General features: G+C 67.2%; 41 protein-coding genes. 29 read left to right on the forward strand and 12 right to left on the reverse strand.

All coding sequences use genetic code 11. The annotated features are described in order from the left end of the window. Window positions 1–73: 73 nt before the first annotated feature. From lolA to Q0P60_RS19095, 3 genes are all read right to left on the reverse strand, one after another. A complete protein-coding gene (gene lolA, locus Q0P60_RS19085; RefSeq protein WP_294997103.1) occupies window positions 74–712 on the reverse strand; it encodes an outer membrane lipoprotein chaperone LolA in 639 nt (212 codons plus the stop codon). A gap of 123 nt (window positions 713–835) precedes the next feature. Further along, the gene (locus Q0P60_RS19090; protein WP_294997104.1) at window positions 836–2,779 is read right to left on the reverse strand and encodes a DUF3857 domain-containing protein; all 1,944 of its coding nucleotides are present in this window, start codon (window positions 2,777–2,779) and stop codon (window positions 836–838) included. Between the two features lie 39 nt (window positions 2,780–2,818). Then, window positions 2,819–5,179 carry a DNA translocase FtsK gene (locus tag Q0P60_RS19095; RefSeq protein ID WP_294997106.1) on the reverse strand — a complete coding sequence of 787 codons (2,361 nt, stop codon included), beginning with the start codon at window positions 5,177–5,179 and terminating at the stop codon, window positions 2,819–2,821. 234 nt (window positions 5,180–5,413) lie between these two features. Here Q0P60_RS19095 and trxB point away from each other — a divergent pair, with 234 nt between their 5' ends. Continuing rightward, complete coding sequence (trxB, locus tag Q0P60_RS19100) at window positions 5,414–6,385, forward strand: thioredoxin-disulfide reductase (RefSeq protein WP_294997108.1); 972 nt, start codon at window positions 5,414–5,416, stop codon at window positions 6,383–6,385. Window positions 6,386–6,465: 80 nt separating this feature from the next. Here trxB and Q0P60_RS19105 read toward each other — a convergent pair whose 3' ends face one another. Then, entirely contained in the window at window positions 6,466–7,995 is a 1,530-nt protein-coding gene (locus Q0P60_RS19105; RefSeq protein WP_294997110.1) for an N-acetylmuramoyl-L-alanine amidase, read from the reverse strand. A 190-nt stretch (window positions 7,996–8,185) separates the two neighbouring features. Between Q0P60_RS19105 and Q0P60_RS19110 the strand changes: the two genes are divergently transcribed. Next, a complete protein-coding gene (locus tag Q0P60_RS19110; RefSeq protein ID WP_294997112.1) occupies window positions 8,186–9,310 on the forward strand; it encodes a GNAT family N-acetyltransferase in 1,125 nt (374 codons plus the stop codon). A gap of 99 nt (window positions 9,311–9,409) precedes the next feature. Here Q0P60_RS19110 and Q0P60_RS19115 read toward each other — a convergent pair whose 3' ends face one another. Continuing rightward, entirely contained in the window at window positions 9,410–10,678 is a 1,269-nt protein-coding gene (locus tag Q0P60_RS19115) for a hypothetical protein (protein WP_294997113.1), read from the reverse strand. A gap of 71 nt (window positions 10,679–10,749) precedes the next feature. On the opposite strand from Q0P60_RS19115, the gene aat reads away from it, so the two are divergent. The 3 genes from aat (at window position 10,750) to Q0P60_RS19130 (ending at window position 12,380) form a co-directional block, all read left to right on the forward strand. Further along, window positions 10,750–11,490 (forward strand): leucyl/phenylalanyl-tRNA--protein transferase, encoded by a 741-nt coding sequence (gene aat, locus Q0P60_RS19120; RefSeq protein WP_294997172.1) that lies wholly within the window; start codon window positions 10,750–10,752, stop codon window positions 11,488–11,490. Between the two features lie 86 nt (window positions 11,491–11,576). Further along, entirely contained in the window at window positions 11,577–11,795 is a 219-nt protein-coding gene (gene infA, locus Q0P60_RS19125; protein ID WP_005409596.1) for a translation initiation factor IF-1, read from the forward strand. Window positions 11,796–11,996: 201 nt separating this feature from the next. After that, window positions 11,997–12,380: a hypothetical protein gene (locus tag Q0P60_RS19130; protein ID WP_294997116.1), complete on the forward strand. Its 384-nt coding sequence runs from the start codon at window positions 11,997–11,999 to the stop codon at window positions 12,378–12,380. Window positions 12,381–12,456: 76 nt separating this feature from the next. Here the strand turns inward: Q0P60_RS19130 and clpA are convergent, their stop codons facing one another. Beyond that, window positions 12,457–14,742: an ATP-dependent Clp protease ATP-binding subunit ClpA gene (clpA, locus tag Q0P60_RS19135; RefSeq protein WP_294997118.1), complete on the reverse strand. Its 2,286-nt coding sequence runs from the start codon at window positions 14,740–14,742 to the stop codon at window positions 12,457–12,459. A 138-nt stretch (window positions 14,743–14,880) separates the two neighbouring features. On the opposite strand from clpA, the gene Q0P60_RS19140 reads away from it, so the two are divergent. Beyond that, the gene (locus tag Q0P60_RS19140; protein ID WP_294997120.1) at window positions 14,881–15,693 is read left to right on the forward strand and encodes an APH(6) family putative aminoglycoside O-phosphotransferase; all 813 of its coding nucleotides are present in this window, start codon (window positions 14,881–14,883) and stop codon (window positions 15,691–15,693) included. Window positions 15,694–15,771: 78 nt separating this feature from the next. On the opposite strand, the gene clpS is transcribed toward Q0P60_RS19140, so the two are convergent. Beyond that, window positions 15,772–16,098, reverse strand: coding sequence for an ATP-dependent Clp protease adapter ClpS (clpS, locus tag Q0P60_RS19145; protein ID WP_005416477.1), 327 nt, complete (start codon window positions 16,096–16,098; stop codon window positions 15,772–15,774). A gap of 112 nt (window positions 16,099–16,210) precedes the next feature. On the opposite strand from clpS, the gene Q0P60_RS19150 reads away from it, so the two are divergent. The 8 genes from Q0P60_RS19150 to Q0P60_RS19185 all read left to right on the forward strand — a co-directional run bounded on the left by Q0P60_RS19150 (window position 16,211) and on the right by Q0P60_RS19185 (window position 21,724). Beyond that, window positions 16,211–16,684 carry a hypothetical protein gene (locus Q0P60_RS19150; RefSeq protein ID WP_294997122.1) on the forward strand — a complete coding sequence of 158 codons (474 nt, stop codon included), beginning with the start codon at window positions 16,211–16,213 and terminating at the stop codon, window positions 16,682–16,684. A gap of 1 nt (window position 16,685) precedes the next feature. Continuing rightward, entirely contained in the window at window positions 16,686–17,147 is a 462-nt protein-coding gene (locus tag Q0P60_RS19155) for an NUDIX hydrolase (protein WP_294997124.1), read from the forward strand. Next, window positions 17,144–18,286, forward strand: coding sequence for a tRNA 2-thiouridine(34) synthase MnmA (gene mnmA / locus Q0P60_RS19160; protein ID WP_294997126.1), 1,143 nt, complete (start codon window positions 17,144–17,146; stop codon window positions 18,284–18,286). Before Q0P60_RS19155 ends, mnmA begins: the two co-directional genes overlap by 4 nt. Next, window positions 18,283–18,897 carry a high frequency lysogenization protein HflD gene (hflD, locus tag Q0P60_RS19165; RefSeq protein WP_294997128.1) on the forward strand — a complete coding sequence of 205 codons (615 nt, stop codon included), beginning with the start codon at window positions 18,283–18,285 and terminating at the stop codon, window positions 18,895–18,897. The genes mnmA and hflD overlap by 4 nt, the downstream gene beginning before the upstream one ends. Before the next feature lie 221 nt (window positions 18,898–19,118). Further along, entirely contained in the window at window positions 19,119–20,309 is a 1,191-nt protein-coding gene (locus tag Q0P60_RS19170) for a methyl-accepting chemotaxis protein (RefSeq protein WP_294997130.1), read from the forward strand. Window positions 20,310–20,407: 98 nt separating this feature from the next. Next, on the forward strand, window positions 20,408–20,623 hold the full coding sequence (locus Q0P60_RS19175) for a hypothetical protein (protein WP_294997131.1): 216 nt from the start codon (window positions 20,408–20,410) through the stop codon (window positions 20,621–20,623). 97 nt (window positions 20,624–20,720) lie between these two features. Next, the gene (locus Q0P60_RS19180) at window positions 20,721–21,068 is read left to right on the forward strand and encodes a hypothetical protein (protein WP_294997133.1); all 348 of its coding nucleotides are present in this window, start codon (window positions 20,721–20,723) and stop codon (window positions 21,066–21,068) included. Between the two features lie 137 nt (window positions 21,069–21,205). Then, window positions 21,206–21,724, forward strand: coding sequence for a hypothetical protein (locus tag Q0P60_RS19185; protein ID WP_294997135.1), 519 nt, complete (start codon window positions 21,206–21,208; stop codon window positions 21,722–21,724). Window positions 21,725–21,867: 143 nt separating this feature from the next. On the opposite strand, the gene Q0P60_RS19190 is transcribed toward Q0P60_RS19185, so the two are convergent. Further along, on the reverse strand, window positions 21,868–24,627 hold the full coding sequence (locus tag Q0P60_RS19190; RefSeq protein WP_294997137.1) for an EAL domain-containing protein: 2,760 nt from the start codon (window positions 24,625–24,627) through the stop codon (window positions 21,868–21,870). 131 nt (window positions 24,628–24,758) lie between these two features. Between Q0P60_RS19190 and Q0P60_RS19195 the strand changes: the two genes are divergently transcribed. Then, a complete protein-coding gene (locus Q0P60_RS19195) occupies window positions 24,759–26,861 on the forward strand; it encodes a PAS domain-containing sensor histidine kinase (protein ID WP_294997139.1) in 2,103 nt (700 codons plus the stop codon). A 4-nt stretch (window positions 26,862–26,865) separates the two neighbouring features. Beyond that, window positions 26,866–28,641, forward strand: a complete 1,776-nt coding sequence (locus Q0P60_RS19200) for an EAL domain-containing protein (protein WP_294997141.1) — start codon at window positions 26,866–26,868, stop codon at window positions 28,639–28,641. A 92-nt stretch (window positions 28,642–28,733) separates the two neighbouring features. Here Q0P60_RS19200 and Q0P60_RS19205 read toward each other — a convergent pair whose 3' ends face one another. The 4 genes from Q0P60_RS19205 to flgA form a co-directional block, all read right to left on the reverse strand. Next, window positions 28,734–29,954 (reverse strand): ATP-binding protein, encoded by a 1,221-nt coding sequence (locus Q0P60_RS19205; RefSeq protein ID WP_294997143.1) that lies wholly within the window; start codon window positions 29,952–29,954, stop codon window positions 28,734–28,736. Window positions 29,955–30,045: 91 nt separating this feature from the next. Beyond that, complete coding sequence (locus Q0P60_RS19210) at window positions 30,046–30,384, reverse strand: flagellar protein FlgN (RefSeq protein ID WP_294997145.1); 339 nt, start codon at window positions 30,382–30,384, stop codon at window positions 30,046–30,048. Continuing rightward, window positions 30,381–30,686, reverse strand: a complete 306-nt coding sequence (gene flgM, locus Q0P60_RS19215) for a flagellar biosynthesis anti-sigma factor FlgM (RefSeq protein WP_294997147.1) — start codon at window positions 30,684–30,686, stop codon at window positions 30,381–30,383. Before flgM ends, Q0P60_RS19210 begins: the two co-directional genes overlap by 4 nt. Window positions 30,687–30,761: 75 nt before the next feature. Next, a complete protein-coding gene (gene flgA, locus Q0P60_RS19220) occupies window positions 30,762–31,418 on the reverse strand; it encodes a flagellar basal body P-ring formation chaperone FlgA (protein ID WP_294997149.1) in 657 nt (218 codons plus the stop codon). Between the two features lie 192 nt (window positions 31,419–31,610). Between flgA and Q0P60_RS19225 the strand changes: the two genes are divergently transcribed. From Q0P60_RS19225 to Q0P60_RS19285, 13 genes are all read left to right on the forward strand, one after another. Next, on the forward strand, window positions 31,611–32,555 hold the full coding sequence (locus tag Q0P60_RS19225; RefSeq protein WP_294997151.1) for a chemotaxis protein: 945 nt from the start codon (window positions 31,611–31,613) through the stop codon (window positions 32,553–32,555). Between the two features lie 138 nt (window positions 32,556–32,693). Continuing rightward, entirely contained in the window at window positions 32,694–33,089 is a 396-nt protein-coding gene (gene flgB / locus Q0P60_RS19230; protein WP_005409576.1) for a flagellar basal body rod protein FlgB, read from the forward strand. 3 nt (window positions 33,090–33,092) lie between these two features. Continuing rightward, the gene (gene flgC, locus Q0P60_RS19235) at window positions 33,093–33,500 is read left to right on the forward strand and encodes a flagellar basal body rod protein FlgC (RefSeq protein WP_033835497.1); all 408 of its coding nucleotides are present in this window, start codon (window positions 33,093–33,095) and stop codon (window positions 33,498–33,500) included. 23 nt (window positions 33,501–33,523) lie between these two features. Beyond that, window positions 33,524–34,207, forward strand: a complete 684-nt coding sequence (locus Q0P60_RS19240; protein ID WP_294997155.1) for a flagellar hook capping FlgD N-terminal domain-containing protein — start codon at window positions 33,524–33,526, stop codon at window positions 34,205–34,207. Window positions 34,208–34,239: 32 nt separating this feature from the next. Then, entirely contained in the window at window positions 34,240–35,463 is a 1,224-nt protein-coding gene (gene flgE, locus Q0P60_RS19245) for a flagellar hook protein FlgE (RefSeq protein WP_294997156.1), read from the forward strand. A 32-nt stretch (window positions 35,464–35,495) separates the two neighbouring features. Further along, window positions 35,496–36,245 carry a flagellar basal body rod protein FlgF gene (locus tag Q0P60_RS19250; RefSeq protein ID WP_294997158.1) on the forward strand — a complete coding sequence of 250 codons (750 nt, stop codon included), beginning with the start codon at window positions 35,496–35,498 and terminating at the stop codon, window positions 36,243–36,245. Window positions 36,246–36,347: 102 nt separating this feature from the next. Beyond that, entirely contained in the window at window positions 36,348–37,133 is a 786-nt protein-coding gene (flgG, locus tag Q0P60_RS19255) for a flagellar basal-body rod protein FlgG (protein WP_005409571.1), read from the forward strand. A gap of 22 nt (window positions 37,134–37,155) precedes the next feature. After that, window positions 37,156–37,848 carry a flagellar basal body L-ring protein FlgH gene (flgH, locus tag Q0P60_RS19260; RefSeq protein WP_294997160.1) on the forward strand — a complete coding sequence of 231 codons (693 nt, stop codon included), beginning with the start codon at window positions 37,156–37,158 and terminating at the stop codon, window positions 37,846–37,848. 2 nt (window positions 37,849–37,850) lie between these two features. Further along, the gene (locus tag Q0P60_RS19265) at window positions 37,851–38,987 is read left to right on the forward strand and encodes a flagellar basal body P-ring protein FlgI (RefSeq protein WP_294997162.1); all 1,137 of its coding nucleotides are present in this window, start codon (window positions 37,851–37,853) and stop codon (window positions 38,985–38,987) included. Between the two features lies 1 nt (window position 38,988). Further along, on the forward strand, window positions 38,989–40,188 hold the full coding sequence (gene flgJ / locus Q0P60_RS19270; protein WP_294997164.1) for a flagellar assembly peptidoglycan hydrolase FlgJ: 1,200 nt from the start codon (window positions 38,989–38,991) through the stop codon (window positions 40,186–40,188). An 8-nt stretch (window positions 40,189–40,196) separates the two neighbouring features. Then, window positions 40,197–42,077, forward strand: a complete 1,881-nt coding sequence (gene flgK, locus Q0P60_RS19275; protein ID WP_294997166.1) for a flagellar hook-associated protein FlgK — start codon at window positions 40,197–40,199, stop codon at window positions 42,075–42,077. Continuing rightward, window positions 42,074–43,276, forward strand: coding sequence for a flagellar hook-associated protein FlgL (gene flgL, locus Q0P60_RS19280; protein WP_294997168.1), 1,203 nt, complete (start codon window positions 42,074–42,076; stop codon window positions 43,274–43,276). The genes flgK and flgL overlap by 4 nt, the downstream gene beginning before the upstream one ends. Before the next feature lie 396 nt (window positions 43,277–43,672). After that, complete coding sequence (locus Q0P60_RS19285; RefSeq protein WP_294997170.1) at window positions 43,673–44,890, forward strand: flagellin; 1,218 nt, start codon at window positions 43,673–43,675, stop codon at window positions 44,888–44,890. Window positions 44,891–45,065 lie beyond the last annotated feature (175 nt).

Consider the following 45,065-nt stretch of genomic DNA (forward strand, 5'->3'; position numbering starts at 1 on the left):
CGGTAGTGCCGGCCGCTGGCCGGCAACCGAAATCACGTAATGCCGGCCAACGGCCGGCATTACGCTTCCGCCATCAATTGCCGATGACGTCGGTGCCCTTGGGCGGAGTGAAGCTGAAGGTACCGGCGGCGAAGCCCGGATTGCGCTTCCAGCCACTGAAGGTGATCACCGTGCGCTGGCCAACGGCGTCGGTGATTTCCATCCTGGCCAGGCCCTGGGCATTGAAGCCCAGCGCGGCGTACTGGAAGCTGGCCTCGGTGTCACGCTTCGGCGACAGCGACAACCACTGCAGGCCATCACGCGGCGCCGCCTCCTCGCTGAGGTCGTACTGCTGGTCCAGCAGCGCCGGATTGATCAGCGCGGTCAGCGGGCTGTTCTGCTCTTCCTTGCCCTGCTCGCGCACGGTGGCCTGCTCCAGGTCCGGCTCGTACATCCAGACCTTCTTGCCGTCGGCCACGATCAGCTGCTCGTGCGGACGCACGTACTCCCAGCGGAACAGGCGCGGCGCCGACAGCGCCACCCGGCCACTGGTCGATTCCTTGACCTTGCCGCGGCTGTCGAACACCTGCTGGCTGAACTGGCCATCCAGGCCCTTCAAGCCACTGGTGAAACTCTTCAGGTCATCGCTGGCACCGGCCCAGGCGCTGCCAGCGGCGGCGCAGGCCACGGCCAGGGTAGTGGTGGCGAGGAAACGACGGAAGCGGAGATTCATGCAGGAATCCTGTGGGCGCGGGCGCCAGGAAGGGTGAATGGCAGTGTGCCCGGACGAAGATGAATGGGCGATCAGGGCGACATTATGCCGCCCTGATCGTGCATCGGCGATTCAGCCTGCCGATCAGCCAGCCGGCGCCGGCAGCTTTCCGTACAGCACCTGGCCACGGAAGCCCCGGCGCACCTCGCGGTACAGCGCGCGGAACGCGCCGTAGTCCTGCGGCTGGCACAGCGCTTCCGGTCCGCGCACCGCATTCTGCTGCAGGCGGTGATGCACGATCACCTCCTGGCCCTCGCGGCTCCAGTCCACCCGGTACTCGCCGGCGGCGTTGGCGAAACGCTGGCTGGCCGGAATCGCGATGATCGGTGCGTTGGCCGGGAACTGCAGGCGATAGGTTTCCTCGCGCAGGCTGGCGTTGCAGTAGAACGGCGTCTCGTTGGCCGGCGCCGAGGCGGTGGCATACAGCCCGCGCACCGACTCGCCGCCCGGCGGATCCGGAACGGCCATGCCGCCGGCCACGCTGAAGTCGGCGTAGTCCTCGGCCTGGAAGGCCATGCGGTAGCCGAACGGCCGGGTCAGGTCGACCGGTACGCCCTGCAGTTGCAGCTGCCCCCGGCCATCGAAACCCGAGGCAGCCATGATCTGCTCCTCGGCGCGCGCACGGTTCTGTGCGTTGAGCTGTGCGAACTGCGCGCGCATGCCGATCTCGGCGTTCTCACCCAGCCGCGGCAGCGTCTCACCACGCAGATTGCCATTGGCGTCGAAGCTGAAGCGCACCTCCATCGAGGTGGCATTGCGCTGCGGCGTATTGGCCGGGGTGCGCGCCAGCGTGGCGTCACGGGTCCGCATCACCGGTGCACCCAGGTCACCTTCCGGCAACTGGCCGAAGCGCGCCCACGCCGTGGTCGAATCCAGGTACAGATCGAATTCCGGGACGTAGGTGATGGCGTGGTTGAAGCGACCCAGCACCGGAATCTTCGGCAGCGTCGGGCCGCCGCCGGCACCGATCAGCACCGGCGAACTGGCGATGCCCTTGGCCGCCAGCAGCGCCTCCAGGATCGTCACATGGTCCTTGCAGTCGCCGTAGTGGTTGTCGAGGATGCTCTGCGCGCTGTTCGGTTCCAGGCCACCATTGCCCAGGTACACCGCCACGTAGCGGATGTTCTGCGCCACCCAGCGGTACAGCGCGTCGGCCTGCTCGCGGCGGTCGCTGAGGCCGGCGGTGATCTCGTCAGCCAGCGCCTGCAGCTGCGGAGTCACCTGCGCCGCCGGACCGGCCTTCAGCTGGTAGGCACGCCCCATCTGCGCCCAGTCACGATAGGTGCTGGCCATGATATTCGGGCCGAATTCCCAACCGGCCGCCGACCAGTTCTGCGCCGGCATCGCCTCGCGCCGCTGGTAGCGCCAGCGCCATTGCGCCTGGCCGTTCTTCACCGTCGGCCGGTCACTGCCCTGCACGCCGCGGCTGTCGACGAACATCGGCAGATTGGCCGGCGCGCTGAGGGTGACCTCGGCGTCCTCGTACTCGGTGAAGACGTTGAAGGTCTCCCACAGGCCGAAGTAGCCGGGGAAGTACGGCGTGGCCTGGGTGCGACGCACCTGGTAGTACAGGCGCGTGCCCGGTGCCAGGTTCGGGAACACGATCACCCGCACCTTGCGGTCGGCGTACATCGCCGCCGAGGCGCTGGAGTAGCTTTCCTGGGTGTAGATACGGTCGGCCGGCACGTCGCGGCGCTGGCCGTCGGCGGTAATGGTGTAGGCGCCGAGCACCTCCAGCGTTTCCATCTTCTCGCTGTAGCTCAGCCGCACCTGGCTGAACTGCTCGACGGAGGCCTTGGTCTTGAGCAGGACCTCGTAGGTTTCGGTCTGCACATTGCCCGCATCCGGGCGCACCTGGTAATCGGCGCGATAACGGACAATGCTGAAATTGTTGCTGGCTTCGGTATCGCCGCCGGTCGAGGGCGGCGCCGTGGCGGGCGCGGAGGTGGCGGTTTCCGCCAGGGCCGGGCCGGCAGCCAGAAGGCCTGCCAGCGCCAGCGCCAGCGCGCTTGGTACGGGGTGAAGCATGCGTCGGTTCCTTGGACGTCGTGGGGGATACGTCGGGTCTTACTTCGGCGGTGGCGGTGCCAGCACCGTACGGTCGCCGTTGTGCTCGGGCGCACTGACCACACCGGCCGCTTCCATGGCCTCGATCAGTCGCGCAGCACGGTTGTAGCCGATCTTCAAGCGGCGCTGTACGCCGGAGATCGAGGCACGCCGGGTCTCGGTCACCACCCGCAGCGCTTCGTCATACAGGGGATCGGACTCATCGCCGGCAGAGCTGCTCTCGGGCAGGCCGGTGGCACCGACGACCACGCCGTCGCCCATCGTCTGCACTTCGTCCAGCACGCCGTCGACATAGTCGGCCGGGCCCATCGCCTTGAGGTGCTCGACCACGCGATGCACTTCCTCGTCGGAGACGAAGGCGCCGTGCACACGCTCGGGCATGGCGGTACCCGGCGGCAGGTACAGCATGTCGCCGTGGCCCAGCAGGGTTTCCGCACCGGACTGGTCGAGGATGGTGCGCGAGTCGATCTTGGAGCTGACCTGGAAGGCGATGCGGGTCGGGATGTTGGCCTTGATCAGGCCGGTGATCACGTCCACCGACGGGCGCTGCGTGGCCAGGATCAGATGGATGCCGGCCGCACGTGCCTTCTGTGCCAGGCGCGCGATCAGCTCTTCCACCTTCTTGCCGACGATCATCATCATGTCGGCAAATTCGTCGATGAAGATCACCACGAACGGCAGTGTCTCCAGCGGCCGCGGCGCCTCGCCCAGTTCCGGGTTCGGCTTGAACAGCGGATCCATCAACGGCTGGCCGGCGTCCTGTGCTTCCTTCACCTTCTTGTTGAAGCCCGCCAGGTTGCGCACACCCACCGCGCTCATCAGCTTGTAGCGGCGCTCCATCTCGGCCACGCACCAGCGCAGGCCGTTGGCGGCCTCCTTCATGTCGGTGACCACCGGTGCCAGCAGGTGCGGGATACCCTGGTAGACACTCAGTTCGAGCATCTTCGGGTCGATCATCAGCATCCGCAGGTCTTTCGGCGAAGCCTTGAACAGCAGGCTCAGCACCATCGCATTGACCGCCACCGACTTGCCCGAGCCGGTGGTACCGGCCACCAGCAGGTGCGGCATGCGCGCCAGATCGGCCACGGTCGGGCGGCCGGCGATGTCCTTGCCCAGCGCCAGGGTCAGCACGCTGGCCGACTTGTCGTATTCCTTGGAGCGCAACAGCTCGGACAGGAAGATCATCTCGCGGGTGACGTTGGGAATCTCCAGGCCGATCACCGACTTGCCTGGAATGACATCGACCACGCGCACCGACTTCACCGACAGGCCGCGGGCGATGTCCTTGTCCAGCGAACTGATCTGGCTGACCTTGATGCCCGGCGCCGGCTCGATCTCGAAGCGGGTGATGACCGGACCCGGGTTGGCGCCGACCACCTGGGCCTCGATGCGGAAGTCCTTGAGCTTGAACTCGATCTGCCGCGACAGGGTCTCCAGCGTCTCCTCGTCGTAGCCCTTCGGCTGCGGCTTGGGGTCATCCAGCAGGGCCAGCGGCGGCAGGTCCGAGCCATCGCCGTTGACGCCGCGGAACATCGGAATCTGGTTGTCACGCTTGGCCCGGTCGCTCTTCTCGATCACCGGCTCCGGACGCGGCTCGATCTTCACCGGCTCGCGCTTGGCGCGCACCTCGGCATCGGCCTTGCGCACTTCCTGGCGTTCCTCGCGCATCACGCGGGTCTGCTTCCATTCGGTGACTTCTTCCTTCTTGCGCTCCAGCAGCGGCGCCAGCGACATCACCCCGCGGCCGATCTTCTCCATCACCGTGAACCAGGACAGGCCGGTGGCGAGGGTGATCGAGGCCAGCAGCAGCACCAACACGAACAGGTTCGCCCCCAATGCACCGAAGCCCACCGTGAGCGAATTGCCGACCAGCTTGCCAAGGATGCCGCCGGCACTGGAGACGTCGCCACTGAACAGGCGCACATGCAGGAAGCCGGTGCCGGCAATCAGGAAGCCGACCAGGCCGACCAGGCGCAGCGCCGGGTCCAGGTCGTTCTCGCCCTTGCTCTCGCGCTTGAGGCCGAACATGGCGATCCACGCCAGTGCGCCCAGCACTACCGGCAGCAGGAAGGCGACATAGCCGAACAGCTGCAGCAGCACGTCGGCAATCCAGGCCCCGGCGCGACCGCCGAGGTTGTGCACCGGCGCCACCACGCTGCCGGTATGCGACCAGCCCGGGTCAGTCGCTGAATAGGTGAACAGACTGGCCGCCAGATACAGCAGGGCCGGCGCGATGGCGATCAGGCCCAGGTCGCGCCAGAGGCGCTGGCGGCGTGGATTGTCGGTCGTCGCCGCCGCGGCCGTGCGACGTGACGCCTTGCTGTCGTCGGACTTGGAGCGTTCAGGGACCTGCTTCGCCACCTTAGACCATACCTTTGGAATGCGCTGTTAGTGATTGATAATAAATGAGACGGCGTCAGTTTTCAGTTATGCGACATCTGACCGGGCGTTGGGAGGGCCGCAACCCCCCCCTGGATGACGCTGTTCTGTTCATCGGCTTGAATCGCCCACGCCCAGCCGCCACTCTATGACCAGCCACGGACGCTGCGCAAACATCGCCAGCGCCTTGTCCCATCTACCTTTTCGCGAGTTTACATGAGCACCAGCCTGCCCTCCCGCCACCAGCGCCTCGTCATCCTCGGTTCCGGCCCGGCCGGCTGGACCGCCGCCGTCTACGCCGCCCGCGCCAACCTGAAGCCGGTCGTCATCACCGGCCTGCAGCAGGGTGGCCAGCTGATGACCACCACCGAGGTGGATAACTGGCCGGGTGACGCGCACGGCCTGATGGGCCCGGACCTGATGGCGCGCATGCAGGCCCACGCCGAGCGCTTCGAGACCGAGGTCATCTTCGACCACATCCACACCGCCGACCTGTCGCAGCGCCCGTTCAAGCTGATCGGCGACAGCCATGAGTACACCTGCGATGCGCTGATCATCGCCACCGGCGCCACCGCCAAGTACCTGGGCATCCCGACCGAGGACGAGTTCAAGGGCCGCGGCGTGTCCGCCTGCGCCACCTGTGACGGCTTCTTCTACCGCGACCAGGACGTGGTCGTGGTCGGCGGCGGCAACACCGCCGTGGAAGAGGCCCTGTACCTGTCCAACATCGCCCGCAAGGTCTACCTGGTCCACCGCCGCGACACCCTGAAGGCGGAGAAGATAATGCAGGACAAGCTGTTCAAGAAGGTCGCCGAAGGCAAGATCGAGACCGTCTGGCACCACCAGGTGGAAGAAGTGCTGGGCAACGATGCCGGCGTAACCGGCGTGCGCGTGAAGTCCACCCAGGACGGCAGCACCCGCGACATCGACGCCCACGGCTTCTTCGTGGCCATCGGCCACCATCCGAACACCACCCTGTTTGACGGCCAGCTGACGATGAACAACGGCTACCTCGAGATCCGTTCCGGCCTGGGCGGCAACGCCACCCAGACCTCGGTGGAAGGCGTCTTCGCTGCCGGCGACGTTGCCGACCAGCACTACCGCCAGGCGATCACCTCGGCCGGCTTCGGCTGCATGGCCGCACTGGACGCCGAGCGCTACCTGGACGCCCAGGGCAAGGCCAGCTGAGACCAGCCCACCGCTGCCCTGCCGGGTCGTGCCTTGCACGACCCGGAGCCAAGGCCGACGCCAACGCGTCGGCCTTCTTGTTACGGTGATGCGGCAGCCACCCGCGTCTGCGCGCCACTACGGTCGCGATCATCACCGGACACGCAGTGAACGGCATGGGGCACCGGCTTGGACTGGACGCCATCCGCGTCAAGCACGCGCGTCTCCCAACCCAGCCGACCTACGCTGTTGCGCCCGCAGCTCAGCTTCACCCGGCGGGGCTGATCAGGCGCGCCGACCACCACCTCGGTACCGGTACAGCCCCAGCCGGGCGGACAGAGCGTGTTGTTGGTGATCAGGCGGATCGGGAACTGCGGATGACCGTCGACGCCGACATCCACTTCCCGTGACTCCCCCGCCGGCACCTCGACATCCGCAATGGGATGCCCCGCCAGAGGCACGCACGCCTCACCCTCCGCCCATAGGCGGTAGCCCTTCTCCACGCCCTTCATCGAGGCAGAGCGGAATACGGGATCCAGCAGTGCAGCCACATCCTCTGGATTGGTGTGGTAAGCGGTTTCGATGATGACGGACGGCATCCTGCCGATGCGGTTCTCGCCGTGCCCTCCGGCGCTTGATTGTGCACGGATCGGGAAGTCCTCATAGCCTGGCTGCGCCCGGATGACTTCCCGCATCGCGCACAGGATGCTATCCCCCAGCGCCTTGTCCTGCGGCTTGGAGCGATGATGGTAGACCTCGGCGCCGCGCATATTGGTCGATGCGCTGCCGTTGCTGTGCAGGCTAAGCAGCACATCCACAGCCAGGTGGTTGGCGTAGTTGGGGCGGGCCCTGATGTCCTCATCCTTCTCGCGAGCAGGGTTCAGGCTGCTGGGGTACTCATTCCACATGTCGGTGCGATCCGGAAACATCGCCTTCAGGTGGTAGCGGGATGACATGTGCCCCCAAGGCTTCTCGGACTCCGGATGCAGCTCGGCGGAACGGCTCCGCGCCCGGTGCACCGTCAAACCGCTGCGTCGCTCGATCAGCCCTTGCAACTCGTCTGCGTAGACTGGGCTCAGCGTATCTTCCTGTATGCCGAGAGAAGAAGGTCGTTGAAACTTCCACTCTCCGCCCGGGTGCAGGCTGATGTAGCCATGACCTGCCGAGATCAGGGCAGCGCTGGGTATGGACTTCGTCTGGGCAGGTGGCGGAACGGCCAGATCCTCTGGGTAATACTCTTCAAGGGTCCTACCCTCGAAGGTGAAGTCAATATCGTGTATTTCCAGTCCCGACTTCTCGGCGAAGAACCTCAGCAATGAGGCCATTGGGTACAGGAAGAATTCGCCATAGCTCCCATCGGGCCCAGGAAGATATCCCGGGCCAAAATTGATCGTCATGGATTTTCTGCTCAAATCAAGACGGATGCTGACGCTGACATGTCGCAGCACCCCTTCCTCCTGCAGATGCTGCATCAACTGCGATGACGCCTCCCGTTCCAGCATGGCTACCAGTTCGGCATAGATGCCGGGATCCTCGACCACCACTACTGCATCGCCCGAGGAAGCGGAAACGGGCACCACAAAACCCAGACCACACACGACCGCCAGGGCGGCAAGACTCGACTTCTGCATCGCAGATTCCTCCAGGGATGGACGCGCACCGCTTCGGCGGTACAGCACCACCCTGCCTCCCGCGCGCATCGACAAACCGCGACCGGGCGCACATGGCAGGAGGATTCAAACTTTCCTCATTGGATCGCTGGAACGAACCCATCCGATGGCGGCAGCGGCGTTCGCAAGCCGACTGCCCTATCCTTGCCTCATGCTCTCCGCCCGCTTCCTCAACGCCCTGCAGCCCATCCCCGCCGCCGACTGGGACGCCCTGCACGATGGTCGCAACCCCTTCGTCAGCCACGCGTTCCTCTGCGGACTGGAAGAACATGGCTGCCTGCGCGAGGACTGGGGCTGGCAGCCGCAGCACTTTACCCTGTGGGAAAGCGACACCCTGGTTGCTGCCATCCCGGGCTACCTGAAGACCAACTCGCACGGCGAGTTCGTGTTCGACCACGCCTGGGCCAACGCCTATGCGCGTCACGGGCGCGACTACTACCCCAAATGGCTGGGCGCCGTGCCGTACTCACCGGTCACCGGCCCGCGCCTGCTGGCGCGTCACGATCCGCACCGTGCGGCGCTGCTGCCGGCACTGCGCCAGGCGCTGCCAGCGCTGGGAGTGTCCTCGGCGCACATCAACTTCCACACGGCCAGCGACGAGGCCCTGTTCGGTGACGACTGGCTGCTGCGCGAGGATGTGCAGTTCCAGTGGCACAACCCCGGCCACTGGCAGACCTTCGAGCAGTTCCTCGCCGCGATGGATCACAAGCACCGCAAGAACATCCGCCAGGAACGCGCCAAGGTCAGCCGCCAGGGCATCACCTTCCGCGTGGTCCACGGCAATGAGGCCAGCCGCGCCGATCTGCAGGCGATGTATCGCTTCTACCTGCAGACCTTCCTCGAATACGGCAACGCTCCGGCCCTGACCGAGGCGTTCCTGCGCCACCTGGCGATCTCGCTGGGGCGCGGACTGGTGCTGTTCCTGGCCGAGCAGGACGGCGAGCCGATTGCCGGTGCGCTGTGCCTGCGTGGCGGTGACACCCTGTACGGCCGCTACTGGGGCGGCGCCACCCTGCCCGGCCTGCATTTCGAGGCCTGCTACTACCAGGGCATCGACTACTGCCTGCGCGAAGGCCTGTCCCGTTTCGAACCTGGCGCGCAGGGCGAACACAAGCTGGCGCGTGGCTTCCTGCCGACGCGGGTGCGCAGCCGGCATTGGGTGGCCGACGCCGACTTCGCAGCGGCGCTGCAGGCGTGGTGCCGGCAGGAGCGACGGGATGTGCAGCGCTACCAGCAGGAACTGCAGGGGCATGCGCCGTTCCGTGCAGACAGCTAGCGCCGCATCAGTTCAAGAGCGTGCCGACCAAGGTTGGCACCCACCCGATCAATGGACCCAGGCTGGCACCCGCCGGATCAATGCGCGGAGGTGCCGCGCTCAGGTACATTGCCAGAAGTGCCCGCTTACCCGGCATTGCGCGCACCAGAAGGTGTAGAGCATGCCGCCGCTACCCCACAGCAGGGCGCCTTCGTCCGTGGTCGGCAGCGTTGAATCCAGCTGCATCACGAAGGGCATCTCCTGGCCGCAATCAATGCACGCCGGGTACCAGGCGCTCTGCACCCAGCTCGGCGCGCCCCCCACCCGCGACAGGTTCTGCCGGTGATTGGACTGGCCCCAGTCCTGCTGCTGCCAGCGCGCAGTGTCCATGGCCACCAGCCCAACCTCGGCCTGCATCAGGTCGCCACTGTCGGTGGGCGTGTTCGGCACCTCCCGGTACTGGCTGGGATGGCAGCTGGGCAGGCCACCGGCATCGTGGCGATAGAAGCGCACCGGCGGCTCCTCCCAGCCACAGCAGTCCAGGCACAGGCCCAGGGTGATCCCACCCTCCGCACCCGGCTGCAGGGCAGCGGCATCGGTCTGCAGCAGGCGCTGCAACGGCGCATGGCAGCCCCCGCACGAGGCCTCCAACGGCCCTCCCATGTGGCCAACGTGATGCAGCTGTCCGCCATTCCAGGTCGGATGCAGGCGCCAGATCCGCTTGCGCCAACCCGGCTCGTCGGCCTGTTGCGCGCGATGCTGCTCCCGGCCGAAACGGAAGTGCAGCGGCTGCTCGCCATGCAACCTTCGCAGCTGCGGCCCGTCGGCCACGCCCGCCCAGTGGGCCCAGGCGTCGGCATCCAGCTGGCCGCGATCAACCAGATAGCCGCGCGCCGCAGCGTGCGTCGCCGGCTGGGCGGCGAGCAGGACTGCCCTGGCCCGTGCCATCTCGCGATCATCATCGGCCTCGGCCAGGATCTGCGCCCAGTCCGCGGCCAGTGCCGGCGGCAGAGCGCGCCAGACCTGCGAGGCCAGCTGCACGTCATCCTCGGCGGCCACCGCCAGCAGCGCCGCCCAGTCCTCCTGCAGCACCTGCGGTGCCTGGTAGCTGGCGAACTCGACCACGCTGGCCAGCAGCTCGCCACGCTCGCCGTCACGGTAACGCCGCCAGCCTTCGGCACAGACCGACGCGACCGCCTCGTCCGGCAGCAGGTCGAGCGCCATGTCCAGCATGGCCGAGCCCGGCGAATGCCGTGCCAGCGCCTGCAGCATCACCTCGCCGAGTTGGCGCGGCTGCGCGGCGGCCAGCGAGAGCAGCATGCCCAGGCTGTCGTCTCGCGTACGCGGGGCGTCGTGCGCGTCGAGGATGGCGGTGATCGGGTCGCTCATGCGGGGCTCCTTGCCGGTGGATGAGGATGGTGCCAGACATCGTGGATCACCACGACGAATACAATGAGCGCATGACCCGCCAGCTGCCCTGGCGCCTGGCCGATGCGCCGGACGCCCCTTTCCCGCCGGCCGAGACCGCGCTGCGCCAGCCCGATGGCCTGCTCGCCGTGGGTGGCGACCTGCATCCGGTACGCCTGCTCAACGCCTATGCGGGCGGCATCTTCCCGTGGTTCAGCGAGGGAGAGCCGATCCTGTGGTGGTCACCCGACCCGCGCATGGTATTCCGGACCGATGGCGTGCACCTGTCCGCCCGCTTCCGTCGCCAGCTGCGCAGCAGCGAATGGGACGTCACTGCCGACACCGCCTTCAGCCGGGTCATGCGCGCCTGCGCGGCGGCGCCGCGGCCAGGCCAGGAAGGCACCTGGATCAGCCCGGCGATGGTGGACGCTTACAGCCAGCTGCACGATCTCGGCTTCGCCCACTCCTTCGAGGTCTGGGACCGGCAGACCCTGGTCGGCGGCATCTACGGGGTCGCGATCGGATCGATGTTCTTCGGCGAAAGCATGTTCAGCGGCGCCAGTGGCGGCTCCAAGATCGCGCTGGCTGCATTGGCGGCCACCCTGCGCGGCTGGGGCTGGCAGCTGATCGACGCCCAGGTGGAGAATCCGCACCTGCTGCGGATGGGGGCCGAGCACCTGCCCCGTGCCGCCTTCCTTGAGCAGGTGCGCCAGGCGGTGCGCCGTGACGGGCGCGAAGGCCCCTGGACCACGGCGGTCGGACGCCTGCCAGCACGGGCTTTGGCCGGGGGTTAACACAAACTTTGCAAGCTGCGCCCGTCACGCGTAAAATACTGCGCCTTAGGCCCAGCGTGGCCGTTTTCTGAACCGCACAGGACTACATGTCGAAAGACGATTCCATCGAGTTCGAGGGCACCGTCAGCGAGACGCTGCCGAACACCACTTTCCGCGTTCGTCTGGAAAATGGGCACGAAATCATCGCCCACATCTCCGGCCGCATGCGCAAGAACTACATCCGCATCCTCACCGGTGACCGGGTCAAGGTTGAAATGACCCCGTACGACCTGACCAAGGGTCGTATCACCTACCGCATGAAGTAAGCGGTCGGCGCCTGGCGCCACTTCGACAAGGCCAGCCCTGGTTGCTGGCCTTTTGTCATGCCTGTCATCCGGCCCTGCCGGAGGTCATCATGACCGAACTCACCGTGGCGTCGGTCAGCCCCGCTTGCGGCAGATTCGCATTTGCCGGGGCGGCGGCATCGTGGGATCCGATCCAGTCCGGATCGCCACCCCTCCCCGATCATGAACGCCCTGCTCCCGCACGTCCTGCTGCCGGCAGTTCTGCTGGTCAGCCTCCCCCTGGCAGTGCATGCCACCGAACCGGCCAGGCCCTCCGCACCGGCCGAGTGCATCGCGCTCAGCCCCCAGCGCGATATCCGCCCTTCCAGCACCGAGCGTGAACTCCTGCTGCGCGACGGCGACAAGCACTATCGGGTTCTCCTGCAGAAGCGCTGCCTGGGTGCCGCCGTTTCGGCCAGCTACGTGTTCTTCACCCCGGCCACGCCCGAGCGCATCTGCGGGGATGCCCGCAGCACCCTGCAGACCGACAGCAACCACTGCGCGGTGACCCGGATCGAGCCGATCGATGCGGCCACCTTCAAGCGCCTGGCCCAGCAGGGGCGTTGAGGCACGGATCAAACAACAAGGGCGGCCGAAGCCGCCCTTGTCCACCCGCCATCTCCACAGTCGATACGGCGCCGGCTTACTCCACCGTCACCGGCAGCAGGCGCTCCGGTTCGGCCTGGGTTTCGACCACCAGCTCGTCGTCGCGGACGTCGATGTTGACCTTGCCACCGTTGACCAGCTTGCCGAACAGCAGTTCGTCGGCCAGCGGACGCTTGATCTTGTCCTGGATCACGCGGGCCATCGGGCGTGCACCCATCAACGGGTCGAAACCGTGGTGGGCCAGCCAGTCGCGGGCGGTCGGCGTCGCCGACAGGCTGACATGCTTCTCCTGCAGGCGCATTTCCAGCTCGATCAGGAACTTGTCGACCACGCGCAGGATGTGCTCGAAGCCCAGCGCCTGGAACTGCACCACCGCGTCCAGACGGTTGCGGAACTCGGGGGTGAAGCTGCGGCGGATGGTTTCCATCGCGTCGGTGGCATGGTCCTGCTTGGTGAAGCCGATCGAACGCCGCGAGGCCTGCGCCGCGCCGGCATTGGTGGTCATCACCAGCACCACGTTCTTGAAATTGGCCTCACGACCATTGGTGTCGGTCAGCACGCCGCGGTCCATCACCTGCAGCAGGATGTTGAAGATGTCCGGGTGCGCCTTCTCGATCTCGTCCAGCAGCAGCACGCAGTGCGGTGTCTTGACGATCTTCTCGGTCAGCAGGCCGCCCTGGTCGAAGCCCACGTAGCCCGGAGGCGCACCAATCAGGCGGCTGATCGAATGCGGCTCCATGTACTCGGACATGTCGAAGCGGACCAGTTCGATGCCCAGCTGCAGTGCCAGCTGCTTGGTCACCTCGGTCTTGCCGACACCGGTCGGGCCAGCGAACAGGAAGTTGCCGATCGGCTTTTCCGGGTTGCCCAGGCCGGAGCGGGCCAGCTTGATGGCCGACGACAGCGTCTCGATGGCCGGATCCTGGCCGAAGATCACCATCTTCAGGTTGCGCTCCAGGTGCTGCAGCACATCCTTGTCGCTAGCGCTGACCTGCTTGGTCGGAATGCGCGCCATCTTGGCGACGATCGCCTCCACTTCCTCGACGTCGATCAGCTCCTTGCGCTGGCCTTCCGGCAGCAGCCGCTGGCGGGCGCCGGCCTCGTCGATCACGTCGATCGCCTTGTCCGGCAGCAGGCGGTCGCCGATGTGCTTCACCGACAGGTCCACCGCCGCCTGCAGCGCCTCGTCGGAATAGGTCACGCCGTGGTGCAGCTCGTACTTGGACTTCAGGCCCTGCAGGATCTCATAGGTCTCGCCGACGGTCGGCTCGACGATGTCGATCTTCTGGAAGCGACGGGCCAGTGCACGGTCCTTCTCGAAGATGCCGCGATACTCCTGGAACGTGGTCGAGCCGATGCAGCGCAGCTCGCCGGAAGCCAGCGCCGGCTTGATCAGGTTGGAGGCATCCATGGTGCCGCCCGACGCCGAACCGGCACCGATGATGGTGTGGATCTCGTCGATGAACAGCACCGCGTTGGGCACCTTCTTCAGTGCGGTCAGCACGCTCTTCAGGCGCTTCTCGAAGTCGCCACGGTACTTGGTACCGGCCACCAGCGCGCCCAGGTCCAGCGAGTAGATCACCGCATCGGCCAGCACGTCGGGAACCGAGCCCTCGATGATGCGGCGGGCCAGGCCCTCGGCGATGGCGGTCTTGCCGACGCCGGCCTCACCCACGTACAGCGGATTGTTCTTGCGGCGGCGGCACAGCACCTGGATGGTGCGCTCGATCTCGTCGGCACGCCCGACCAGCGGATCGATACGGCCGGCGCGGGCCGCATCGTTGAGATTGCTGGCAAATTCGGTCAGGGCATCGCCCTTCGGCTCACCCTCCCCGCCCTCCATGCGGCTCTCGCCCTCGGAAGACGACGACGGCTGCTCGCCTTCCTCACCCAGCTTGGCGATGCCATGGGACAGGTAATTGACCACATCCAGCCGGGTGACATCCTGCTGGTTGAGGTAATAGACGGCGTGGGAGTCCTTTTCGCCGAAAATGGCGACCAGCACATTGGCGCCGGTCACCTCCTTCTTGCCCGAGGACTGCACGTGGTACACGGCCCGCTGCAGCACACGCTGGAAGCCCAGGGTCGGCTGGGTGTCGCGGCCGTCATCTTCGGCCAGGCGCGACACGGAGGCCTCGATGGCCTGCTCCAGCTCCTGGCGCAGACGTTCGGCGTCGGCCCCGCAGGCCTTCAGTACGGCCTGGGCAGACGGGTTGTCGAGCAGTGCCAACAGCAGGTGTTCGACCGTCATGAACTCATGCCGGGCCTCACGGGCGCGCTTGTAGCACTGGCCGATGGTGTGTTCGAGGTCTTTGCTGAACATGGATTACTCCGGCGGCAGATGGGGACAATATGCGGCCTGACTACGCGATTTCCATCACCCTAGCGGATTGCAGCGTTCAGATGGCGTTAGCAGTACACATCGCTTGATCTTCATTCACTCCAGGACGGCCCATCGAGCATGAGCGAACCCTACCTGAGCCGCTGGCGATTACGGCGTGATGGCACTGCCATCGAAACGCCCCATGCCCTGCTCTGGCCGGTGCTGACCGCCGCCGGCGAGCCAGCGATGCTGAAGGTCAGCAGTGAAACCGAAGAGCAGAACAGCCACCGCCTGCTGCGCTGGTGGGATGGCGACGGCGCCGCCCGCCTGCTGGCCCACGAGGGACCGGCGATCCTGATCGAGCGGGCCGTTGGCGACTCGCTGCGGCAACGCTCGATCGGCGGCGACGATGACGCCTGTACCTCCATCCTGTGCCAGGTCCTGCAGCGGCTGCACCGGCCACGGAGCGCGCCACCCGGCGATCTGGTCTGCCTGCGTACATGGTTCGCCGACCTGCTGCAGCCAAGGGCCGCGCTGCCCCCACTGCTGGAACAGTGCAGATCACTGGCGGAGGGGCTGCTGCAGGAGGAGCGCGAGATCCGGCCACTGCATGGCGACCTGCATCACGACAACGTGCTGGATTTCGGCGCGCGCGGCTGGCTGGCGATCGATCCGAAGCGGCTGCTGGGTGACCGCGCGTTCGACTACACGACGCTGTTCAGCAACCCGGACCTGTGCGGCCCCGGCATCCATGTGGCGACCCGGCCCGAGCGCTTCGCTGCCCGGCTGCAGCAGGTCGGCGCGAGCGCAGGCCTCGAACGTACGCGGCTGCTGCGCTGGATTGCGGCCAGCATGGCGTTGTCGGCGGTGTGGTTCCGGGATGACGGCGACCCGGCCGAGGTCGACGAGGCGGTCGCGCGGATGGCGCTGGAGGCGCTGGCGGAGGGGTGATCCAGCGGTAGTTGCCCACCTTGGTGGGCACGCCGCGAACAGCAGCCGAGCAGGGGCTCGGCTCTACAATGGGGACGGTCAGGCCTTTTCCATCGTGCACAGCAGCGGATGCTGGTTCATCCGCGAGTACTCGTTGACCTGGGCGACCTTGGTCTCGGCCACTTCGCGGGTGAACACCCCGCACACGCCACGGCCACGCGTATGTACGTGCAGCATCACCTGCGTGGCCTTGTCCAGGTCCATGCTGAAGAACTGCTGCAGCACGTCCACCACGAAATCCATCGGGGTGTAGTCGTCGTTGAGCAGCATCACCTGGTAGAACGGCGGCGGCGCCACTTCCGGGCGCGCGGGTTCCACGGCAACGCCGTGCTCGTGCTGGGAATCGGGGGAAGACTCATGAGGCATCTGCCCATTATAGAGCCTGCGCCCGGCCTGCGTCGGCCCGCCGCAGATTGGACGGCACGGACGCCCACCGTCACAATTGCACCTTCTTTCAATTCTGCTTCACAGGATCTTCATGAAAAGGACCCTTCTGCCCGCCCTGCTGATCGCCCTGGTCGCCGCCGGCTCCGCCGCTGCCGAGACCCAGGCCGACAAGTCCGTGGCCCGCCACCTGGACAAGCTGGGCTACACCTACGAGGTCGACGAGGATGGCGACTACCGCATGGTCTTCGACGTGGAGGGTGGCCGCACCCAGATGGTCTACGTGCGCTCGACGGTGGAAGATTTCGGCAGCCACAACATCCGCGAGATCTGGTCGCCGGGCTACAGCTCCAAGACCAAGCAGTTCCCGGTGGCCGTGGCCAACCGCCTGCTGGAGGATTCGCAGGACGCCAAGATGGGCGGCTGGGTGAAGCAGGACACCATGGCCATGTTCGTGGTCAAGATCGACGCTGATGCCTCTTCGGACCAGCTCAGCGACGCCATCGATGCGGCCATCCGCACCGCCGACGCGATCGAGCTGGAACTGACCAAGAAGGACGAGTTCTGAGTTGAACGCCACGCCGGACCCGCGCTGGGCACCGCACGCCACCGTCGCCACCGTGGTGGTGGACGGCGGCCGTGTGCTGCTGGTTGAGGAAACCATCGACGGCCGGCAGGTGCTGAACCAGCCGGCCGGCCACCTCGAACCGGGTGAAAGCCTGGCCGAGGCGGCCCTGCGCGAGACCCGCGAGGAAACCGGCTGGACGGTGCAGCTGACCGATTTCATCGGCTGCTACCAGTGGACCGCAGGCGACGGCACCGCCTTCCTGCGCTTCTGCTATGCGGCGCGCCCGGTCTCGCACGACCCGGCGCAGCCGCTGGACACCGGCATCGACCGCGCACTGTGGCTGGCCCCGGACGCGCTGCAGGCGGCCGGCGAACGCCTGCGCAGTCCGCTGGTCTGGCAGGTGGTGGCCGATTTCCTGGGTGGCCAGCGCCATCCTCTTTCGCTGGTCAGGGAGGTCGCATGAGCACTCCGCGGGTAATGGTGGGCGTCTCCGGTGGCGTCGATTCTTCGGTGGCTGCCTGGCGGCTGGTCCAGCAGGGCGAGGCGGTGGCTGGCCTGTTCATGCAGAACTGGGCCGACGACGGCAGCGGCGACTGCCGCGCCGAGGACGACCGCCGCGATGCGGTGGCCGTGTGCGGCCTGCTTGGCATCCCGTTCCACTTCCGCGACTTCTCCAGCGAGTACTGGCAGGGCGTGTTCGAACACTTCCTGGCCGAGTACGCGGCGGGCCGCACGCCGAACCCGGACGTGCTGTGCAACCGCGAGGTGAAGTTCAAGCACTTCCTGGACGCCGCCCGCGAACTGGGCGCCGAGCGCATCGCCACCGGCCATTACGCGCGGGTCGCCCAGCGCGGCCAGCAGTGGCTGCTGCTACGCGGCGCCGACCGCTCCAAGGACCAGAGCTACTTCCTGCACCAGCTGGGCCAGCAGCAGCTGGCGGCCACGCTGTTCCCGATCGGCGACCTGGAGAAGAGCGACCTGCGCCGTATCGCCCGTGATGTCGGCCTGCCGACCCACGCCAAGAAGGACTCCACCGGCATCTGCTTCATCGGCGAGCGCGACTTCCGCGAGTTCCTCGGCCGCTACCTGCCGGCCAAGCCGGGCCAGATCCTCGACCCGGCCGACGGCGGCGTGATCGCCGAGCATCCGGGCGTGTTCTATTTCACCCTCGGCCAGCGCGAGGGCCTGAACATTGGTGGCGTGCGCGGCCGCCCCGCGGCGCCGTGGTACGTGGTCGGCAAGGACGTGGCCAGCAACGTGCTGTACGTGGACCAGGACCGTGACAGCCCGTGGATGCTGTCCGAGCGCCTGCGCTCGGAGACCGCGCACTGGATCGCCGGCGCGCCACCGGCACGCCGCTTCGAATGCACCGCCCAGACCCGCTACCGCCAGCCCGACGAGCCGTGTACGGTCGAGGTGCTGGACGATGGCAGCGTGCGGGTCACTTTCGCCCGCCCGCAGCGCGCCGTCACCCCTGGCCAGTCGCTGGTGCTGTACGACGGTGACGTGTGCCTGGGCGGCGCGGTGATCGCCGCCACCGATGCGCCGCTGGAACAGCGCCTGCGCACCACCCCTTCTCCTTTTGAGGTAATCGCTGCATGAGTTTCACTGTCGACGACCGCGTCCTGGCCCTGGCCGGCATTGCCCAGGCCCTGCAGCAGGTACGCCGCATCGCCGATACCGGCCATTCCGACGCCGCCGCCGTGCGTACCGCCGTGGACAGCGTGTTCCGCGTCGACGCGTCCTCGCCGCAGGAGGTGTTCGGTGACCGCCATGCCTTGAAGGCGGGCCTGCGCCTGCTGCACAACTACTTCCGCAGCCAGGGCCAGGACCCGATCCTGCCCAAGCTGGCGCTGTCGGTACTGCAGCTGGAGCGTCGCTTCGTGCAGGACGGTGCCACCGTCAACAAGGTGGCCTCGGGCATCGAGCGCGCCCAGCGCCAGGCCGGCGAACTGGGCGACAGCGGCCACCCGGACGTGCTGGCCAGCCTCGGCGGCCTGTACGCGGACACCATCAGCCACCTGAAGCCGCGGGTGATGGTCCAGGGCAACCCGCACTACCTGGGCCAGGCCGGCGTGGTTGCCGAGATCCGCGCCCTGTTGCTGGCCGCGGTGCGTTCGGCGGTGCTGTGGCGGCAGCTGGGTGGCAGCTACTGGGACTTCCTGTTCAGCCGCAAGGCCATGATCGAGGCCGTGGACCGCCAGCTGGCCTGAGGGCCTGGGGTCAGAGCCCTTTTCCATGGGAAAGGGATCCGACCCCGCCTGCCGCCAACCCCGGGGGTCGGATCCCTTTCCGGCACGGATAGGGCCCTGACCCCGAACCGCGCGGCAGCGCCGGAAAACCGGCGCATTCAGAATGCACTTCGAAGCACATCGACGTTAAAGAGAAAGGGGGTACGGCCGATACATCCTCCGTGCACCTCCCGAGAACGTCCATGTACTCACGCATTTTCATCCGTCTGGCCGCCCCCCTGGCTCTGACCCTGCTGCTCCCCTTCGCCATCGGTTTCGAATGGCCGGCCGCCCTGCGCTGGGCGATCCTGACCACGATGACGCTGAGCTGGCTCGGCTTTGCGTGGTGGACCACCCGCGCCCAGGCGCATCGTTCCCCGGAACATGCCCGTGTCCTGCGTGAGCAGGATCAGCTGCTGACCGAGCTGCGCAGCTTCGTCGGCAACGAGATCGACGGTTCGCGCGGCGAAGTGGAACGTGCCCGTGACCTGATCCGCCAGGCCGTCTCCAGCCTCGGCGGCAGCTTCGATGCGATGAACCGCAAGTCGCGCCAGCAGAGCCAGGCCCTGTCGCGCATCGTCGACCGCGCCGGTGATGAAGGCAGCGCCGGCCTCGACGTTGCCCGTTTTGCCCAGCACGCCAGCCATCGCATGGAACAGCTGGTCGAAGCCCTGGAACAGGTCAGCGGCCAGAGCACCACCACCGTGCAGCACATCGACCAGATGGCGCAGCACCTGGATGGCATCTTCGCGCTGCTGGAAGACGTCAAGTCGATCGCCGACCAGACCAACCTGCTGGCACTGAACGCCGCCATCGAAGCCGCGCGCGCCGGTGAAGCCGGACGTGGCTTCGCAGTGGTTGCCGACGAAGTGCGCAACCTGTCGGAGCGTTCGACCACCTTCAACGAGCAGATCCGCAAGCTGGCGCACAGCTCCAAGGACGCCATCGCCAAGGTCCGCGAGACGGTCTCGCACATGGCCTCGCGCGACATGGACCGGTCCCGCGAAGCGCGCCAGGAAGCGGCGGCGATGCTCGACAACGTGGCCCAGATCAATGCCTCGCTGGGCGACGGCATGCGCGAAGTCTCCGATTGCGCCCGATCGATCGATGGCAGCGTGGCCGAAGCGGTGCGTGCCCTGCAGTTCGAAGACATCGCCACCCAGGCCCTGGGCGGCGTGCACACCCACCTGGACCGCCTGACCGCCATCAACCGCGAAGCGGTGGCCCTGCAGGAACTGCTGCACCGCAATGGCGGCGTGTTCGACGAAGAGATCGCCACCGCCCTGCAGCGCACTGGCAGCCGCCTGCGCGAACTGCGCAGCGAATGGGAACGCCCGCCGCACAAGCCGGTTGCCCAGCAGAGCATGGGCGCTGGTACCGTCGAGCTGTTCTGATCCTGATGTCCGCTGCCGCTGCCGGCAGCCCGCAAGGCCCCGGTTCGTCCGGGGCCTTTGCCTGTGACCCGCCGTTGGATGCATCCTGTACGCGCACCATGACCCTGATCCGCGCCCTGCCCTCCCTCACCGACACCGAGCGCCCGCGCAATGCGAGCGTCCGTGAGCAGCTGCAGCAGCTGGAAGAGGTGGCCCGCGAGGAGATCCGCGAGCTGCAGCAGCTGGCGGACGCGCGCCCTGCCCCGCCGCGCGCGGACGACGCGCTGCTGGGACTGGCCTGGGACCTGGGGCTGGATGGCGAGGCCTTGAAGTAGAACCACGCCGCGCGCGAATGGCTTTCACGGCCATCCATTGCAACGACATGGCATGATCGCCTTACGCCACCCACGGCGGGACACGGAGTGTCGTCGCATGAGCAGCACGTTCATGACCTGGCTGGGATTTGCCGCGATGATGCTCATCGCAGTCACGTTCACCTGGCGCCCCGCCTACGCCACCTTGCGACCGCCCCGGCATAGGCCTGTCGCTTTCCTGTTCGGCAGCCTGTTCTTCATGCTGATGGCGTTCGCATTCGCCTGGATGGCGGCAACTGCCCTCAGCACCGGGCATGTCCATCTGAGCCACCACCGCGCCGGCACCATTGATGCGTGGCGGGAGATCCAGCCGATCACCTATTGGCTGCTCATCGTGCTGGCGTATCTGATCGGACTGCTGACCGCCAGCTACGCCATTGCCGGCATCGCCCTGATGGACGGGTAGCTCCGCGCCGTGCGTGGATGCCGCTCATCTGCCGGTATGACGCCTGGCCCTCGCCGCAACATCCAGGCATGGCGTGGATCTACTGGCGTGGCGTAATCGCCGTGGCATGATGCCCCGGTCCCGCTCATGGAAGACCGATGGCCATCGCCCTGACCGCATTGCTGCTGGTCGAGACCCTGCTGCAGATCGCCTGGGTTGCCCGCTACTACAGCCGAGGCATCATCCTGTTCAACGAGCGGATCGCCGCCTCACCCGCCATGCAGGCCAAGCTTTCGCCGCTGGGCCTGGAGCGCGACCTGCCCCCGGGCCGGTGGGCGTCGCTGGCCTTCCATGCACTGCCTGACGGCAGCACCGCGTTCCGCGAGAGCCTGGCGCCGAGCTTCGGCCTGCGTTATTTCCCGGTGATGCGCGGACGCATCGTCCTCAATGCGCGGCGGCACGAGGTCCGGGTCATCGGCCTGTGCAGCTGGTTCGTGGCGATCCTGTCGCTGCTGCTACTGCCGCTGGCAGCCATGTTCCCGATGACGACGCCGATACTGCTGATGCTGCCGTTGTTCCTGGCCAGCTACCTGATCCAGAAGCGGCGTTACACCGCCATCGTCGAGGTGCTGCGGATGCAGTTGAAGGCGGAGTATCCACGGCAGATCCATTCCTGAGGGCGTGCCGACCAGGGTCGGCAGCTACCGGGGGATCCGTGCCGACCAACGGTCGGCACCCACCCTGGGGATTGAGGCCAGCACCCACCCTGGGGATTGAGGTCGGCACCCAACATAGGAATTCGGGTCGGCAGCTACCCTGTTCAGCGCGCCAGCACCGCTTCTCCGCTGGCGTCGGTGCGCAGGGGCGTCGGGTGCTGTTGCCGCAGCCACTGGGCCAGGTCGCGCGGGCTGAGCGGGCGCGAGTACAGGTAGCCCTGGATCTCGTCGCAGCCTTGCCGGCGCAGCATGTCCTCTTCCTGATGGGTCTCTACGCCCTCGGCCACCACCTTCATGCCCAGCGCGTGCCCCAGGTGCACGATCGCCTGGGTCACCTCGGCCGTGCCCGAATCGTGCAGCATGCCCTGCACGAAACTGCGGTCGATCTTCAGGCGCCCCACCGGGAAGCGGTTGAGGTAATTGAGGTTGGAGAAACCAGTGCCGAAGTCATCCACCGCCAGCGGCACGCCGTGCCGCTCCAGCACGTCGAAGCAGTGGCGCAGGATGTCGGTGTCACGGATCAAGGCCGACTCGGTCAGCTCCAGTTCCAGCCGCTGTGGCGGCCAGCCGTGGGCGTGGCAGATCTCGATCACGCGTTCGGCAAAGCCACGATCGCGCAGCTGTACTGCCGAAACATTGACCGCGATGCGGTCGAAACGCAGGCCGGCACGGTCCCAGGCAGTCGCCTGGCGGCAGGCCTCGTTCAAGACCCAGTCGCCGATCCGGACGATTTCGCCGCACTTCTCGGCAATCGGAATGAACTCGGCCGGGCTGCAGTAGCCGATGCCGGGCCGATGCCAGCGCAGCAGGGCCTCGATCGCCGGCGGCTCGCCATGATGGGCGTCCAGCAGCGGCTGGTAGGCCAGGCTGAACTCTTCGCGCTCGATGGCCCCATGCAGGCCATGCTCGAGCTCGAGCCGGCGCTGGATGCGGGCCAGCGCGTCCTGGCTGTAGTACTGGTAGGTGTTGCGCCCCGCTTCCTTGGCGGCATACATCGCCGCATCGGCAGCGCGCAGCAGCGAGTCGAAATCGGTCTGCGCATCGCCCAGCATGGCGATGCCGACGCTGGCTCCGACCTTCAGGGTGGTATCGCCACGGCGCAGCGGCTCGGCCAGCGAAGCAATCAGCTTGCGCGCAACGTGGCCCGCATCTTCCGGCTCAGCCAGGTCGCGCAGCACCACGATGAATTCATCGCCGCTGAAACGGCCGAACAGATCGTTGTTGCGCAGGTTCTGGTGCAGGCGCGTGGCTGCCGCTTTCAGCAGCGCATCGCCGGTGGCGTGGCCGAAGCTGTCATTGATGGTCTTGAAACCGTCCAGGTCGATGAACAGCATCGCCAGCGAGGTGCCGCGATCACGCGCCTCCTCGATGGCCTCGGCGGTCTGCTCGCCGAGCAGCACGCGGTTGGGCAGCCCGGTCAGCAGGTCGTAGTGGGCCAGCAGCTCGATGCGCTCGTTGGCCTCGCGCTCACGGGTGATGTCACGGAACAGCACCACGAAGCGCGGTGGCAGCCCATCGCGGCGGTCCAGCTCGACCAGCACCTGCACCCAGACCCGCAGGCCGGACTGGCGGTAGAAGCACAGGTCCAGCTGCTCGGGCAGTCCGCCACCGGCGATCCGGACCAGTGCCGCCTCGAAGGCGTTGCGCGAATCCTCGGTATACAGCGCCAGCGCCTGGTCGAGGGTGATCGGCTCCTTGCGCAGGCCATGGATGCGGTAGCACTCCTCGGTCCACTGCATGTGCCGGGTCTGCACCTCGATTTCGCAGCCGCCGATCCGGCCCAGCGCGGAAACGCGGTTGAGCAGCTCGGTGCGCCAACGGATCAGCGCATCGGTCTGGTGCTGCTCGGTGATGTTCTGTACCTGGCCGAGCAGCCGCTTGGGCTGCCCGTCCATGTCGAGCAGGGGCTGCATCCACAGCCGCAGGTGCTGCGACGGCTCGCTGCCGCGGGTCAGCTCCAGCTCCAGGTTGGCCGCGCGGCCGTCACGCCACAACCGCCGCCAGGCCGCACGCAGCGCTCCACGCGAGCGCGGGTGCAGCTGTTTCAGCCAGCGCCGCTGCCCGGGCACCGCGCCGTGTTCCAGCGCCAGCAGCGAGCGCAGCTCCGGCGACCACCAGAAATGCCCGGTGTTGGGGTCGAACGACCAGCTGCCCATGCTGGCGATGCGCTGGGCTTCGCTCAGGTGCAGCTGCTGTTCCTGCAGCAGCGATTCCAGCTGCTTCTGCTGTTCTATGTCGGTATGCGTGCCGACCATGCGCAGCGGCTGCCCATCGGCGGTACGGGCCACCACGCGGCCACGGTCCAGCACCCAGCGCCACTGGCCATCGGCCTGGCGGAAGCGGAACTGCGCGCTGTACTGCTCGCTCTGCCCGCGCAGATGCTGGTCCAGTGCGGCGCGTACCTGCACGATGTCATCGCCGTGCACGCGCGCGAGCATCTCGGTGGCGGTGTCTTCACCCAGTGTCGGGGTCCGCGTCACGCGGTCGCTGGGGATGTCCCAGTCCCACAGGCTGTGCCCGGCACTGTCCAGCGCCAGCTCCCAGCGTCCGCCACCATCGATCGGCACCGGCTCGGGAACGCTCAGGGTGAACGCCAGCAGGTTGCCGGCGCCATCGTGCACGGCGCGCAGGTGTCCGTCGTAGTGGCCGCGCGGGCCGCCCGGCAATGTGCAGGCGACGATGCCGCCATCGGCGGCCATCAGGCGCAGATCTTCCAGCATCGGCGCATACGCCGCCACGGTGGCCGGCAGGCCATGCTCGCGCGCAGCCGGATTGGCCGCCAGCGGGCGCCCCGTACGGTCGACGATGACCAGCGCCGAAGCAAGCGGGTGCTGCAGCAGGCTGGCGATGATCCCTTGGTCCACGCGATCTTGCTCCGGATGACACGCCCGTCAGCGGGGCACGCAGTGGTTAACGGCGCCGGCGGCGGATAATTGAGTGGTCAGGGCACACCTGCGCGGTAAGATGGCCGGCGCCCCTTTCATCCACCTCCTCCATGCCCGCAGAACCCACCGGCAACGCCCCTGTTTCCGACCCGCGGATGGCGCAGGCGCTGAGCCGCGACCGGCGGCGGGTGGTGTTGAGCTATCTGGTGATGGCGCTGGCCTGGATGATCGCCTCCGACAGTGCCGTGCAGGTGCTGGTGCCCGACCCGCAGCAGGCCGCCTTGTGGCAGAGCCTGAAGGGCTCGTTCTTTGCCCTGGCCAGCGCCGGCCTGCTGTACCTGCTGCTGCGGCCGCTGGCCGAGCACGTGCTGCACACCCATGCCCGCCAGCAGGCCTCGGAGCTGCGGCTGCGGCAGATGTTCGAGGGCAACCCCGGCCCGATCCTGGTCTACGACCTGGACACGCTGGCCATCCTCGACGCCAACCCCGCCGCCTGCAGCGCCTTCGGCTGGGACCGCGACGAGCTGCTGGAACAGACCATCGACGCGCTGTGGCCGCCGGGCCAGGACCAGGCCCTGCAGACCAAGCTGGAGGCGATCCGTGAAGCACCGGACGAGTTGTGCATCCTGCGCACCCAGCTGCAGCTGCGCGACGGCAGCCTGCGCCAGATGGAACTGCGCTCCAATGCCATCAGCTACGACGGCCACAACGCACGCCTGCTGATCGCCATCGACCGTACCGCCGAAGACCTGGCCCAGCTGCGCCGCGACCAGGCGCTGGCACGGGTCGAAGAAGCCCATGAGCTGGCCCGCATCGGTGCCTGGGAGCTGGACCCCGCCTCCGGCCTGGGCCGTTACTCCAACCAGGTCTATCGCCTGCTGGGCCGGCGCCCACCCGAGGCCCGCCGCTGGCATCGCTTCGACGAACTGCTGGTACCGGCCGACCCGGCCACCGCTACCCAGACCGAACAGCTTCTGGCCGACCTCTGCACCGCGGATCCGGCACAGGTGGACGTGCTGCTGCCGCTGCTGTCGATGGATGGCCGGGCGCTCATGGTGCACCTGCGCGCCGCTGGCGGCATCGATGAATCCGGCCGCAACCGTGTGCTGGGCACCCTGCAGGACGTGACCGAGCGCGAACAGTCACGGCGCCTGCTGCGCGAGCGCGAAGAGCAGTTCCGCGAGCTGGTGAGGGTGCTGCCCGATGGCGTGGTGATCCTTTCCGACGAGCATGTGCTGTACACCAATGCCTGGGCCGCCAGCCTGTTCGGCTATGGCAGCCACACCCTGCTGGGCGAGCCGCTGTCGGCACTGGTCGCCGCCGGCGACCTGGCACGCGTGCGCAGCCAGCTGCGCGCCGGGCAGCCGCACCTGGGGCCCGGCCACAGCAGTGTGGTCGCCATGCAGCGTGCCGATGGCCGCAGCTTCCATGCCGGCCTGGCGGTGGGCGAAGTCCGCTATGGCGGCCGCGACTGCAAGCTGTTGATCGTGCGCGACCTCAGCGATTCCGAGCGCATCCGCAGTGCGCTGGAGACCAGCAACCGCGAGCTGCAGGCGATGGCCGGCCGCCTGTTCTCGTTGCAGGAGGACGAGCGCCGTGCGATCTCGCGCGACCTGCACGACGACATCGGCCAGGCGATCACCGCGATCAAGCTGTCGGCCTATGCCGCGCAGGACGAGGACGATCCGCAGCGGCGCGCCGAGGACCTGGCGCAGATCGTCGGCCTGGCCGATACCACCGTGGCCAAGCTGCGCGACATTTCCACCCTGCTGCGCCCGCCGCAGCTGGATGCGCTGGGGCTGGAAGCGGCCCTGAGCTGGCAGGCACGGGTGCTGTTCCGCTCTTCGCCGGTGGAACTGCTTGCTGAAATCGAGCCGCTGCCGCATCGCCCCGACAACAGCATCGAGCAGGCCTGCTTCCGCATCGCGCAGGAGAGCCTGACCAATGTGCTGCGGCACGCGCGCGCCAGCCAGGTGCAGCTGCAGCTGCGTGACGTCGGCCAGCGCGGCCTGCACCTGCAGATCCGCGACGATGGCGAGGGGTTCGACCCCGACGGGCCGCGCGGACTGGGCCTGATCGTGATGCGCGAACGTGCACAGAGTGTCGGCGGCCACGTGCGGATCGAGTCCGCGCATGGGGAAGGCACCCTGATCGATGTGCACCTCCCCTACCAGGCGGCCGGCATGGCCGCCGTCGAGTCACCGGAATACTGAGCCTATGTGGAATCCCAACCTGCCCCCGGTCAGCATCGACGATGCACCCGACCGCCTCGGCGCCGGCAACCCCGAGTTGCAGGCGATGGTCTCCGAAGCGGCCTCGGGCGGCACCGCGCTGATGCTGATGCACGTGGACATCGACCACTTCGCCTCGGTCAACGAAAACATGAGCGCCGAAGTCGGCGACCAGGCGCTGGTCCTGGTGGCGCAGCGGCTGCAGTCCTACCTGCGCGGGCGCGGCAAACTGTGGCGCCACGGCAGTGACGAATTCCTGATCGCAGTGCCGCGCACCGCCGATGTGCCGCTGCCGGAAGACTTCGCCGAGGAGATCCGCCAGCAGATGGAGCTGCCGCTGTCGGTGCTGCCGTACACCCTGTTCATGACCGGCAAGCTGGGCGTGAGCCTGTGCCCGGAGCATGCCAGCAGCACCTCGCGCCTGCTCGACCATGCCGAGGACGCCCTGTACCAGGCCGCACGCGAAGGCGGCAACGCGGTGCGCATCCATGCGGTGGATACGCCGCCGAGCGCGCACAGCGAGAGCATCATCGCCCGCCAGATCGTCGATGCGATTCCCAATGGCGAGCTGAAACTGCGCTACCAGCCACTGGTCAGCGCCCGCGACGGCCACGTGGTCGGCATGGAGGCGCTGCTGCGCTGGCAGTCGCCGACGCTGGGCATGCTGGTGCCGGAGCGCTTCATGCGCACCGCCGAGCGCCTCGGCATCATCGTGCAGATCGGCACCTGGGTGCTGGAGGGCGCCTTGAAGCAGGCGCGCCTGTGGCGCGACCAGGGCTTCGATGACTTCACCATCGCGGTCAACGTCTCCACCCTGCAGCTGCTGCGGCCGAACTTCTTCGCCGAAGTGATGTCGCTGCTGCAGGCGGCCGGCGTGCCGGCGCAGATGCTGACGCTGGAAATCAACGAGAGCGCGCTGACCAACAACGTCAACTTCGTGCACGAGACACTGGCCAACCTGCGCAACGAAGGCATCAGCCTGAGCCTGGACAACTTCGGTACCGGCGACTCCAGCCTCAGCGCGCTGGTGCGCTACCCGGTGGACAAGCTGAAGATCGACCGCAGCTTCATCAAGAGCGCGCCGGCCGGCAACCGCGAGGCGGCCATCGCCCGCGCGATCATCGCGATGGGCCACCAGCTGGGCATGACGGTGATCGCCAACGGCGTGGAATCGCAGGCACAGCTGGGCTTCCTGCGCCGCAACGACTGCGATGTATTCCAGGGCTACCTGTTCGGCGAACCGATGTCGGCCGACGCCGCCGGCATGACCCTGCGCCGACGCTACCTGCGCCCGGAGGCCTTCGCCGAGACCCGCCCGGACCGTACCCTGCTGCTGCTGGACGACGAGGAGAATGTGCTGCGCTCGCTGGTGCGCCTGTTCCGCCGCGACGGCTACCGCATCCTGGCCGCCGGCAACGTGCGCGATGCGTTCGACCTGCTGGCGATCAACGACGTGCAGGTGATCCTGTCCGACCAGCGCATGAGCGACATGAGCGGCACCGAGTTCCTCGGCCGGGTGAAGATGCTGTACCCGGACACGATCCGGCTGGTGCTGTCCGGCTACACCGATCTGAACACGGTGACCGACGCGATCAACCGCGGCGCGATCTATCGCTTCCTGACCAAGCCGTGGAACGACGACGAACTGCGCAAGCACATCCACCAGGCGTTCCGCACCTACGAGGAGCAGCGCCGCAGCAACGCCGGGCCGGTACCGGCCGAATCGGCAGACGGAGGCGAGGAACGCCCGCCGCTGCGCTGATGCCCCCGCCCGGTAGAGCCGGCCGCTGGCCGGCTGCCCTGGGGTGTGCGGCTCTGGGGTTGCCGGCCAGCGGCCGGCACTACACGCGCCGCTCAGCGCGGCTGCTTCACCGGCAACACCACGCGGAAACGCGAACCGACGCCCGGGGTGCTGTCCAGATCGATGCGGCCGTGGTGCTTGTTGATGATGCTGTAGGAGATCGACAGGCCCAGGCCGGTGCCGCTGCCCACCGGCTTGGTGGTGAAGAACGGATCGAAGATGCGCTGGCGCAGTTCCGGCGAAATGCCGCCGCCGGTGTCTTCGAACTCGACCCACACCTGATCGCCGTCAACGCCGGTGCGCACGGTGATGGTGCCGCGCTCGGCAATGGCGTGGCCGGCGTTGAGCAGCAGGTTCATGTAGACCTGGTTCAACTCCGACGGCAGGCACTCCACCAGCGGCAGCTGGCCGAACTCGCGCACCAGGGTGACCTTGTACTTGAGCTCGTTCCAGATGATGTTGATGGTCGATTCCAGGCCCGCGTGCAGATCGACCAGCTTCCACGATTCGTCACGGCCGGAATAGGAGAAATCCTTCAGGTCGCGCACGATGCGGGTCACCCGCTCGATGCCCTCGCGTGATTCGGCCATCAGCTGCGGCAGGTCGCGGCTGATGAAATCGATGTCCAGGCGGTCACGGATATCGTCGATTTCCGGAATCAAGGCCTTCGGGTCCGGCGCACGCAGGGCGCGCTCGTAGGCCTCGATGACGGTGAACAGGCTGCGCAGGTATTCCTGCAGGCTGCCCAGGTTGGAGTGCACGTAGCCGATCGGATTGTTGATCTCGTGCGCGACGCCGGCGGCGAGCTGGCCGATGGATGCCATCTTCTCGGACTGCAGCAGCTTCTCCTGGGTGCCGTTGAGGCGCAGGTAGGCCTGGCGCAGCTCGGCATGGCGCTGCTGCAGTTCGCGTTCGTAGTCTTCCTGCCCTTCGATGTGGCGGAACAGCGCCAGGAAATGTCCCTCACCCACCGGGCCATGGTGGTAGAGATGGGCGATCACCACGCCCTCGCCCAATGGCAGGCTGCCGTTCCATTGGCCATGCTGGCGTGCCTGCTCCAGCGCGTCGGGGGGCAGCAGCTCGCGCAGCCGCTGCGGAGGCGGCAGCGCAGCGTCGTCTCCGCTGGCCAGCAGGTTCTGCGCAGCCGGATTGGCCAGGGCGACCTGCCCGTCTTCGGTGAACAGCAGCAGCCCTTCGCGCAGGCGCTCGAGCAGCGCCTGCAGCACCGGCTGCGGCGGAAGGGGGGCGGTAACCAGGGCGTTGGCAGCGGACACGGCGACTCGGGGCATTCGAACAGGCGCCCAATATACGCGGTCACGCAGCGGGCTTCAGCCCGCGCAAACAGGTTGTGCGATCGCCGTCGCGTCAGGCGATGGCGAGTGGGCGGCGTGCCGTGACCGTGTGCGACTGGCCCTTGGCGTCATACGCCGAGGCGTCCTCGGTACGGCCCAGCTGGCGCAGTGCCCAGTTCACCTCACGGCGGCGCCGCGACAGCAGCACGCCGTTGGCGCGGTTGCGCTCGGCCAGTTCCTGCAGCCGTTCGCCCTCCCCGACCGGCGGCGCGCCTTCCAGCGCACGCAGCGCCTCCAGCTTGGCCCCGGTTGCCCGGATCAGGGCGTGCACGTCGTGCTCGACCAGGGCCTGGCGTTCAACGTCCAGGGCCTGGGCAAGGCGCTGCAGCGGCTCGCTCATCGCCGCGGTCATCCGTGCAGCTGCTGGTCCAGCTCGAGCATGCGCGAAGCGATCGCGTCCGGATTGATCTTGTAGGTGCCGTTCTGCAGCGACTCGCGCACGGCGGCCACGCGCTGGGCGTCGATCGCCGGGGCGGTGGTCAGCTCACGCTCGATGGCCTGCAGATTGGTGGCCTCGCCGGTCAGGCGCAGGCTGTCGGCGGCCTCGACCGGGCGCGCCGGCGAATTGCTGCTGACGCCGGGCTTGCTGGCCGGGGTCGTCACGCTGCGCAGTGCCTGGGGGACCTGCAGGTTGCCGTCGATTTTCTGGCTCATGTGGTGTCCTGGAGTTGCCGTTCACAAGGGATAACGGCCGCAGGGCCGTGATCTTTAGGGATATCTTGCAGTAATTCAACGCGCCACGATTACGTCACCTGCGGCATCGACCGTGCCCTGCACGATCCGCCGCGAGGACAGGTTCTCCACCGAGACCCGTTCATTCTCACCGGCATCACCCATCGCACGACCGGCGATGCGGACCTCGACCGAACCGCGGCGCGAGACCAGGGCGACATTGTCTCCTCGCCTGATGAGACGCTGGACCACCAGGTCATTGCTCGACAGCAGGGCCCCGGCCTGCAGTGGACGGCGGGCGATGCGGCCGATCGCCGCATTGGGATCGGCCAGCACCGCACCGGCGATCCGGGCAGCATCACGCTGGGCAGTAGTGATATCGGCGGCACCGATGGTTTCTCCAGTGCCGATTCCACGGTTCAGCACCAGCACGGTCTGGTTGCGCCGCACCTTTACCGGCACGAACAGGCGCCAGCCACCTGCATCGGGGCAACTGACTTCCACCGTGGTGTTGGCGGTGGGCTGCACCTGCAGCGCGCCCCCACACCTGGGCAGGCGCAGTGCGTCGGCCACCTGGGCGTCGCCCTCGCTGCCGGCCGGCAGCGTCGACAACGCCGCGGCGCGGATGCTGGCCACCGGCTGCCAGTCGGCGGCGATTGCCCACGGCGAGGCCAGCACCAGTGCCAGGGCGAAGAAGGATGTGACCCGGCGCATGGCGCCTCCTGTCGATGGGATCTGGCCCAGCAGCGTGCAAGGGGCGTGCCAGAGGACCGCATCGCGTCCGCGCTCGAGGGCGCCTCTCCAAACCGCCCGCCGGGCATGGCTCGGCGCTATGGACGGGATATGGCGCACGCGGGGCGCCACGCCACCCTCAAGTTCCGCCACCGACCCGCCGATACAGCAGCCATGTCCCATGACCTGCTCAACCGGATCGACCAGCGGACCCGACTGGCCGGCCACAACCGCCTGGCGCTGCTGCTGTTCCGTCTCGGCGGACGTCAGCTTTTTGGCGTCAATGTCTTCAAGGTGCAGGAAGTCCTGCGGCGCCCGGAGCTGTTCCAGGTACCCGGGCTGCCCAGCCAGTTCTCCGGCGTGGCCGACGTCCGTGGCCGCTCGGTGCCGGTGCTCGACCTCGGTCTGGCGATCGGCCATCCCGAACGTGAACCGGATGCCGACACCTCCCCCGGCTACCTGGTGGTCACCGAGTTCAACCGCTCGATCCAGGGTTTCCTGGTCAGCGGCGTTGAGCGCATCGTCAACATCGCGGTGGAAGACATCCATCCGCCACCGGAACTGGGCGCTGAATCGAGCTACCTGACCGCGGTGACCCGCTTCCAGGGCGAACTGATCCAGGTGATCGACGTCGAAAGCGTGCTGGCCGACATCGCCCAGGTCCGCGGCGAAGCGGTGCTTGACCCGGCGATGGCGATGCCCAGCGACGGCCCGCAGCTGCAGGTGCTGGTGGTGGACGACTCGCGCGTGGCCCGCCAGCAGATCCGCAGCGTGCTGGACCAGCTCGGGGTGGGCGCCACCCTGCTTTCCGACGGCAAGCAGGCGCTGGACCACCTGCTGCAGATCCACGCCTCGGGCGAGAACCCGGCCGACCGCTATGCCATGGTCATCTCGGACATCGAGATGCCGGCCATGGACGGCTACACGCTGACGACGGAAATCCGGCGCCACCCGGGCCTGGCCGGCCTGTACGTGCTGCTGCACACCTCGCTGTCGGGCGTGTTCAACAATGCGATGGTCGAGCGGGTGGGCGCCAATGCCTTCGTCGCCAAGTACTCGCCGCACGAACTGGCCGACTTCGTGCTGGACCGCCTGCGCAAGGTCGCCATGGCGGCCTGAGGGCCCCTGACCCGGTAGTGCCGACCGCTGGCCGGCTCCCCGGATTGTCTGCGGTTGCCGGCCAGCGGCCGGCACTACCCCAACGCGTTTGGCACACCGCTTGCAGCTTCCCGGGCAACGTTCCCGTGGGAGTGCACCGTGCGCAACCTGATTACCGACTACCTGGGCGTCCATGCCCAGGCCATGCCGTTGCGCGAACAGCGGATGAAGCTGATCGCCAGCAACCTCGGCAATGCCGACACTCCCGGCTACAAGGCCCAGGACCTGGACTTCGATGCCGCCCTGCGCCACGCCCAGGGGCAGGATGCCAATGGCCTGATGGCCACCACCCACGAGCAGCACTACGAAATCAGTAGTGGCCTGAATCCGTTCCAGATCGCGCGCGAAGGCGTGCAGCCCAGCCTGGACGGCAACACCGTCGACCCCGACGCCGAGCGTGCCGCCTACGGCCGTGCCGCGCTCGAGTACCGCGCCTCGCTCAGCTTCGTCGAGAGCAAGGTGCGTTCCATGCTGACCGCGATCACGGGGCAATAAGCCATGAGCAACCTGCCGATCTTCGATATCGCCGGCTCCGCGCTGCAGGCGCAGTCGGTGCGCATGAGCACCATCGCCTCCAACCTCTCCAATGCCGACACCGTCGCCGGCTCCGCCGACGCGGTGTACAAGCCGCTGGAGCCGATCTTCCAGGCCGTCACCAGCAAGAACGATCCGAACATCACCTCGGTGAAGGTCAAGGAAATCACCCAGAGCGATGCGGCGCCGATCAAGCGTTACGAACCCGGCCATCCGCTGGCCGACGCCGATGGCTACATCTACCAGCCCGACGTCGATCCGGTGGCGCAGATGGTCAACCTGATCTCGACCTCGCGCAATTACCAGGCCGGCGTGGAGATGTTGACCACCGCCAAGGAACTGGCCCTGGCCACCCTGACCATGGGCCGCTGAGGCCCGCAGTACCGGATACCGCCATGACCACCGCCGTCAACAACCAGACCAACCAGGACGTCTACGCCGCGCTCGGCCTGAACGCCCCCAACAGCAACGCCACCAAGAAGAAGAACACGCTGGACCAGGCCGACTTCCTGCGCCTGATGACCGAGCAGCTGCAGCACCAGGATCCGCTGAAGCCGATGGACAACACGCAGATGGTCGCGCAGATGGCGCAGATGTCCACCGTGCAGGGCATCACCGATCTGAACAAGACGGTGAAGGGCTTCCAGGAATCGATGGCCAGCGACCAGGTGCTGCGTGGCGCGGCACTGGTCGGCCACCAGGTGCTGGTGCCGTCGGAAAAGCTGGTGCTTGAGAAGGAAGGCAGCGTCGAGGGCACCGTGGCCGCACCTTCGGCCGGCATCGTCACCGTCGACATCACCGATGCCACCGGCGCCAAGGTCACCTCGCTGAGCGTGGAAGCCAAGGCCGCCGGCGAGACCGCCTTCAAGTGGGATGGCAAGGATGCCAACGGCAAGCGCATGGAGCCGGGCAAGTACACCATCGTCGCCAACCATGTCGACACCGCCGGCAAGAGCACCAAGCTGTCCACCTTCGTGCAGGCACCGGTGGAAAGCGTGACCGTCGGGTCCGACGGCCTGTACCTGAACCTCAAGGGCCTGGGCACGGCCCCGATCGACTACGTGCTCCGCATCAGCTGAGCCGCACACCCCGCACTTACCAGGAGCATCCCATGGGCTTCAATGTCTCGCTGTCCGGCATCAATGCCGCCAACTCCGACCTGAGCGTCACTGCCAACAACGTCGCCAACGTCAACACCACCGGCTTCAAGGAATCGCGCGCCGAGTTCGCCGACCTGTTCTCGGCCACCGGCTACGGCCTGTCGAAGAACGCGGTCGGTTCGGGCGTGCGCGTCTCCAACGTTGCCCAGCAGTTCAAGCAGGGCCACAACGAACAGACCGGCCGCAGCCTGGACATGGCCATTTCCGGTGAAGGCTTCTTCACCATGAACATGAACGGCACCCGCGTGTACTCGCGCGCCGGCAACTTCCAGACCGATGCGTCCGGCTTTGTGGTCAATCCGCAGGGTGCACGCCTGCAGGTGTTCGCGCCGAATGCCGATGGCACCAACTTCGACTCGGGCCGCATCGTCGACCTGCAGCTGCTGACCACCGACAGCCCGCCGAAGCAGACCAGTGAAGTGAAGGTCGGCTTCACCCTGCCGGCCAACGCCAAGCCGCCGACCGTCACCACGTTCGACCCGACCGATTCCAACAGCTACAACCACTCCAGCGGTGGCATCACCGTGTACGACTCTCTGGGCGTGAGCCACATCCAGGTCTCGTACTTCGTGAAGGGTGCCAATCCCAACGAGTGGACCGTGCGCAACTATGTGGACGGCCAGCCGGCCGGCACGCCGACCCCGGTCACCTTCGACAACAGCGGCAAGCTGGTTGCACCGGCGACCGGCAAGATCAGCCTTGGCACCTTCACTCCGACCACCGGTGCCGGCCAGCTGAACATGACGCTGGATATCACCGGTTCGACCCAGTACGGCGAGAAGTTCGCGCTGCGCAACACCCAGCAGGACGGCTATGCCGCCGGCAAGCTCAACGAGATCACCGTGTCGGAGACCGGCGTGGTGTACGCCCGCTACTCCAACGGTGCCGACAAGCCGCTGGGCCAGGTCGCGCTGACCACCTTCAACAATCCGCAGGGCCTGGAATCGAAGGGCAACAACCTGTGGGTGGATACCTTCAGCTCGGGCACGCCGCGCACCGGCATGCCGGACACCTCCAACCTCGGCAAGATCCAGGCCGGCTCGCTGGAAGCGTCCACCGTCGACCTCACCGAGCAGCTGGTCAACATGATCACCGCGCAGCGCAACTTCCAGGCCAACGCGCAGATGATCACCACCCAGGACCAGATCACCCAGACCGTCATCAACATCCGTTGATGAGCTGCTGACCCTGTCACGGAACTACCCGCATGGATAAAGCCCTCTACGTGGCGATGACCGGTGCCCGCGCCTCCCTGCAGGCGCAAGGAACGCTCAGCCACAACCTCGCCAACTCGGACACCCCCGGCTTCAAGGAAGCGCTGGCCAACACCGAAGCCTTCCCGGTCCGGGGCCCGGGCTTTGCCTCGCGGGTGGATGCGCTGCACGTCGACGCCGGCTTCAACCGCACGCCCGGCTCGCAGCACATCACCGGCAAGCCGCTGGACCTGTCGCTGCAGACCGGCACCTGGCTGGCGGTGCAGTCCAGCGACGGCAGCGAAGCGTACACGCGTGGCGCAGCGTTGTCGGTCACCCCGAACGGCCAGCTGGTGACCTCCAGCGGCCGCCCGGTGCTGGACGACAACAACAACCCGATCGCCATTCCGCCCTACCAGGCGATGGAGATCGGGGCCGACGGCACGATCTCGATCATCCCGCAGGGCGAAGGCCCGCAGACCATGGCCCAGATCGGCCGGATCAAGGTGGTGCAGGCACCGGACGAGCGCCTCCAGCGCGGCCTCGACGGCCTGTTCCGCAACACCGATCCGCGCCAGCCGTTCGCACCGGCACAGGGCACCGCCGTGCACAGCGGCCAGCTGGAAGGCAGCAACGTGGATGCCGCCGGCGCGCTGGTGCAGATGATCCAGCTGCAGCGCCAGTACGAAATGCAGGTGCAGGTGATCAAGCACGGCGACGACAACGCACGCAGCGCCAACAGCCTGCTGCGCCTGGGCAGCTGACGGAATTCCGGCACCGCCTGACGGCGGTGCTGGCACACCGCTTGCACACCGATTACCAAGGGCCGCATCACGCGGCCGGCTCCAGCAGACAGGACACCGAAGATGAACCAGGCATTGTGGATCGCGAAAACCGGACTGGATGCGCAGCAGATGCGCATGTCGGTGGTTTCCAACAACCTCGCCAACACCAACACCACCGGCTTCAAGCAGGACCGTGCCAGCTTCGAGGACCTGCTGTACCAGCAGGTGCGCCAGCCCGGCGGCTCCTCGTCGGCGCAGACACAACTGCCGACCGGCCTGCAGCTGGGCACCGGCGTGCGCGTGGTCGCCACCGCCAAGAACTTCGAGCAGGGTGGCCAGCAGCAGACCGGGCGCGCGCTCGACGTAATGGTCAATGGCCGCGGCTTCTTCGAAGTGCAGATGCCCGATGGCAGCTCGGCCTACACCCGTGACGGCTCGTTCAAGATCAACCAGGACAGCGAGCTGGTCACCAACAGCGGCTATCCGGTACAGCCGGGCATCCAGATTCCCGAAGGTGCGCAGTCGGTCACCATCGGTACCGACGGCACCATCAGCGTGAAGATGGCCGACGGCGCCGCCTCGGTGGAAGTCGGCGCGCTGACCCTGACCGATTTCGTCAATCCGGCCGGCCTGCAGGCGCGTGGCGAGAACCTGTTCCTGGAAACCACCGCCTCCGGCCCGGCACAGAACGGCAACCCCGGCCTCAACGGCCTCGGCACCGTGGTGCAGGGTGCTCTGGAAGGCAGCAACGTCAACGTGGTGGAAGAGCTGGTGTCGATGATCGAAACCCAGCGCGCCTACGAAATGAATGCCAAGGCGATCTCCACCACCGATTCGATGCTCGGCTACCTCAACAACAAGCTCTGACCGGCCAAACCGGGAAACCGCCATGTCGCCCATTTCCAACTTCACCCGCACTGCCCTCGCCTGCGCCGTGGTCGCCCTGCTCGGTGGCTGCGTGATCGCGGGCGACGTGCGCCCTTACCCGGCGATGGCCCCGATCCAGCCGATCATGCCGCCGCAGGGCGAGCCGACCGCCGGCGCGATCTACGCCGCGGGCCCGACCCTGCAGCTGTACTCCGACCGTCGCGCCCGCGACGTCGGCGATCTGCTGACCATCACGCTGCTGGAGAACACCACCGCGCAGACCAGTGCCAACACCGCCACCAACAAGGAATCGAACCTGAGCCTGGGCACGCCGTCCATCCTCGGTGCACCGGTCACCCTCGGCGGCAAGGACATCCTCAGCGCCACCGCGGCCGGCAAGCGTGATTTCACCGGCAAGGGCAACAGCGCGCAGAGCAACCGCCTGCAGGGCAGCGTCACGGTCACCGTGGTGCAGCGCCTGCCCAACGGCAACCTGGTCGTGCAGGGGCAGAAGAACCTGCGCCTGAACCAGGGCGACGAGCTGGTCCAGGTGCAGGGCATCGTCCGTCCGGGCGACATCAGCCAGGACAACACCATTCCGTCCAGCCGCGTGGCCGAAGCCCGCATCGTCTACGGCGGTCGCGGCCCGGTCGCGCAGTCCAACGCGATGGGCTGGCTGAGCCGCTTCTTCAACTCCGGCCTGACGCCGTTCTGAGTATGGCCATGAAGATTTCATTCCGACATTTCCTGCAGCGTCGCGCGGCATCCTTCTACGCCCTGGTGCTGCTGCTGGTGGCACTGCCTGCCAGCGCCGAGCGCATCAAGGACCTGGCCCAGGTGGGCGGCGTGCGTGGCAATGCCCTGGTCGGCTACGGCCTGGTGGTCGGCCTGGATGGCAGCGGCGACCGTACCAGCCAGGCGCCGTTCACCGTGCAGAGCCTGAAGAACCTGCTCGGCGAGCTCGGCGTCAACGTGCCCCCCAACGTCAACCCGCAGCTGAAGAACGTGGCGGCGGTAGCGATCCACGCCGAACTGCCGCCGTTCGCCAAGCCCGGCCAGCCGATCGACATCACCGTGTCCTCGATCGGCAACGCCGTCTCGCTGCGCGGCGGCTCGCTGCTGATGGCGCCGCTGCGCGGTGCCGATGGCCAGATCTACGCGATCGCGCAGGGCAACCTGATCGTCGGCGGCTTCGGTGCGCAGGGCAAGGACGGCTCCCGCGTCTCGGTCAACGTACCCAGCGTCGGCCGCATCCCAAACGGTGCCACCGTTGAACGCGCCCTGCCCGATCCGCTGGCCAACGGTGGCGACATCACCCTGAACCTGCACAACAACGATTTCACCACGGTCTCGCGCATGGTCGCCGCGCTCAACAACGCGTTCGGCGAAGGCGCGGCACGCGCGGTCGATGGCGTGACCGTAGCGGTCACCGCACCGACCGATCCCGGCGCGCGCATCGGCCTGCTCGCGCGCATCGAGAACCTGGAACTGACCCCGGGCAGCGCCCCGGCCAAGGTGGTGGTCAATTCGCGTACCGGCACCGTGGTCATCGGCCAGCAGGTGCGGGTCGGCCCGGCCGCGATCTCGCATGGTTCGCTGACCGTGACCATCCAGGAGAACACCAACGTCAGCCAGCCCAACGCGCTGTCCGGCGGCCGTACCGTGGCCAGCCCGCAGTCGACCATCACCGCCACCAATGACGGCAGCCGCATGTTCAAGTTCAGCGGCGGCACCACCCTGGATGAGATCGTGCACGCGGTGAACGCCGTGGGCGCGGCACCGGGCGACCTGATCGCGATCCTGGAAGCCCTGAAGCAGGCCGGCGCACTGAGTGCCGAACTCGAGGTGATCTGACATGCGCATCAATCCCGCATTCGATCTGCACCCGGCGCAACAGAACGATCCGGCCAAGATCGACAAGGTCGCGCGCCAGCTGGAAGGCCAGTTCGCGCAGATGCTGGTCAAGAGCATGCGCGACGCCAGCTTTGGCGACTCGCTGTTCCCCGGCGAAAACAAGATGTTCCGCGACATGTACGACCAGAAGATTGCCGAGGCGATGACCCGCGGCAAGGGCCTGGGCCTGTCGGGGATGATCAGCCGCCAGTTGTCCGGCCAGGCCGCCGATGGCCCGGCGCTGGACACCCGCGTGGACCCGGCCAAGGCCAGCCGCGCCTACCAGCTCAATGCACCGGCCCGGCCGGCACCGTCGCTGCCACTGGAGGACGGCAGCCAGGCGGTGCGCATGCTGCAGCAGATGGCGGCCGGTGCCCACTCCGGCGCGCAGGCAGCCGTGGCACCGATGGAGCAGGCGCTGGACCTGATTGCCGGCCGCGAGAGCAGCAGCATGCACCGCTCGCTGGGCACCGACGATCCCTACATGGGCAGCCTGCAGGGCGAGGACTGGGCCGCCACCAGCGACCAGTGGTCTGCGACCGCAAGCAACCGCGGTACCGCGGTCAGTCCGGCCGATGCGCTGGCCACCCGTACCGCCGTGGCCCAGCTCGGCGAGCACACGCCCGAAGGCTTCGTGGCCAGCATCTGGCAGCACGCACAGAGCGCGGCCAAGGAACTGGGCGTGGATGCGCGTGCCCTGGTCGCCCAGGCCGCGCTGGAAACCGGCTGGGGCAAGCGCCACATCAAGCATGCCGACGGCAGTACCTCGCACAACCTGTTCGGCATCAAGGCCAATGGCTGGAACGGCCAGCGTGCCGTGGCCGGCACCCATGAGTATGTCGATGGCGTGCGCCGCAACGAGACCGCCAGCTTCCGCGCCTACAGTTCGCCGGCCGAGAGTTTCGCCGACTACGTGCGCCTGCTGAAGACCAGCCCGCGCTACCAGCAGGCCCTGCAGGCCGGTACCGACGTGCAGGGCTTCGCCCGCGGCCTGCAGCGCGCCGGCTATGCAACCGACCCGCGCTACGCAGCCAAGATCGCCGCGATCGCCGGCGGACCGACCATCGAGCGCGCCGTCAGCGCCGTCGCCGATGCCGGCTCTCGCCTTGGCCAGACCTTCGCCAGCACCGCGACCGCGGCGCTGGGTATCACCCGTCGTTGAGGAACCCCATGTCCAGCGTACTTTCCACCGGTACCGGTGCCCTGCTCGCCTTCCAGCGTGCGTTGGCGACCACCAGCCACAACGTGGCCAACCTCAATACCCCCGGCTACAGCCGGCAGAAGGTCAACTTCGCCACGGCTGATCCGCAGAACTACGGCTTCGGCACCGTCGGCAGCGGCACCCGCATCGCCGACATCCGCCGCAGCGCCGACCAGCTGGCGATCTCGCGCCTGCTCGACAGCAGCGGCGAGCTGGCACGCCTGAAGCAGCTGTCCGGCATGGCCGACCGGGTCAATTCGCTGATTTCCGACCCGGCGACCAATATCTCCGGTGTGTGGTCGAAGTTCTTCGACTCGGTCAGTGGCCTGTCCTCGAATGCGGCCGGCACCGCCGACCGCCAGAACATGCTCGACGGCGGCAAGGCCCTGGCCAACCGCTTCGTGCAGCTCAATACGCAGCTGAACAACCTCAACAGCGAGGTCAACAACGGGCTGCTGGCCGGGGCCACCGAAGTCAATCGCCTGGCGCAGGAGATCGCGCAGATCAACGGCGCCATCGGCACCAACGTCGCCACTGCCGCGCCCGACCTGCTCGACCGCCGCGACCAGCTGATCACCCAGCTGATCGGCTACACCGGTGGCACCGCGGTGATCCAGGACGGCGGCATCATGAACGTCTACACCGCCGGCGGAAACGCACTGGTGGTGGGGACCACGGCGATCAAGGTCACCACCGTGGCCGATCCCTACCAGCCCGAGCGCCTGCAGCTGGCACTGGAGACCCAGGGCAACACCATCCGCCTTGATCCCAAAGCGGTCGGCGGCCAGATCGGCGGCCTGCTGGAGTTCCGCGACACCGTGCTGACCCCCGCCCAGGCCGAACTGGGCAAGCTGGCCGTGGGCCTGGCCGAGAGCTTCAACCAGGTGCACCACCAGGGCGTTGACCTGTATGGCCAGCTCGGCGGCGACTTCTTCAACATCGGCAATCCGCGCGTCACCGCCAACAACGCCAACACCGGCAGTGCCAGCCTGACCGCCACCTACGGCGACCTCGGCAAGCTCGACGCGCAGAACGTGGTGCTGCAGTTCGATGGCAGCACCTGGAAGGCCAGCCGCGCCGACACCGGCGCCAACATCCCGCTGACCGGCACCGGCACCGCCGCCGATCCGTTGCTGATCAACGGCGTCAGCCTGGTGGTCGGTGGCACTCCGGCCGCCAACGACCGATTCCTGCTGCAGCCCACCGCGGGCGTGGCCGGCAGCATGGAAGTGGCGATCACCGATCCGTCGCGCATCGCCGCCGCTGCGGCGGTGAAGGGCGCGGCCGCCACCTCCAACACCGGTACTGGCAAGCTGAGCGGGGTCGCCGTCAGCGACGCGACCAACGCCAACCTGCGCAATCCGGCCGCGATCGTGTTCACCTCGGCCACCACCTACACCATCGATGGTGGACCGCCGCAGACCTACACCCCCGGCCAGACCATCAGCGCCAATGGCTGGAGCTTCGTGCTGGACGGTGCGCCGAAGGTCGGCGACACCTTCAACATCACCCCGACACCGGCCGGCTCTTCGGACAACAGCAATGCGTCCAGGCTGGCCAAGGTGGAGGCCGCGAAAGCCTTCAACAGCGGCACGGTAACCCTCAACGGCGCGCTGGGCGGCCTGACCACCCAGGTCGGTGCCGCAGCGCGTTCGGCCGAGTACTCGCTGGAAGCGCAGCTGGTGATCAATGACAAGGCACAGGAAGCGCGCGATGAAGTATCCGGCGTCAACCTGGACGAGGAAGCGGCCGACATGCTGCGCCTGCAGCAGGCCTACCAGGCCGCCTCGCAGCTGATCTCCACCGCCGACAGCATGTTCCAGACCATCCTGGGAGCCGTGCGCCGATGAGCACCCGCATCTCCACCAGCATGATGTTCAACCAGTCGGTGTCGCTGATGATGGCCAAGCAGGCCAAGCTCAGCCACCTGGAACAGCAGATCGCCACCGGCAGCAAGATCGTCAGCGCCAAGGACGACCCGGTCGCCGCCGGTGCCGCGGTTGGCCTTGACCGCAGCCTGGCTGCACTGGACCGGATGAAGCTCAACGCCGGCAACGTGCAGAACCGGCTGGGCGTGCAGGAAAACACCCTGGCCCAGGTCAACGACCTGATGGCGCGCGTCAACGATCTGACCCTGCAGGCCAGCAACCCGGCCTTGAGCGCACCCGACAAGAAGACGCTGATCACCGAGCTGAGCCAGATCCGCGACGGCCTGCTGTCGCTGGCCAATGCCGACGACGGCACCGGCCGTTATGTGTTCGGTGGCACCAACGACGGCGACCCGCCGTTTGCCAAGATCAACGGCAAGGTCGTCTACCGTGGCGACCAGACCCAGCGCCAGATCGAGGTCGGCCCGGACACCTATGTGCGCGATTCCCTGCCCGGCAGCGAGATCTTCATGCGCATTCCCACCGGCGACGGCTTCGTCGATGGCGCTGCCGCGGCCGGAAACACCGGCACCGGGGTGCTGACCAACATCACCCGCGACGGCACCGACAGCTGGAACGGGCAATCGTTCAGCATCCGCTTCACCGCCGCCGACCAGTACCAGGTGCTCGACGCGGGCGGCAACGTGACCGGTACCGGCACCTACAAGGCGGGCAGCGAAGTGGAAGTGAACGGCGTGCGCCTGCAGATCACCGGTGCACCTGCGGCGGGCGACAGCTACAACGTGAAGCCAGCGACCAGCCGCGACATCTTCGACACCATGGACAAGCTGATCGCCGCGCTGGACGCCGACACCGGCACCACCGCCAAGATGAGCGCGCAGCAGAACGAGCTGCAGAGCGCGCTGCGCGACGTGGCCCGCGCCTCGGAGCGGATGATCGACTCGCGTGCGGCCGGCGGTGCGCAGCTGAAGGCGCTGGACAATGCCGCCGACATGCGCGAAGCCAACAGCGTTACGCTGAAAACCACGCTGTCGCAGATGCGCGACCTGGACTATGCCGATGCGCTGAGCCAGTACCAGCTGCAGAGCACGGCGCTGCAGGCGGCGCAGACGATCTTCTCGCAGATGCAGTCGATGTCGTTGTTCAACAAGATCCGCTGACGCACCCACCCCGCGTCACCCTGAAGGCCGCGATGCCCTGCATCGCGGCCTTTTTCGTTTCTGCGGACCGCTGCCGAGGCCGACGCCAGGCCGCATCCGGCGGATTTTCCGTGAATGCCCATCAAGCCGGGCCGGGCCCCGCCGATACCTTCATCAGCGCTGGTTGGGCATGCCCGACCGCCCCCTTCCGGAGCCAGCTTCACGCCCCTTGCGGGCGGAAAACCCCGGAAAAACAGCCTCCGGCACCGAATTGCAGCTGCAACGGAATTCACGGCTAAAGGTTGTTGACAAAGCGCCGTTATTCATTTGGCAACAGCGAAGCACACAGCCACACAAAAAAACAGGCGGCGCTTCGTTTCATTCACCAACGGGTTCCATATAAGAGGAGACGACCCCATGGCACAGGTAATCAACACCAATACGATGTCGCTCAACGCTCAGCGCAACCTGAGCACCAGCGGCAGCTCGCTCGCCACCACCATCCAGCGCCTCTCGTCCGGCCTGCGCATCAACAGCGCGAAGGACGACGCGGCCGGCCTGGCCATCAGCGAGCGCTTCACCACCCAGATCCGTGGTCTGGACGTGGCCATCCGCAACGCCAACGACGGCATCTCGCTGGCCCAGGTCGCCGAAGGCTCGCTGAGCGAAGTCGGCAACAACCTGCAGCGCATCCGCGAACTGGCCGTGCAGTCCTCCAACGCCACCAACTCGGCCAGCGACCGCAAGGCCCTGCAGGCCGAAGTGACCCAGCTGGTCTCGGAAGTGGACCGCGTCGCCAAGCAGGCCGACTTCAACGGCACCAAGCTGCTGGACGGCTCCTTCACCAGCCAGCTGTTCCAGGTTGGTGCCAACGCCGGCCAGGCCATCGCCATCAACAGCGTGGTCAACGCCAAGGCCGATTCGCTGGGCGCCGCGTCCTTCGCCAACGGCTACACCGGCACCGCGCTGGCGACCGACAAGGCCACCGCCGACACCACCTACTCCGGCCTGCAGATCTCGGTGACCCCGCCGGGCGGCACCGCCACCACGATCACCGTCAACGACTTCACCGTGAAGGCAGGCGAGTCGATCACCTCGGCCACCTCCGCCGCGATCAACAACAAGCTGGGCGAAACCGGCGTCATGGCCTCGGTCAATGCCGGCGTGATCAGCCTGGCTTCGGTCAAGGACGGCCAGACCTTCACCCTCGGCGTCAGCGCCGCGACCCCGCCGACCGGCGCTACCGCCGCGACCATCGCCGGCCTCGGCCTGACCGAGAGCAGCACCAATGGCGGCACGCTCACCGGCGCCTCGGCCAGCTTCGTCAAGGACCTGAACGTCACCACCGCCGAAGGCGCACAGAAGGCGCTGTCGATCGTCGACAAGGCCCTGGAATCGGTCAACAGCGTCCGCGCCGACCTCGGCGCGATCCAGAACCGCTTCACCTCGGTGGTGGCCAACCTGCAGACCTCCTCGGAGAACCTGTCGGCCTCGCGCAGCCGCATCCGCGATACCGACTTCGCCAAGGAAACCGCCGAACTGACCCGCACCCAGATCCTGCAGCAGGCCGGTACGGCCATGCTGGCCCAGGCCAACCAGGTACCGCAGAACGTGCTCAGCCTGTTGCAGCGCTGACATGAGTCGCCCCCGGGGCACGTCGGGGGCGTCTAACCCAACTCACGTGCAACCGCTCAAGGACCTCTCCTCATGGCACAAGTCATCAACACCAATACGATGTCGTTGAATGCTCAGCGTAACCTGAGCACCAGCGGCAGCTCGCTGGCCACCACCATCCAGCGCCTGTCCTCCG

The sequence above is a fragment of the uncultured Stenotrophomonas sp. genome, from assembly GCF_945952405.1.
Taxonomy (GTDB): Bacteria; Pseudomonadota; Gammaproteobacteria; order Xanthomonadales; family Xanthomonadaceae; genus Stenotrophomonas.

What these genes read in the sequence shown, in the direction of transcription:
- aat (WP_294997172.1), top strand. Translation starts at nt 10,750, where the DNA reads ATGACCCGCCAGCTGCCCTGGCGCCTGGCCGATGCGCCGGACGCCCCT.
- Q0P60_RS19200 (WP_294997141.1), top strand. Translation starts at nt 26,866, where the DNA reads ATGTGGAATCCCAACCTGCCCCCGGTCAGCATCGACGATGCACCCGAC.
- Q0P60_RS19250 (WP_294997158.1), top strand. Translation starts at nt 35,496, where the DNA reads ATGGATAAAGCCCTCTACGTGGCGATGACCGGTGCCCGCGCCTCCCTG.
- flgJ (WP_294997164.1), top strand. Translation starts at nt 38,989, where the DNA reads ATGCGCATCAATCCCGCATTCGATCTGCACCCGGCGCAACAGAACGAT.
- Q0P60_RS19285 (WP_294997170.1), top strand. Translation starts at nt 43,673, where the DNA reads ATGGCACAGGTAATCAACACCAATACGATGTCGCTCAACGCTCAGCGC.
- Q0P60_RS19090 (WP_294997104.1), bottom strand. Translation starts at nt 2,779, where the DNA reads ATGCTTCACCCCGTACCAAGCGCGCTGGCGCTGGCGCTGGCAGGCCTT.
- Q0P60_RS19240 (WP_294997155.1), top strand. Translation starts at nt 33,524, where the DNA reads ATGACCACCGCCGTCAACAACCAGACCAACCAGGACGTCTACGCCGCG.
- trxB (WP_294997108.1), top strand. Translation starts at nt 5,414, where the DNA reads ATGAGCACCAGCCTGCCCTCCCGCCACCAGCGCCTCGTCATCCTCGGT.
- flgK (WP_294997166.1), top strand. Translation starts at nt 40,197, where the DNA reads ATGTCCAGCGTACTTTCCACCGGTACCGGTGCCCTGCTCGCCTTCCAG.
- flgM (WP_294997147.1), bottom strand. Translation starts at nt 30,686, where the DNA reads ATGAGCCAGAAAATCGACGGCAACCTGCAGGTCCCCCAGGCACTGCGC.
- Q0P60_RS19195 (WP_294997139.1), top strand. Translation starts at nt 24,759, where the DNA reads ATGCCCGCAGAACCCACCGGCAACGCCCCTGTTTCCGACCCGCGGATG.
- Q0P60_RS19225 (WP_294997151.1), top strand. Translation starts at nt 31,611, where the DNA reads ATGTCCCATGACCTGCTCAACCGGATCGACCAGCGGACCCGACTGGCC.
- Q0P60_RS19105 (WP_294997110.1), bottom strand. Translation starts at nt 7,995, where the DNA reads ATGCAGAAGTCGAGTCTTGCCGCCCTGGCGGTCGTGTGTGGTCTGGGT.
- Q0P60_RS19140 (WP_294997120.1), top strand. Translation starts at nt 14,881, where the DNA reads ATGAGCGAACCCTACCTGAGCCGCTGGCGATTACGGCGTGATGGCACT.
- Q0P60_RS19265 (WP_294997162.1), top strand. Translation starts at nt 37,851, where the DNA reads ATGGCCATGAAGATTTCATTCCGACATTTCCTGCAGCGTCGCGCGGCA.
- Q0P60_RS19115 (WP_294997113.1), bottom strand. Translation starts at nt 10,678, where the DNA reads ATGAGCGACCCGATCACCGCCATCCTCGACGCGCACGACGCCCCGCGT.
- Q0P60_RS19180 (WP_294997133.1), top strand. Translation starts at nt 20,721, where the DNA reads ATGAGCAGCACGTTCATGACCTGGCTGGGATTTGCCGCGATGATGCTC.
- flgC (WP_033835497.1), top strand. Translation starts at nt 33,093, where the DNA reads ATGAGCAACCTGCCGATCTTCGATATCGCCGGCTCCGCGCTGCAGGCG.
- mnmA (WP_294997126.1), top strand. Translation starts at nt 17,144, where the DNA reads ATGAGCACTCCGCGGGTAATGGTGGGCGTCTCCGGTGGCGTCGATTCT.
- flgH (WP_294997160.1), top strand. Translation starts at nt 37,156, where the DNA reads ATGTCGCCCATTTCCAACTTCACCCGCACTGCCCTCGCCTGCGCCGTG.
- Q0P60_RS19130 (WP_294997116.1), top strand. Translation starts at nt 11,997, where the DNA reads ATGAACGCCCTGCTCCCGCACGTCCTGCTGCCGGCAGTTCTGCTGGTC.
- hflD (WP_294997128.1), top strand. Translation starts at nt 18,283, where the DNA reads ATGAGTTTCACTGTCGACGACCGCGTCCTGGCCCTGGCCGGCATTGCC.
- Q0P60_RS19110 (WP_294997112.1), top strand. Translation starts at nt 8,186, where the DNA reads ATGCTCTCCGCCCGCTTCCTCAACGCCCTGCAGCCCATCCCCGCCGCC.
- flgG (WP_005409571.1), top strand. Translation starts at nt 36,348, where the DNA reads ATGAACCAGGCATTGTGGATCGCGAAAACCGGACTGGATGCGCAGCAG.
- infA (WP_005409596.1), top strand. Translation starts at nt 11,577, where the DNA reads ATGTCGAAAGACGATTCCATCGAGTTCGAGGGCACCGTCAGCGAGACG.
- lolA (WP_294997103.1), bottom strand. Translation starts at nt 712, where the DNA reads ATGAATCTCCGCTTCCGTCGTTTCCTCGCCACCACTACCCTGGCCGTG.
- Q0P60_RS19175 (WP_294997131.1), top strand. Translation starts at nt 20,408, where the DNA reads ATGACCCTGATCCGCGCCCTGCCCTCCCTCACCGACACCGAGCGCCCG.
- flgL (WP_294997168.1), top strand. Translation starts at nt 42,074, where the DNA reads ATGAGCACCCGCATCTCCACCAGCATGATGTTCAACCAGTCGGTGTCG.
- Q0P60_RS19170 (WP_294997130.1), top strand. Translation starts at nt 19,119, where the DNA reads ATGTACTCACGCATTTTCATCCGTCTGGCCGCCCCCCTGGCTCTGACC.
- clpS (WP_005416477.1), bottom strand. Translation starts at nt 16,098, where the DNA reads ATGCCTCATGAGTCTTCCCCCGATTCCCAGCACGAGCACGGCGTTGCC.
- Q0P60_RS19185 (WP_294997135.1), top strand. Translation starts at nt 21,206, where the DNA reads ATGGCCATCGCCCTGACCGCATTGCTGCTGGTCGAGACCCTGCTGCAG.
- flgE (WP_294997156.1), top strand. Translation starts at nt 34,240, where the DNA reads ATGGGCTTCAATGTCTCGCTGTCCGGCATCAATGCCGCCAACTCCGAC.
- flgA (WP_294997149.1), bottom strand. Translation starts at nt 31,418, where the DNA reads ATGCGCCGGGTCACATCCTTCTTCGCCCTGGCACTGGTGCTGGCCTCG.
- Q0P60_RS19150 (WP_294997122.1), top strand. Translation starts at nt 16,211, where the DNA reads ATGAAAAGGACCCTTCTGCCCGCCCTGCTGATCGCCCTGGTCGCCGCC.
- Q0P60_RS19210 (WP_294997145.1), bottom strand. Translation starts at nt 30,384, where the DNA reads ATGACCGCGGCGATGAGCGAGCCGCTGCAGCGCCTTGCCCAGGCCCTG.
- clpA (WP_294997118.1), bottom strand. Translation starts at nt 14,742, where the DNA reads ATGTTCAGCAAAGACCTCGAACACACCATCGGCCAGTGCTACAAGCGC.